Consider the following 57,671-nt stretch of genomic DNA (forward strand, 5'->3'; position numbering starts at 1 on the left):
TTCATGCTCCTTGAGTACTTGGCTGATTTGTGTTTCTGTAAATCTTGACTTTTTCATCTCTAATAACAGTTTAAATTTATAAATTTTTATAATATTTTAAACTGTCGGAGTTTTTGGGGGATTTACAAGTGATTTAATCAATTTTTGCTTATTCATTAAATATTCGGATATTTGAGAGTTGGCAGCAAGGCTAACGGAATGACCGTGCTAAATTGAAGGTTCGGACTGAAAAACAAACCGTTTGACCGAGTTGCCGTAACGGGAAACGGCAAAAATGGCAAAAAAAGAAGTACTGACGGACTTTTGGGTTTACGAATTACTCAAAGAAGCAAACATAAATCTACATCCGCAAGGTAGCAACATAAAAGAAATTGATGACGCTTTAAAATCCGCTTCAAAAGCTGGAACCGGAAAAGTCGGTTTTCCTGAATATACAGGCGTTGTAAAAGATTTCGTTCTCATCATCGAAAACAAAGCAGATGTTTCCAATCACATCAAGCGAAACGACAAAGACGTAATTTGTAACGCTGTAACAAGCGTAAAAAATTATGCTGTAAACGGTGCTTTGTTCTACGGAAAACACATTGCAGAAAAGACATCGTACAAAAAAATAATTGCTTTCGGAGTTTCGGGGAACGAAAAGCGACACAAAATTTCGCCTATTTTTATTGACGAACGTGGTGGCTACAAAGAGTTGGAAGACGTTGAAACTTTTACACTTTTCAACGAAAAAAACATTGACGAATATTACACCATAAACATTCTCAAAGAGCAAACACCCGAAGAAAAAACTACGGAAGAAATTCTGAAAGATGCAAAAAGCCTACACGAAGATTTACGTAATTACGGAAGCATACAAGACAAAGACAAGCCGTTGATTGTATCTGGAATTTTGTTGGCTTTAAGGGAAATGGAATATAAAGGTTTCAGTATCGAAAGTTTAACAGGAGATGAAACCACAACAGACGGAGAAAAAATCTACGAAGCCATTGAGAAAAATCTCAAAAGAGCCAATGTTGCACCACAAGTAAAAAAAGACAAATTATTAAGCCAGTTTTTGGTAATCAAAGATACCAAAGCCATTAACGAAGTCAACGAGTATCTAAAGAAAACGCCCTTAAAACATTACACAGAATTTCTTTACGAAAATATTTACAAGAACATCAAACACATCAGTTCTTCCGAAGATTATTTAGGACGATTTTACGGAGAATTTATGTCATATTCTGGTGGAGACGGACAAAATTTAGGAATTGTATTGACACCAAAACACATAACCGAACTGTTTTGTGAATTAGCAGAGTTGAAAACAACGGACGTTGTTTTTGACCCTTGTTGCGGAACAGCCGGTTTTTTGATTGCTTCAATGCACGATATGTTGCAGAAAACTGATAATCCAAAACAACAGCAAGACATTAGAAAAAACCAATTACACGGTTTGGAATTACAACCGTATATGTTTACGATTGCGACAACCAATATGATTTTGCGAGGAGACGGAAAAAGCAACTTGGAACAGGAAGATTTTCTAAAACAAAATCCTGCACAATTACAGCTAAAAGGTTGCACGGTTGGAATGATGAACCCACCCTACTCTATGGGGAGCAAAAGCAATACGAGTTTATACGAAATCAATTTTACTGAACATTTGCTCAATTCCATAACACAAGACGGAAAAGTAATCGTAATTGTTCCACAATCTTCAATGACAGGAAAAACCAAAGAAGAACAAGCAATTAAAGAAAACATTTTAAAAAATCACACTTTGGAAGGTGTGATAACGCTGAATAAAAATACGTTTTACGGAGTTGGAACAAATCCGTGCATTGCTGTTTTTACCGCAGGAGTTCCACATTACAAAGACAAAGAAGTAAAATTTATCAACTTTGAAAAAGACGGTTTTGAAGTCCAAAAACATCGTGGACTTGTAGAAACCGTTCACGCAAAAGACAAAAAGCAACATTTGCTTGATGTTTGGTTTGACCGATTGGAAGCTGAAACCAAATTTTGTGTAAAAACTACAATAGAACCCGAAGATGAATGGTTACATTCGTTTTATTACTTCAATGACGAAATCCCAACCGAAGCCGACTTTGAAAAAACAATCGGAGATTTTTTGACGTTCGAGTTTTCGATGATTATGCAAGGTCGAGAATATCTGTTTGACAACGAAAAAAACTAAATTATGGAATTGACAAACAGAGTATGGAAAGAGTTTTTTATAGAAGACATTTTCAAAATAAAATCAGGAAAACGACTAACAAAAGCGGATATGGTTAGTGGTAACATTCCATTTATCGGAGCAACCGACTCTAACAATGGAATTACGGAATTTATAGCCAATAAAAATACTTCTTTAGACAAAAATGTACTTGGTGTAAATTACAACGGAAGTGTTGTTTATAATTTTTACCATTCTTACGAAGCTGTTTTTTCAGATGATGTAAAGCGATTGTCATTTAAAGAAATTGAAGGAAACAAATACACATTCCTTTTTGTAAAAGCGTTAATTCTTCAACAAAAATCTAAATACGAATATGGTTACAAATTCAATGGAGAAAGAATGAAACGCCAAAAAATATTACTTCCTATAAATTCAAAAGGCAAACCTGATTACGCTTTTATGGAAAACTATATGAAGCAAAAAGAAACGGAACTTTTAGAAAAGTACGAAAATTATGTTTCATTATCAGAGCAAAACATAAAACTAAATTCAGAAGTCGAGTGGAAAGAGTTTAAAATCGGAAATGTTTTTTCTGTATCAACTGGTGCACTTTTACCAAAAGACATTTTAAAAAAAGGAAAAATAGCACGGCTTACTGCAACAGATAACAACAATGGTATTTTTGAATTTTACGAACCTGTTAGTCACAAGAACTATCGAGAAATATCAAACTTTATTTCTATTTCATTTTTAGGTAGTGTTTTCTATCATCCATACAGAGCAAGTCTTGATATGAAGATACACGCTGTTCAAACTCCAAACCTTGAACTCAATAAATATATAGCTGAATTTTTAGTTTTTTGCTTCAAAAGAATGGCTTCCGTTTCTTCTTATGGAAACCAGTTATCAAGTACAGATTTACCAAAAAAGAAAATCTTGTTACCTATAAATAACAACGGACAACCCGACTTTATTTATATGGAAAACTATATGAAAGCATTAGAAACCAGAAAACTAAAACAATATTTACAGTACAAAAAACTGAAAACAACGAACTGAAAAAGAAGCCCAGCTGCCAACAAGGGTAATAACAATGTAAGAAATAATTGTTTTAGTTTCATTTTTAAAATTAGTAATTTTGGTATGCCCGATTCTAAAAATGTTGAAAAGTAAAATTCAATTGTTTATATTTTTTCCTAACATGATATTCCATAATCTATTACATGCCATAATTTAGTGTTTATTAATTTAATTTTTAAAATATGGGAATTAAACCTGGACCAAAACGGATAGCAGACTCAACGGGTAAGCCGGACAGACGGCAACGTGATAATAAAGACACACCTAAAAATACGCCATCACTAAAACCACATAAGCATAAGAAAGGAGTTTAGATGAAGTCATTAGCACTATAAACAAAATTATTAAATATTTTAATTGGTATATTATAGCTTATTACGTCCTAATCATACCAAAAATCTGTTAATTTGATTGTTTTATTATCTGGTTCGTTTTCATCTGGGACACTGCCTATATCAACCATTACTGGTACTTGTGCAGATAACCCTGCCAAAATACAAGTTCCTGTTGGCAGAATAGGTAAAGACTCAAATGAAAGTTTGTCTAAATACGATACTGTTCTTTCAACTGCCTTAATATCGTTATTATTGATTAACCTATGTAAAAAGAAATTATGTAGCTGCGAAATAATCGTTGCTGAAATATCTGAGGGTCTTTGACTTGCGATAGTAAGGAATACTCCAAATTTTCTTCCCTCTTTGATTATTTCCTCAAACGTTTCAAGTCTATAATCTTTCCAAGTTTCGCTTTCTCTTTGTGAAAGTGCAGAAAGGATATTATGAGCCTCATCAACTATAATATTCAAAGACTTAGTTTTATCATTTTCAGACTTTTTTTCTTCATAAAGTTGCTTACAGATTAGTAACGGTAAAACCTTTCTAATGCTAATATGTACATCCCTAAGCGAAATTACTTGAATATTTTTATCTATTTCTTCCCCTTGTACAACTACAACTTTTTTAATATCACTTATCCTATTATCGAGCCTTTTCATCAATGGCGACAAATGTTCTTTATTTGAATGCCCTCTCACTATTTCTGTATAATAGGTCAGTATTATTTTAAATCTAATTAGTGAGAGTTCATCATCTAAATTGAAACTTAACCCATTTACCATTGGATTAATTACATCTGTTGCATTAGACATTTCGTGTTTAACATTATTGTCTGTATTTCTCAAATAAAATCCACCACCATTATAAGTGCTTAGATTATCTTGAACCCAATTAATCAGTTCTAAAATATTATCCTCATTAGATATTAACGGTTTGAGTTCCCATAAAAAATTAGTAATTGCTTTTACACCTAACTCCTTATCGCCTTTAGTCAATATTTCCTCTAAAATTTCATTGATTGTATTTTGAATATCTATATCATCTAAATCTTTTCTTAATGCTCTTTTCAGAAATGGCTTTTGGGTCTTTTCTGTCGCTTCCAGAATAATTGACCAAAAATCTAAATCATTTATAGACTTTTTAGAAATAGGATACTGGTCTTTAGGGTTTTTGCCTGTACTTAACTCGTATAGCTCTTTGTTATCTTCATCAATAATTATATCCTTACCATATTTATTTTCAATGTATTCGCCATTAAAATCTATAAAAATGAATTGAGAATTATTCTTGAAATTTTGGTATTTCAAAAGTTCCGAAAACAACTCATTATAAATCTTTGCAAGAGTATAAGATTTTCCGCTTCCAGTATTTCCAAAAATACCGATATGGCTTGCGAACAAATCATTTATTCCTATTCGTATAGGTTGGATATTTTCGTGAGTAAGTTTACCAATCGTCAAAGGCTTGTCCGAACTCTTTACAAAATCGTGTACCGCTTCAAACTCATCTCTATCTAATAAAAAACATTCGTTGTTGATGAGTGGCAACTCCTTTATTCCTCTTTCAAAATCTTTTTTACCAAAAAATCCTAGTAGGCTAATTTGTAGAATACGCTTAATTTTTTGCTTCTCGCTTTTGTACTCTTTATCAACGAATTGTTTATCCTCAACAATAAATTCTCCCTCTACTTTCCCAATAATTTTGGTAAACCCTTTTGTGATTTTGATATAACTATTTACGGCAATGTTTCGCAGTAAATCTCCATTGTAAAGTATGTGAGCACTATTTTTAGTTTTATCTACTTCAACCTTAATGGTTCTGCCCTCAACCGAAACAACTTTACCAACCCTAAAGATTGAGTCTTTCTGCAATAACTCTTTCATTGCTTATTATTTTTTTCGGTTATTACTTTTTCTCACTTCTTCCAAAAGCGGAATAAGTATTTGGATATTAAATTTTTGCAAACCAAAATATTCCTCTGGGGCTAATATTTCTAAATTATGATAAGGTCTATTCTCTAAATAATCATTTAGATTTTGAGTATCACTTTCTTTGAATGCCACAAAAAACACCTTCAAGGTCGGATTTGATTTTAAGGCTCTAATTGTAATTTCTCTTATATGTTCATCTGCCATTGAGAAGCCCATTACAAACAAGACTGTGTTTTCTTTTTCTAATTCATTGGCATACAATCTTAGCATCTCATAATAAGTCTTATTAAAGGTTGTATCCTTGAATTTTTCTTTAGTAGGGTTTATAATTTGTAGCTTCTCATATAGTTCTTGAAATTCAGATAAATCTGGTATATCGTTAAAATCTTCTGCCAGTCCTATAATATCATTTAGCGTTAAATCTTTTTCTTCCTTTTCCCACTTCTCTTTATAATGCCTGTTTATTTCAATAAACTCTAATTCTTCTTTGTTTATAAGTTTGACTATATTTTTAAGTATTTCCAAGCATGAAAACTGGATATTCTCACTTTTCATTTTCCAAGTTACAGAGCCGTGAACCTTTAGCAAGTTGAAAACTGGGATTTCTGAAATGTTATCGTACTGGAGACTTTTTTGATAAAACGACTTTTTGAAATTACTTAAACTAAACTTCTTTTTGAAAATACCATTGAACCCATCGTTAAAATGTAAGTCTAAATGTTCTAACGTCTTTTCAATAAATATATCAATGTTGGTAGTAAACAAATTTACTTGCTTAGATACCGTATTACTTCTTCTTTCGTATAAGATATGGTTTAGGGTGTTCAGAAACTCTTTATAGCTTAAAAACGTGTTATTTAGCTTTTTGGTGTTCTTCTCTTCTGGGGTATCAGTATCATCTATTTCCAGATATTCTGTAACTTCATTTTCAAAATTTAGAATATCTAAATTTCCCTGCATTGCTACTTCAAAGTAAGCATTATACAAAGAGGCTTTAATAAACTTATATTGCTCATCACTTATTGACAAGTCTTTTGCTTCTTCTAAATTAGTTAGCCATTCTTCAATTTTACCCAATGTTCCAAAAAAAGGAGTGGACAAACCCGATCCAATCAAAAAATTTATGTTGCAATCTTGAAATACAAATTTGATATGATTTTTATTATTCTCATCTGCCAAATATCCTGTTGGCTCTTCTGGTTTTATTTCTTCGGGTCTTTTTGGCATATTTTGATATTTATTTCTTTACACGGCTTTATTAGAAATTATTTAATTGGCTTTTGAAAGTCACAAAAAATTCTAATGACGCCATTTCATCGCTTCACTTAATGAGGGTTTCATTAATATTATTTTACAGCTTATTAATTTCCTCTAATGTTTCTTCAATTAAATGCACGATATTGCCACTTTGTAAGTCTGAATATGTGATTTTTTGACCATTAAATGTATCAACTGCTGAGCAATAATCAGGTGCAATTTGGTAGTGCTCCGAATAGTTTTTATGAAGAAATCGAAATAGCATTTCGCTGAACATACCTAATTCAGGTTTTTTGAAGCCTTCTTTCAGGGGAATTAACCAAATAGCACCAATTTCTTTTTTACCTTTTCTTTCAAAGAAAAATATAATTTGAGGCTCCACAACAATGGGAAATTGCTTCAACATAATCGTTGTTTGCCCGCCAGAATTTTTTTCTATTTTATAATCTTTTAGTGGTAAAAGCTCTCGATAATTAAAATCTTTGAATGAAGTTAATATATCTATATTTCTTTGATGCATTAACTTAGAACGTTTATTATCTGTTGCTTGCATACGGTCGGAGAGATCGAGAATTTTGTCATCAATTAAGTCAATATTATCTTGTTTTATTACTTGATAAATACAACTAGTACTAGTAATCCAATAATCACCACCGCTTTCGTCATCAGATTCTTTTTTCTCTTTTGGGAGGCGTGTTTTTAGCTTGTGTGCAAAGTTTCTTTTACCTCTTTCAGTTGATTTTCTACGAAATTCAACCAATTCCTTTACCTTGATTTTCTGCATAGTTTGGTAGTTGAATAATTTTATTTGTTTAATAGAGTGATCCAAAAATAGTAAATTTAAATGGAATGTAATGTTGATTCTCTTATTATGAAATACATAACTGGCATTATAACAGATTTTTTCTATTATTTAATATTGTTTTTAGAGAGTAGTTCTTTAGGGGATTTGACTATGATTTAGAATAATCACCTAATTCATATTTTCAAAAGATGATATATTTTATTATTTTTCATTCCTGAAATCTCATCTCTATGAAACTAATCAAACCCCATTTTATATCTGCAGAAATCTTAACGCTAATTGAGGAAGCTGAGGAGAAAGTCATAATCGTTTCACCTTATTGTCGATTTCAAAAATGGCACAAACTAAAAGATCGATTGTATTCTTTGGCAAACCGAGGTGTTGCTACTGAATTTTACATTAGAGAAGGTGAATCTGCTACTTTTGAAGAAGTTTATTCTCTGGGAATTTCACCGGTGGAGGTAAAAGGTCTTCATTGTAAAATTTATATGAATGAAAAGTATGCCATTGTATCTTCAATGAATCTCTTGTTGTCGTCTGAAATCGCCTCGATTGAAATTGCCTATAAAACTGAGAATAAAGAAGAATATCTTGAATTAGTGGAATATGTAAATAGCTATATAAGAAAGGAGGAATATGGTGGTACAAGTCCACATCATTCTTTGGCTGATATTTTATTCCAAAAGGGAATTCAGGTGAAAGAAGATAATGGTGGATTATTCTTACGAAGCAGGCGAAATAGGTATGATGCATTCATTGAGCATCTTCCTAATGGCAAGAATTATTTGATAATTAATGGTATTGTTTCGCTGAAGGAGTTTGAATATTCACTTGACAAAGTAGAGGAATTGGAGAATAATACGGGTCTTTATATTAAACGCATTCCCGGGTATGGTAATCTTTATGACCAAATCAGCGGAACAAAAAGCATTTTGAGTAAAAGCCTTTACCAGCCAATTCATTCCGAAATTGATTCTTTGACGGAGTGTATTTTAGAATTTATTGAGAATATTGAAAGACTAAAGGATTCAGTGAATATAAGATTTGAAAAATGAAAGCTTTATATTTTATTAGTCAAACCTCAACCCCAATAAAATCCCAATCCGGTTCTACAGGAACTTTATAAATCCAGTCATTCATCTTTTCATCAGAATGGAAAGCAATGGGCATCCTCAACTTTGAATTATGAATTTCTCTCATGATACCTTTTGCTTCGGTGGTGACTATGGTGTAATAGGTGGTATTATTTTCAACCTTGTAGATACCTCCAAGGCAGAATAAATCTCCACCAAACCCAACTTCATACTTAATCTTGTTTTTACCCTCATGTCGCCAATCATAAAACCCATCCACAATAACTAAACATCTGTTGTCTGAATAATCTTTGAATGATTTCAAGATATCAAGTGTTTCAATTTTGGCATTGAGTAAAGGCGCTGGTTGCCATGAAGCAGGAAAGCCCCATTGTACCATATTGATATGTTCCACATCATTATTCAGAATAACGGGAGTAATGGGTTTTGCAAAACCATTGAAATGATTTGAAGGCTCAAATAAATCCAAGTTTAAAATCTCCTTTTTAAAACGCTTTTGAACGGACTGAGCATCTTTGGTTTGTTTTGTATGATAACACATCTTATGGAATTATTTCTTTGATTATTGCTATGTAAAAATCATTTTGTGAGCCTTTGACTATCTTCCACTCTTCACCACCTCCGTCATAAAAAACTTTCAGTGCTTTTAATTCTTCAGAAAATTCCAATCTTTCAAATTCGGGATAATCATCAATCAATTCTGTTTTCTCAAATAGATTGGCTAAATCAACAACATAATAATTGTTTTCTTCTTCAAAATGAGAGAAGATAACAAAAAGCTCAATTATATTACTTTCTTCACTATGTAGGTTACAATCCCCCATATTATAAAGGTGTTTTCTTCAGTGATTTTGATGGGCTTTAAGTCCTTGTTGTAGGGCAAAAGCCATGCTCCATCTGTAGTCACCTTAACTCTCTTTACTGTAAAATCTCCATCTACAAAGCAAACCGCAATTTTATTATCCGTAGGCTCAAGACTTCTATCAATCACCAGAATATCTCCTTCATCAAATCCGGCATCTATCATGGATGTACCTTTCAGGCTTGCATAGAAAGTAGCGTCTTTATTTTTCACTACATATTTATCCAGACTGATTTTATCTTCCTGAAAATCATCAGCCGGACTGGGAAATCCTGCGGAAATTGAACTTGAAGCTAAGGGGATTTCAATTATGTTTGAATCATCCGGAATAAAAAATTCTAATACTTCTGATTTCATGCTTTCACTTTTATAACGTCGTTTATATCTGTGGTATAATTTGGTGACAGTTTTTCCCTTCTCATCTTCCAGGTTCTGACGGGATCCTGCGATGCTAACTTAAGCTTTTTTGATCCAATCTTTTTATTCAATCTATCAATTGTAGCCATCAACTCTTTGTGATTCGGATTTTCATTTGTAAAAAGATTAATCTGATAATCTTTTGACGGTGTTATTCCACCAACTATCACGCCCGCTTTTTTGTACGCAAAACCCTCTTTGAAAATAGCTTCCAATCCGTTTCTCGCATATTGGGAAAGGGTAATGGACGAGTTGGACGGATAGGGAAGTTTTACGATGATGTTTCGGGAATACTGTGGTAAATCTTCTCGAAATGGATTGGTATGAATAAAAACCATCAGATGATTACAATGTGAATTTTGCCTTCTCAATTTTTCTGCACACATGGAAGAATAAGTGGAAACTCTTTCTTTCAACTCCGATAAATCGGAAATCATTTTGTCAAAACTGCGAGTAGTTGCAATGTTTTTTTTGGGTTGAATTTCTTCAAGTTGCAAAACCGATTTGCCTTCCAATTCGTTTTTTAATCTCAATCCCACTACCGAGAACTGCGTACGAACAAACTCATCCGGTAATTGTGTGAATTGATAAGCATTATGCACACCGATCGCTTGCAGCTTTTTAGAAATTCTGCGACCAATTCCCCAAACATCCGAAATCTCAGTCCACTTCAAAGCTTTAATACGTTTTTCTTCTGTATCAATAGAATATACCGAATTGGTATGTTCTGGAAATTTCTTTGCGATTTTATTGGCAATTTTCGCCAAAGCTTTGGTTTCGGCCAGTCCAATGGACACGGGAATTCCTATCCATTTCAAAATCCGACCACGCATTTCTAAGCCAATTTTATTTAGGTCAAATAATTCAAAACCTTTGAATTGTAGAAAACTTTCATCAATCGAATAAACTTCTAAATCAGGAGTGAACTGTCTTAAAATATTAACCATTCTATTACTCATATCCCCATATAAAGCATAGTTAGAAGACTTCACCACCACATTATTTTGGTCAAATAATTTCTGGTATTCAAAAGCTGGTGCACCCATTGGAATTCCCAATAGTTTGGCTTCATTGCTTCTGGCTATAACACATCCATCATTATTGCTCAAAACCACTAAGGGCTTATTATTCAGAGCAGGATTAAATACCCTTTCACAGGAGGCATAAAAATTATTACCATCTACAAGTGCAAACATTTTACAAAGTTAGGAACGGTAAACGTTAAAATCTGTCGTTGTTGAAAACTAATCTCTTAGAATTTAAGATTTACTTAGAAAGAATATTCATAGATACAGGACATTTTAGCATATATGCTTTCAATATTACTAAATTTCTTTTCACAATCAGAACAGAAATAATAATCAACAATTCCATCGATCTTATTGTTAGAAATCAGATCATCTGTTACTTCTCCAAAAACCTCTTCCAGTTTTTCAGGTTGAATTAATCTTCCAAAGTATGTTGAAGTAGTTGTATCTCCTAAAATAAATCCAAGCTCCTTATCTCTTCCTTTCTGATTATCATCATTGTCAATTCTCTTTATCAAAAAGTGAGGAACAATGTGGGATCCTGTTTTATCAGGTTCATTTTCTTTGCATAATAAACACTTTTTCATGATTTATTATGAATTTCAGCAACTACAGTCTCCATGCATTTGTCGAGATTGTTTTTTATTTCTTTACTCCAAAATCTTAATACTATCCAACCGATATTGTTCAGATATTGGTTTACCTCTATATCGCGTTCTATATTTCTGCTTATTTTTTTGTGCCAGAATTCCTGATTGGATTTTATTCTGAATTTTTCTGTTTCCCAGTCTTTACCGTGAAAAAACTCGCTATCGACAAAAACAGCCACTTTATATTTTTTGAAAACTAAATCTGGTTTGCCAAAAACTGATTTGTCATTTTTACGATATCTATATCCTGAGTGCCATAATGCTTTTGCCAGACGAACTTCATCCTTAGTTCCTATAGTTTTGATAGCACGCATATTTTTTTGAGCGTTGTTCAGGTGTATGGATATCCATATTTTATAAACTTGTTATGCCAATTCTTGATATATGACTTGCATATTTATTACCTAACATATCCATTATTTCTTTTTTTAAGATAAATAACGGGTTACCAAATCGTGTATCATTTTCAAAAGCTCCAAATACATAATTAATATTTAACCATATATTATGATTTATATCATTATGCTGAAAACAACAACCTCCTAAGTGGTAACTACTTTCACTTCTTCTCGTTTTATTCAGAAATGTATCAATCTCAAAATGATCCGTGACAACACCTAAAATGTACTTATTAATTCTGTTCTTTTTATTTGAATAATCACAAGCCGCACTAAATTCTAATGCAATCATTTTTGAATTATTTCTTAATGCTTTTCTTTTAGCTTTATCATCTATAGGCACTAAATCATTGAACCAAACATCATAATTATTAATACCGAAAGAAGCGATTAAGTCAGAATTTGTTTTATCAATTTCAATTAAACATCCACGAGTATCTTTGGTCTGCTCATTATATTCTTCTATGTGATAAAGAGCATTAACTTTATGTTGAATGTTTATATCTGGACTTACAATCTCATTAGGTTTTTTAGCCTTATGTAACTGAGCTACAATATCATTCCAATTGACATTACTTTCGCTGTTGAGAAATTCATAATTTAATATAGGAAGCAAACCTTCATAAATAGCTTTTTTAGAATTTTCTCTTGCGTGTTCAAAACCAAGAGTTGAAGCTGCAATTTTAGATAAAACTTTGTCTAAGTTTTCGAAAAGCTGTTGGCTTTCTCCCCACACATCATTTTTTGGCAGAATATTATAAATTCTGTCTAAAGTATTTTCTCCTGAGTTTTTAGAATTTTCTTCAAAATCAAATAAGAACTTAATTTTTTCATTACCATTCAGTAACTCTAATACTCTATCTGATAAGTTGACCTGTTCTCCGTTTCCATCTACAAATGGGGTTTTGTCTATACAATCAATAAGAATGGGGGATGCTGTATCTGTAAAACCTCTGTTAGGGTCTCTCATATATAGTTTAAAGGCTTCTACAATTCTACTGTTTGCTGTCCAAAAAATTAAGATATAAGGTCCATTATCTTTTGATATATACTGATTAATTGCATTACCTAAATCATTGAATACCGCTGTGTTGTTTTCAAGAATCTGATTATCAGTGTCATAATTTGCATCTACAGCTTTTTCTGTAAGATTAATATCAAAAAAAGCTATTCTTACTTTTTCAAGTGGTTCATCGTATTCCAGATCATAATGAAAAGTTCTACAACCTAAACCATTTTCAAAGAACGATTTTCCTAATATTTCCAGCTGTCCGGGAATGTTATCTACGATTATAATTTTGTTTTGTTTTTCCAGCATACTTTTAACTATTTAGGGAATACTAATGCGATACAGGCTCCATTATATACCTGAGAAATATCTAAATCTGAATTGTCAGGGAAAAGTAATTTCCCACCAATCATATTCATTACTAAATCGGCAAAATATAATCCGAGCCCCATTCCTCCTTCTTTTTTGGTTTTAAACGGTTGAGTGAGATATTCTGGTTCTGAAGAAAATCCTGGACCATTATCTGCAATAATAATAGCAGGTCCTTCAAATGTAAATAAATCTGTTCCTACATAAATCGCAGGCTTATATTTTCCATCCACATTTTTAATAAAGTCCGATTGGGTTCGTGTCCAGTATATTGCATTATCTATTAAATTAGAAATAGCGGAAATAAGAAGATTTGTAGGCACCTTAAAATTAAAATCTTCATTTTCACCTGTTAAAACCGGAGATGAAAAAATTATTTTATGGAAATTGAATCGATTATTATTTCTTCTTTTGGCTATTTCTATTACCTTTTTAGCAGAAGACAATGAACTTTTATTTTGTCTTAATATAGGAGACAGACTTTCCAGTATCTGGATTAGGTTTCTCACCTTGTCTTTGACTTCCTCAATATCTACATTATTAGAATTTAGATCTGCATTAATAAATCTAATCTCTCTGTCTACTTCGTGAAAAGCTACGCCTAAATTTAAACCTGTCATACCTGAATTTACCATAATATCCCGCATTTCAGTATAATCCTTATCAACACGAATAAGTAATGGTTTTAATTCTTTTTCAAGGTTTTTGTCCTTAATCTTGTTTTCCAGTTCCTTTATGGTTTCTCCAAAACCAACTTTTTTAACAGGACGTGTTTCTTCTAAAAATGCTTCAACCAAATCTTTATCATTTCCTGCTTCTCTTTCAAAGAAATTAAAAGCTTCTTTTACTAATAACTGAAATCTATTAAACTCAGAATTGTCTATAAAACCTTCACGGTTTGTTTTTTCAATCAAACCATCATTACTTGATTTTAAATCAAGTTCTACTGCTCCAATTGTAACTTTTTTTCCAAAATGATCGCCTGCTCTTTGAATTTTGTCCAAATCAAGTCCTAACCAATCATCGTACTGTTCGCCGTAATTGTAAACTCTTATATTATCCCGAAATATTTTAACTCCTGAATTGTCTTTAATAAATTGTTTAACAGCATTTATTTGTCCTCCAAAATTCATCTTCAACAGAATAGAACTTTGATTGAACACATAGAATTTACCTTTAATAGTACCGATATCAGATAAATCTTTATTTCTTAAGAACCTGTTATACTCTTCTTCACCATCAAGATCTTTATATAATTCACCGATATGAAAATTTAAAGTATCGGTATTCCGAGAGGTTCTCTTCGAAATATTTGTTTGGGGTGGAGGATTAAAAGAATATCTCCATAAAAACTTAGCAAAACTTTCAGGATTACTATCGCTGGCTTTAATTTTAAATCCAAATTGATACAGACTATCTTTAAGGATATCATTACTATTGGTAACTTCACTTATCCATTCCTGGTGAAAATCGTTCGCTTTAATTTTTATGTTAAAATTTGGGTTAGGGGAAAAAGGATTTTTTATATTATCAATTTTTCTTACCAAATCTTTTAACGCTTTTTTAGTCCATTTTTTAGTGGTTAGTTTATCTAAAATAATTCGGGTTCCCTTTCCTTTTTTAAACAATTGGTCTGCTACAGTTTCTACACTTACTTCTAAATCCTGAATATATTCTTTTGAAGCAATCAGTTTCACCCAATCAATGGTTAGACGGCTTGAAAACATTTCTCCTTCTGCTTGTGTTTCCAAAGTGATTCTTTTAGCCAGTTTATGTACAGCTAATCTCCCGACTCCCTTATTTCCAAAAGAAACTCTTTTAAATTTTTTACTTTCTTTTCTATTTTTACCTCTCTTGAAGTCAGTACCAATGGTTAGCCATACATCCTGTATGACTTTATTTGTCATTCCGTGCCCATCATCTTCAATAATTATTTGCTGATCTGACTGATTAAGATTTATAAATTCTACTGTTACTTCTTCTGCATCTGCATCATAAGCATTTTTAACCAACTCAAAAATAGCAAGACTATCACTACCAATCAGCTCGTCTCCTAAAAGACTTAAAATATGACTTTTAGCTTTTATATTATGTTTGTTAATATTACTCATAATAATTCTTTCATTTTTTTAGCAATAGCATAAGCCATTAGTGGTGGTACTGCATTACCTATTTGTTTAAATGCTGCTGAACGTGAACCTTCAAAATAGAAATCATCGGGAAAAGATTGTAATCTTGCAGCTTCTCTTACAGAGATGGAACGGCATTGCTCTTCGTCTGGATGTATATAATAATGTCCGTCTTTTGCAATATGTGCTACTACTGTATGCGAAACACCTGTCCCATTAACTACCTTAAATCTATCAATAAATGAAGATTCATTTTTGTGTGTTTTAAGTTTTTCCGGTAAGTCAGGATATTTCAATCTTATCTTTTCATTATTCCATTTCTGAATAGCTGTTTTGTATATTGCCAAATCTCTTTCATTATGGGGACGTGATATATGCTGTGTAACAAAATCAACTGCGTTCCTGAGTTCAAACTTTTCGAGATATTTATTTTTTAATTCCTTGTAGTTTATAGAATGGTGACCTTCACCTGGTTTTAATTCCGGTAAATCTTCGAAGGCATCGTTAACAGTATATTTTTTATCTACTTTCTGAAAATCCGGAAAGCCAAAATCGTTTTCCTTTTTCCAGCCTATGATGATTATTCTTTTTCGAGCCTGAACTACCCCGTAGTCTGAAGCATCCAGTTTATCATGGTAAACCTCATATCCGAGTTTTCTGAAATACGCTTTTAAATGTTTAAAATGCTGTCCCTTATTTGCACTGAGAATTCCCGGAACATTTTCAAAAACAAATGCTTTAGGACTAAATTTCTTTAAAAATCTGCCGTATTGTATGTATAGTTTATTTCTTGGATCGTTTTCAATATTCTCCTGAAATCTTCCCAAAAGAGAATATGCCTGACATGGTGGACCTCCAATTATTAAATCAATCGTTTTGTTTTTTTCATTTATTCTTTTGAAAATGTCTTTGATTGAATTATCATTTATCTCAACATTGATTACTGAATTCAGAATATCATCAGGAATTTTTTTGTAAAACTCTTCACGTGTTATTTCTTTTTTTAAATAACTATAGTATAAATCTAATTTGTTTTCTGATTTAAGGAAGTGATAAGCTGATCTGGTTTTTATTGTATAGCAGGCTTCTTCATTCATCTCAATGTGAGCGACAGGATTAAATCCTGCTTTAGTGAATCCCTCCGACATTCCTGAAGCTCCTGCAAATAAATCAATAAAACAAAAATCTCTCATAATTGACTTTAAAAAATAATCAAATATAATACGAAATTATTTCCTGTTAATTAGCGCTTCAAAAATCACAAATCGTAAGTATTCAGTTGCTTCAATATCTTCATCTGCAAAAACATAAATTTTATCGAATAATTTGATTAAATCAATAATATTTTTTGTAGTTGAATTTGAAAGCTCATTGATAATTTTACTTTTATAATTTTGGATTGCATCATTTTTAGCATTTTCAATCTTTCTTCGAACCAAAAATTTTATTTGTTCAGGATTTTTTATTTTCTGAATTGTTTTGATGTCTTCATATAACTCATTATGTACATCTTCTACATTTTCAAAATCGAGAAGACTTTTAAGCGCATTCTCAGGTTTTTGATTGTGTTTAATTGTTAATATTTTAGATTTTATATCTTTAGGTTTAATAAATAACTCTGCATTATCATTCTTATCACTGTAAGATATAGAGCAAATACCGGAAAATTTTAGTGCCTCTCTTTTAATTTCGTCATTTGAAATTTCAATTAAATTTCTGACTTTTCCAATACCTGAAAGTTCTCTGGTTTCGTGAGTGTCAAAAAACATTCGAATATTAGATTCATTGTACTCACATAGTTTTAAAGAATATTCCATACCTGAATTTTTCATTTCACTAAATAAGGTAAGAAGAGCAATAACAACAGCAATTGAGTTATTATAATCAAAGTAATTATCAGTAGAAACTATTGCTCTTAGGTAATATTTTTCTTCAGGCTTGTAATATACAAGCCTGTACTTTCTGTCTTTGGCTTCTTTTTTTTGAAGTAGCTCCAGATTAATATCCAGAATATTTTGAAGTTCATTTTTAATCAATTTATCAGCATACCTATCCATACTGTAGAGATTACTGAAAAATTCTCGTTGAGATGAATATTTAGGAATTGCAATTATGGATTTTTCTCCAAAGTAATTTTCAGAATCTGAAATGTTATGAAAACCAAAAGAAAAAAAATCTCCATAATTGAACTTTATATCTTTTACATTGCTAATGAGATCTTTTTTAATATGAGTTTTGTTGATAGCTGACAAATGATTAACAAGTGTTTGAGAGCCTACAATTGGTATGAATTCTTTTTTATCAAAATCAATTTCTAATTTTTTTAATAATTCTTCTGAGGTGTTATCTGTAGACGATAGTAATTTATATAAATCTGAGATTAGAATTCCTTTGTCGGAATCTTTGATATCGCCTTTGCGAATAGATTTCTTTTTAGTATCCATTTAATTAATTTTTAGTAGAGTAATCCAAAAGTAATAAAATAACAATTGAATTACAATACTAATCGAATTGTTTATGAGAGCATTACGGGAAACCGTAAAGCCATTAAATTTTTAATCTTATTGTTATATTTGAACTTCCAGTCAAGAATATAATGAACAACCAAGTTTTCTACAATATCAGCAAGATCATCGAAAGGGACAGCAAGTCCACGACTTATAAGTTTGCGCTGTTGCGTGGTGTGATTGACATCATTCAGGAAAACTCTCCTTACATCAGAATTGAAGATAACAGGCTTTATATTCCTACCGGATTGTTGATTGAGAAATGGTTACTGTATTACTATCCCATCTTAGAATCGCAGACCATCATACCACAAATCAATGGCGAAGCCAATCTTGCTTTTGGCAATCAGTCTTTATGAATTACGCGGTGGTTTTTCCACATTCTACAATGACCTGAAAAGCAAAGGCATTCCCAATGAGATTCATGCAGATTTCATGGAACTGGCAAGGATTTAGATTTTTACAGCTTTAAAGGTAGTAGAAGAGCTTTCATTCGTTATTTTTAAAAGATATATTCCTTTTGGTAAATTATTAAGGTTCAAAGTTTTTTTATTAGTTCCTATGTCATTAGTTGAAATTTTGACACCCAAGGCATTATAGATCTCGATATATTTTATCTTTTCAGTAGCCTCAATAGTCAGATTATCACTAAATGGATTAGGATAGATCTTGATGTCGCTTTTATCCCAGTCATGCAAACCCAAGGTTGATACGTTTACAGTATAATCTTCAATTTGCCCGGCACCTGTCATAGAGCAGGGATTCTCTATTTCTGTGAGTGTATTTATTTTTTTGATTCTCAGCCGTGTTTGACCGGACTGGGCAGAAGCGGGAACGGAAATCTCTTCTGTAACAAATACCTGATCATCGCCATTGGAATTAACCAAAGGTTGAGAAAAAAGATAGGTTTCCTGGTCATCATCAAAATCACCGTCCTGGTTCCAATCAATAAATGCGATGATATAATTTTGATTGTCCCCATTTGTGTTGCCTTTAACCGTCAAATTATAGGATTCTCCGGCTTGGAGGTTGGAAACGGGAAGATTAAAAATTTCATGATCAGGAGAATCATTGATATTGGAAGAGGTTGAATTTTGAATTTCATTGAATCCAACAAAGCTAATGGGTTCTACGATGAAGTCAAATACGACGGGACCACAATAGGGTTCAAAATTATTATCACCTGTAGTAAAAGTAAATTCTTCACAATTTTGAGAAACTCCTGATTCGTTTACTGCCTCAACTCTCCAGTAATAGGTTTGATTAGCCTCCAATCCTTCTATCTGAACTGAAGTTGTATGTAAGTCAGTCAAATAAGGAGTGGTAGAATTTTGATTTGTACTAAGGTATAAATTATATGATAGGGTTTCCTGATCCGGGGCTTCCCATTGGAAATCTATATGTACAATATCCAAATCAGAAGAATTGTTAAGAGGTGAAACTAATGTAGGACAATCAGGAGCTGGTTCCGGTACTTCTATTTTAAACTTGTAAAAACCGTGATCTGCTGTATTATCTGATTCTTCGCCAAAAAAGTACAAATACCCATCGTGCTCAAATATGCGATTTATCATGGTAAAATGCGGAGCAGAAAAAAGAGGATAGGTGTTTTGCTGGGTACCATCTGAAATAAATATTGATCTACCATTTTCTTGGGTTGAGTTGTCTATTGCCACAAAGTAGAGAGAATTATAAAATTCTCGTCCATAATTAGTTGATGGTGACCAGAGGTTTTCACTTAATAATGTTTTTGTAAAGCCATCTGTTTTCCATATTTGACTATTACCGTCTATTGTAAGGCTTGAGTAAATTTGATTTTGATACAGCATATAATTACTATGCTCGGTCATGCCAGATCCCGGAAAGGTTCCTATAGTAGAAAGAACAGGCTGATCAATTCCATTTGAAAAATAAGTTCCATCTTCGTTTGGAATATAGACTAAATCATTTAGCAAAAAAGGTTCAGGAGAATTTCCATAAAAACCATTTCCTACATTAAATGTAAAATCAGGATTAAGTGTATCGGTTTCTAAATTTATAGATATATATTTTCCATAATTTGTAGGTTGTTTGCTGGTGTAGATCAAATTATTTCCAAGCCTGAGTACATGACTTTTTGAGGTGATGCCAAAAGTATTCGTGTCATAATACGTATGATCCAGTGTAATTAGTTCATTTTGGGTCAAATCATATTTATAGATATAAAAGTTGTGTCTATTATACGAGTATTTTGATGCAAAAAAATATATTCCGTCTTCGTAAAGAAAAAAAGCATCTGCATTATTCGCATTAAATTCTCCTACGGCTTGATTGGAGTTCATGTCAAAAATTGTGAATTTAGTCAGATTACTCGTGTCGTTCTGATAAATTAAATAATGATCAAGTAATGCTTTGAAATCGAAATTTGAAATAAATTCTTCAGGCAGGTAAGTATCTAAATTTATTTTATAAAAATAAGCTCCGTATTCAAAATAAACAGCATCTTCGAATTTATGAAAGTTGGAAAAATTTATCCAGTAGACATTTGAGGAACGATAAAAATTATTATTTACCGTAACCTCTCCTGTTAGGGTATTATAGGTTGCTATATAATTCTTCCATTGTCCATCCTCATATTTTTTAGCAGAACAAATTATTGTGCTGTCCTCTTCGACTAAAAAATGTGGAATGAGATATTCACTAAAACCTTCTGCAAGGATTTTTTCCGGCATTTGTGCAAATAAGGAATGAAAAATAAAAAATAACGAAAGAATGCTTAAGGATGTTTTCATGATTAATCTTAAAATTCTGCAAATTTAAGGAAATAGAAATGAACTGGCTCTAGCTTGCCTGGATACTTAGTCACAAATGATTCAATCAGTTGCATCATATAGTGGTTTCCGGGATAGCGTTTCAGGCTATCTTTAATATCTTCAAGAGAAGTTAATCTTTCTCGATGAATCCTTTGATTACATTCATTTTGAAAATCTTTTCATTTGCAGAAATCTATAAGTAATTATTTTGAATTTCTTCTCAGGAAAAAGCCCTAAATATTTACAGGAATAATCCCCTTTTTCAATGTGGTTTGAACCCTTAATTTGCAAATCCTTAAAACACATTATTAATTCTCTAAATTCCCCATTATGAAGGGTAAATACTTCGGTAAATGCTGGACTTTAGCATTTGCTTTTATCTCAACTCCTTTTTTAACAGCACAGGATATCCAATGGCAACAAGTGTTGGGTGGCGTCCACAGTGAATACCTTTATGATTTAAAGCCTACTCCCGATTATGGTTTTCTTTTGGCCGGAAGTTCTTTTTCGGCTGATTCAGGAAACAAATCAGAGAAAGGACAGGGTGACCTGGATTATTTCCTGTGGAAGATGGACGAATCCGGAAAGATGGAATGGCAGAAAACCTTTGGAGGTTCTGCAAGTGACTATCTCTACAGTGTGTCCTTGACTCGGGAAGGAGGTTTCATTTTGGGCGGAAGTTCAAATTCTCCCCGATCGGGAGATAAGTCAGAAGATGGTTTTGGAAACATGGATTTCTGGATTTTGAAACTCGATCCTACCGGTGAAGAAGAATGGCAAATTACATTGGGTGGAATTGGCAATGACCAATTGCAGAGTATTCAGCAGACACCGGATGGTGGTTTCATCATTGGAGGATGCTCTGATTCTTCTCCTATGTTGGATAAGACCGGAGAAATCATCGGAAATAAATCAGAAGCAAGCTATGGGAGTTTTGATTATTGGGTAGTGAAGCTTTCTGCTTCAGGTAGTATCGAATGGGAAAAGACTTTTGGCGGAATGTTTTCAGACCAGCTTAAAACATTACTAATTACAGACCCTTCGGCACCGCTCAGTGACCGTGGTTATTTGGTGGGTGGTACTTCAAACTCTCCGGTTTCAGGCAACAAAGCAGCCGATAACCTTGGGATAAATGATTATTGGATCATCAAGCTGATGAAAAGGGAAATGAAGTCTGGCAACGTACCTATGGAGGTGAGGGCGATGAGTCTCTTGCGCAAATATTAGAAACAGAGAACGGATATTTACTTGCAGGAAGTTCCAACTCCAAAACCTCTGAGAATAAAAAGTCTGGGAGTGTAAACGGAACTGATTTTTGGGTTTTGGAAATTGATAAAAACGGAGAGCCTATTTGGGATAGCACCTATGACACAGGGCAATGGGATATGCTGGTAAATGTGACAAAAGCTACACCCCTAAAGTCCCCTCAAGGGGACAATTCTCCCGAATATTTATTAGGTGGCTATGCTTCCACTGAGACCCTTGGAAAAAGAACCGACAACAAAGGCATCAATGATTTTGTAGCTATCAAAATAAACAATAGAGGTGAGATGTTGTGGAGCAAAACAATTGGCGGTAATGGCACCGACCAGCTCAAAGGTCTTACCCAAACAAGGGACGGCGGTTATATCCTTGCAGGAAACTCAGACTCTAAAAAGTCGGATGACAAGGACAAAGCAAGCATCGGAGGTAATGACTATTGGGTGGTAAAACTGGGAAATGAAAAGAAATCTGAAGAAGAACGCCAACTTGTGGAGGTTTATCCCAATCCTACTTATCAATATACTAACATCATCATCTCACAGGAATTCAAAGAAGCCGAAGTTCAAGTCTTCAACCTGAACGGGCAAAAACTACAAACTAAAAAGCTTCCTTATCGCTCGACTGCAGTAGATCTGCAGGGTTATCCGCCCGGTGTCTATATTTTCAAAATCAGTATTGATGGAAATACACAGGATGTGAAAGTGATTAAGAAAGGGAGTTAAATAAACAATTTATAGAATTATGAGAAATTTATTTGCATTAATATTAATGTTTCAATTTATTTTGCTGATAGCGCAAGCGCCCGGAAACACTTTTCAGCACGATATAACAGAAAAGTATTACCCGCAAACACCTTCTGAAAGATCATTTGAGAAGTTCACCAATATTCCTGAGGGTAATTATACCGGTGTGCACGGATTTTCTGTTCCGATTTTCACTATTCAGGGAAGTGATTTCAACTTTCCGATCAGCATTGATTATATTGGCGGAGGAATCAAAGTAGATGAAATTTCAAGTTTCGTAGGGCTTGGATGGAATCTAAATATAGGCGGTGTAAGTCTTTCTCAGGAAGTAAGAGGACTTCCGGATGATGATAATAGCTACGGAGGAATATCTTTGGATGATCCTTATAATTTTTTTCCTAATAGCACAGACTATCTTAAAGCATTGAACTTAGTCGGTTTCCCTTCCATGGTTAATGGCATTTGTTATATTCTTGCTCAAAATTCTGACTCAAAAAGTGAAATAAATCCAGACTATTTTTCTTATTCCTTATTAAATGACTCGGGAAAATTTATTCTGGATTCGGCAGGAAACATTCATACAATACCCAAAGATGATGTTACATTCATTGATAAATTAAATCTTATAGATAGTAAGGGAATAAAATATGAATTTGGTCGGTATAAAAGTAGTAATACAGTTTATCACGTTGACCAAACCAGTTTCTCATATTCTTACAAAATAAAGCGCATAATTCTTCCACAGGGAGATGAAATTATTTTTAATTATACCCCAAATAATTATTCTTACATAAGTAATTATGAATTTGTACAAGATGTTCAAACCCACAGCTCTAATGCCTCAACAGGCTATAAAGTCAAGGAAATGGAAAAGTTTCCATATCGTACAACAGCACAAGAAGACGTCATTTCGTCCATAGAGTATAAAAATACGTTGATCAAATTTGTGTATTCAACCACTGGTAGAGAGGATGTAAATGGCGGAGTTGTTCTTAGAAACATTGAAGTCAATCACAAAACACCATCAGGCGCATTGCAATTAAGAAAGAACTATCAATTAACAACTGATTATTTTAGAAGTAATTCAGGAAATGTTAGTTCATTGTTCTCCAACAGCCAATATCCCATTTCACAATATACCAATCGTTTAAGATTGAAATCAGTTGAAGAATTGCTCTCGGGAAGTAAATATTCTTTTACGTATTATGGTGAAAAAACCGCTACAGGAAATGGAAACAATATTGACCTTCCTCACAGGTTTTCTTATTCAGTTGACAATTGGGGCGTTTACAATGGCGAAATAAATAATTCTCCTATTGAATCATTTATCACTATTGCCCCCAACACAACGCCAATCAGATACGAAGTAAATTGGGGTGGCAAAAAAATGCCCAATATAGATTATGCTATAAATGGGAATCTGAAATCAGTACTATTACCCACAGGAGGTAAACAAGAGTTTGAATATGAATTAGATGAATATTATAATGAAAATGAGTATACTGTAGAAAACCATTTTTTTAAACGAGAGCATAATATTAGTGAGAGTTTTTGGTATAACAATGGTAATAATCCTTACCATTCTTCTAATTGGATCTCCTTTGCTCCATTGGAAGTGCCTGATAGCTTGGGGTATGACTTCCGTGATGGCTTTGATTACAGAATTAAGTTTATAATTAACCCTGCGCCTTTGCCTCAACTTAATCCGGATGAACTACCTCAGTCTGAGTACTATACGTTTCGTATTGTAGATGATGCTACAGGTATTCCTATAGATCCTCAAAATTTTGTCTACACGAACGATACTAGAAAATTTCCACCACTTAATCCTGATAAGAATTACAGAATTGAAATTAAATACGTGCAGCATAATACTCCAATTTATGAACAAGCACACATAAGTGTCTCTTTCAAATTAACATGGGCTCAGAATAATCCTAAATCCTTTAAGAACAAAAATGCGGGAAGCTTACGTACAAAATCTATTTCTTTATTTGAAAATGAGACAGATACAATACCTCAACTTAAAAAAGAATATAACTACATAAATTTTCAGGACTCTACAGGATTGACCTCAGGTGGTGTCTATATGGGCAGAGGACTTCCTTCATTTGTGATGTCTAACAAGCCTTGTATAGTACAAGATGAGGGGCAAGGTTTTCCTGATTATTGTAAGTTTAAAACGTATTTCAGAGCCCCGAATCATCTGAATCTAAATTCCGTTTACGGTAAGTCCGTCTTTTATGAGAATACAAGGGAAATAATTGAAGATACCAAGGAAGCGACAAATAACTATTCTGTTGAGTATGAATTTAGTGTTCCTATAGCATTGGGCATGGGAGAAGAAGCTAATGATAAACCTATTATTTACCGACCCCACACTGAATTTACCGGAGGACAATTGATTAAAAAAAGGTTTTTTAATAGTCAGAACGATTTGGTAAAAGATATTGAGAATATTTATTATGCCCTTGATTATCATTTCATTTCCGAATCATCGGATTATAATCCAGCTTATAATTATGCATTAGCTTTTGGTTTGACAACCTCAATTACTAATATAGATTTATGTATGGATGGTCAACCTCGATATTATTTTGGTTATGATGAAGGTGATTATTATAACTATTATTTTATCCCTAGTGCTTGGGTAAAACTTGAACAGACTATCGACAGAGATTACGAAAACGGCCTTTTAAAAATGACCAATTTTACCCACTATGAATACGACAATACTTACTCCCATTTGAATCCTGTCAGGGTAAAAACGTTAAATTCATTAGGTCAGGAAATCAAAACAGAGTATAAATACAATCATCCCTATAAAAAAGATGAGCCCACTGAGGTTATTAGTTTTGAAGATGGTAATCCAATTTCTGTTCAAAAAACTACCTTTAATTCAGCAAATTTGCCACAATATGTATTTGCTAAAAGAGGAGCAACAACTTTGGATGACACACCCCCATCTGACGACCTCAAAATCACTTACAACAGGTACGACCCCAACGGTAATCTTCAACAATACACTTTAGCCGACGGAACGCCTGTATCCATCATCTGGGGATATAATGGGCAATACCCTATTGCAAAAGTAGAAGGAATTGCCTATACCACGATTGCGTCTGAAGCAGAGGATTTAGCAGATTTGAGTGATGGTGGTACGTTAATAGAAAGTTCATTTGAGAATCTACTAAATACCTCCGGAGCACTCGTAACCTGCTACATTTATGAACCACTAGTAGGGGTAAAAATGATTATCCATCCCAACGGACAGAAAGAAATCTATCATTATGATGAAGCCGGACGTCTGAAGTTTATCAAAGACCATGACGGAAATGTACTCAAAGAACTTGAATATCATTATTTCAACCAACCTTAATTTTTGACCATGAGACTATATACTTTAATCACTATATTTTCTTTGGCCAGCCTTTTGGTTTTTGGCCAATCGTCGGGTGAGAATTACATTAAATCCACGGAATACTTAACCGATGACGGTGATGAGAAAATCATTACCATTCAATATTTCGATGGTTTGGGACGTACAAAACAATTAAAACAGATCGGCGCTTCACCCAACCCGAGCGGAGCCCCGGGCGATCTTGTCATCCATTTTGAGTATGATGGCTTCGGCAGACAGGTAAAAGACCATCTGCCGGTTCCCGTAGCATCCACCACACAAGAAATAACCACCGATGTCCTGTCAAAGTACACTACATTCTATGCCACACAGTATGGAACGAATGCTTATTTCTCTGAAAAAACCATTGAGAACTCACCACTGAACCGTGTGATGTCACAGGCAGCTCCCGGAAATCACTGGTCAAAGGGTTCGGGACATGAGATAGAATTTGAATACAAAACCAATGGTTTGAATGAAGTAAAACGATTTAAAGTCAGTCTTTCAGGCAACAATGATCCAACACTTATACCGGATGGGCATTATGAGATTAACCAACTTTATAAAACCATTACCATAGACGAGAACGGAAACAAAATCCATGAGTTCAAAGACAAACAAGGAAGAGTTGTTTTAAAGAGAAGCTTTGTAGCCAATGGTATGACCGCAGGTAAAAGCATTGATCCTGATGCGGAACTTTTGGTGGTAGCAGATACCTACTATGTCTATGATATTTATGGTAATTTAACGTATGTGATACCACCACTTGCTTCAGCCAAAACCAATCCCAACGACGTCTTGGCTGAACTATGTTATCAGTATAAATACGATGAGCGCAACCGGCTTGTAGAAAAACAACTGCCGGGAAAAGGAGCTGAATACATGGTTTATGACAAACAAGACAGGCTGGTTGCTACGCAGGATGCCAATATGAGGGTTGGAAGCGCCAGATGGCTCTTTACCAAATACGACAAATTCGGGAGAGTGGTGTATACCGGGATAGTGGAGAACTATTCCGACCGTGCCTCGCTTCAGCAGGCCGTAAACGGAATGGGCAACAACAGTGAAGACCGCATGACAAGTTCGCAGTTTACTCTGAACGGACAGCAGGTACACTATACCCGGAACAAAGCCTTTCCGGTCAACAACGAAGGAAGTGAGCTTTTTAGCGTAAATTACTATGATTACTATGGCACCATCAATATGAACGGAGCCCCTACACCTGATGCACCTTACAGGACGGGAACCCAGGTAGCCGATGCGGATAACAGCGTGAAAGCGCTTCCCGTAGCATCATCGCTGCGCATCATCGGAACCTCCGACTGGGAGCATACCTATACGTACTACGATTTAAAATCAAGACCGGCTAAAACCTACAAGAAAAACCATTTGGGAGGCTTTACCCAAATAACCAGCACACTCGACTTCCGCGGCAAACCCTTGGAAACGGAAACCATTCACAAAAGAACCCCCACCGGAGTTGAAGTTAAAACCAAAGATTATTTTACCTATGATAATATGGAGAGGCTGACACTGCATAAACAGTCATTGGGTAATTCCACGGTTAGAAATCTGATAGCTGAAAACCGATACAACAGGCTGGGGCAGTTGATCACAAAAAATGTGGGAGGTTCTCATACGGGACTTGCCGACCGCTGGCAGGAAATCAATTATACCTACAACATCCGTGGCTGGCTGACCAACATAAATAATGTTTCGGATATAGCAGCCGGAGAAGGCGCTACCCCTCCCACAACCAATGATGATCTTTTTGCTTTCCAAATCCGATATCAGAATCCCATTGCAGGAGCCGATCCACTGTACAATGGAAACATATCCCAAACTTTTTGGAAAACGGCTTCAGACAATATCCAAAGAGGATACAGTTATACCTACGACCAGTTGAACCGATTGAGAAGGGCGGACTTTTACAAACAAGGGAATGCCAATATCACGGCTTATGGCGAATACATCTCCTATGACCTCAATGGAAACATTACCAACCTTGTCCGAAACACCGGAGATGCCAGCGACAATGAAATCGCAATGGATGACCTTGGCTATGCGTATGAGAACGGTACAGGAAACTCCAACCAGCTTCGGAATGTAAAGGATTTTGTTACAGTGGGCATGAGTCAGGGATTCTATGACGGAAACATTGCGCCCGGTGTGGATGATTATGAATACGATGAAAATGGTAATATGACCGTTGACCGAAACAAAGGAATCACCAGTATAACTTATAATCATCTGAATCTTCCGACAGAGATTTATTGGGAAGCATCAAAAAAAATCCAGTACCTTTATAACGCTGCAGGACAAAAATTAAAGAAAACGGTGATAGACGCCAATACCATAAAAAATGTAGATTATCTGGATGGCTTCCAATATGCTGGAGGGGTTTTACAATTTTTCCCGCATGCAGAAGGCTACATAAAAGCTACTCCTCAATCCAATACGCCAAATGGTGAACCTACGTCCTATACATACAATTATGCTTTTAATTATACAGATCACTTAGGTAATGTGAGGGTGTCTTATTCTAAAGATCCCGCCACCAACCAGCTGAAGATTTTGGAAGAGAATCACTATTATCCTTTTGGACTGAAACACTCTTCTTACGATACAGGCAGCAAAAGAGATTTTATGAAAGGGATTGACCCGGGTGAGCCACCTGTGAGGATTGAAAATGTGTTGGAAACGGAGTATCAATATAAGTACAACGGCAAAGAGCTTCAAGACGAGTTGGGGTTTGGATTATACGACTATGGATGGAGAGATTATGATCCAGCTATAGGTAAATGGATTAGCCCTGACCCATTAAGCGAAGAATACCCGAGTTGGTCTCCATATAATTACGCATTAAACAATCCAATATTTTTCCTTGATCCTAACGGTTTATGGGTAGATGACTTTATTTTTGATGAAAAAGGAGATTTTGTTAGGATTGAGGAAAACGACCAACCAGATAGGTTAGTTATTGAGAACTCTAAAACAGGGGCAAGGCAAAATTATAGTTTTGCAGATCCTGAAGAAGATACACAGCAAATACGAGATGGAATTATTACAAAGATCGTATTTGTAAGCGAATCAGAAATTAAAGATATATTATCTCAGCAAGGAGCATTTAATCCTGAAAATAAAGATAGTTGGAGTCATTTATATAAAGAAAGCAAAGGAGGGAAAGATTATGATTATTCTTACTCTGTAATTCCTAAGAAATTTTCAGAACAAGGAGCAAGTTCAAGCCCATTAAATAAACCTTCTCCAATGTTATTTTTGCCAGAAGGCGACTATATGGCTCATAATCATATGAATTTTGGGAACTTTTTATGGGGAGCAACAGGGTTCACATTAGGGTTTAGCTATTCGACATTACAAATTGGCGCGCAAGCTAATAGCCTGCTTAATTCAGATTCAAATGGCTATAGTCCCCAGTTAGATACAAAAGATGATCAAAGATCTATAATAAAAGGAGCATACTATGCGGATAAAAATGGTTTTAGACAAGATTCTCAAAAAAACTAAAGTATTTAAAAATGATTAAAATAACATCAATATTAGTACAGATCTTGCTTTTTTTATCCTGTTCTCAAGGAGAAAAAGTAAATAAAAATGAAATAGATTCTTTCATTGAAAAATATAATTTAACTGATTTTTCTGAATTCAAAGATTCATTTGTAGCTATTCGTCAAAAAAATAGAAATGAAGTAACTTATTTAGTACAAAAATCAGAGGGTAATCTTCCTGTTTACTTTGTAACATATAATTTGTATAAGCAAGACATTACAGAGATAAATAGAGAATTATTGCAAGAAATGGATGTGGCTGATTATTATACTGATTCTCAAATAAAGCATCTTATAGATATATTTAGAAAATATGATTTTGCACTTTTGCATGTAGATCGTAATAATAATGTATTTATTAACCCTAATAAAATTAATAGTCCACCTACATTGTTGAGGTTAAATGTTAAAACCAATGAAGAATTTATAAAAAAGGGATATGTATATATACTTTATAAAGAGAATTGGTATTTAAGAAAATAATACGAGGTGTCTAAACTACCTCCCCCCGCTGCCGATTGCATCGTGTGGCTTCAAACCACCGGAGATGCCAGCGACAATGAAATCGCAATGGATGACCTTGGCTATGCGTATGAGAACGGCACAGGGAACTCCAACCAGCTTCGGAACGTAAAGGATAAAAGGGGTTCAAAGGGTCTCCCTTGCAAGTGGGCAAATTAGACCGGTAACGGGGTAATGTGCCTAAGGAGATAAAAATGCAGCAAGCGTAAAAGTAAAGAAAAGTGAGAGACGGAAACACACAAAAAGTAGTGGATTACTTAGACGGCTTTCAAACCGAGGAACGAGGTTCGCGAATGTCCGTAAAAATAAAAAGTATTGTGAACAATTGGACAACTTCCATCCGTTGGGATAATAAACAAAAAGATTAATAATCAGTATGAAAAACAATTTTGTAACTTTGACTCAATCAAACATTTTAGAAATTATGGACGTACAAGCAGACATAAAATGGATACAAAATGAATTAAACAAAGTCAATGATCCGGATTTGATAGAAGCATTTAAACGATTGTTACAGTTCAGAAAAAAAACAGAGACTGTTACTTTAGAACACTACAATCAGGAAATAAAGGAAGCTGAAAACCGAATAGAACAAGGGTCCTTTTTAACCCAAGAACAGGTCGAAAAACGTTTAAGAGGATGATGAAAAAACAAGTTGTATGGGATGAATTGGCTGTTTTACAATTAGAAAATCAATTGGATTACATCAAAGCGGAGTCCGTTATACAAGCAGAAAAAGTTAGAGAAAGCGTATTAGATAAAACAGGTGAATTATCAACTTTCTACGAAAGACATCCAAAAGATAAATACAAAACGGAAAACGACGGAACCTATCGTGCGTTTGAAATCTACCATTACCGAATCTCTTACCGAATTACCCCAAATCAAATCCGGATTGTTCGTTTTAGAAGTACGTATCAGAATCCGAAAGAATATTAATCCCACCCCCATCCGCACAGTAAAAAGGTTTTCTTTCAGGAGTTAAAAGGGTCTCCCTTGCCAGCAATAAGTCTAGTTCCTAGGCAGCTAGCTAAAAAAATAATAAGTGTAAAACCTAAAGAAAATAGCTCATTATCATAAGCAATTAACCCCTACCGAATCAACTTCCTTGAGTTTCCCCGGATACTTTTTGACAAAAGAATCAATCAGTTGCATCATGTAGTGGTTTCCGGGATAGCGTACCAAGCTATCTTTAATATCTTCAAGAGAAGTTAAATCGGAGTCTTTTTCTATGTATCCCATGGCATAGAATTCCCCTTTCTCGATCCAGATGCAGCTTTGTTCATCTTTATTTCGGCCCTTGTCGATGATGACATAAGATGGCCTAGCTTTCTGAAGTTGCTCCAAAGCATTCTCTATTTTTTGATTGTGTTCCAGCACATCGGGGAGCGGGATGGGCTCAGAAAATGATTTTCCGAATTCATTGGTTTGTTGCCCGAAATAGCAGAGTCTGATGTCGAGCTGATGTTCTTCAATGAGATTCAGTAAGAAATTGATTCCTTCATGTAACTGATGAAAGACCCGGATGCAGGGTTGATTTTTATTGAGTTTCCCGACAGCCAGACGTGTATATCCGGCGATGTCTTTGTAATGAAATAATCCGAATTTAGGTTCAAATTTTTTCAGTGCCCGGTTATAAGGCGGCCAAAGTCGTTTGATTTCTACACATTCAAGCAGGAGTGCCATGAGTTCCGTAGCGCAGATTTCAAAAGAAATATTGTAGATGTTTTTCAGGAAGTTTTGTCGTTGCGGGTTTGGATTATGACCGGTAAAATGTGATGTCACACGTTTTTTGATATTAACGGCTTTGCCGACATAGATTACTTTTCCTGATTTGTCCCGGAAATAATATACGCCGGGTGAATCGGGCAGGTTTTCAAAGTCTGATTTGGGGAGGTTGGGTGGTAGTTGTTGTTCTTTTGAGTTGCGTTTGAGCATTTCGGGTATGATTCCGTTTTCGTCCCATTGAAGCAATCTCGAAAAAAGGATGGTCGTGGCCTCGGCATCGCCTCCGGCGCGGTGTCGGTTTTCAAGCGGGATTTCCAGATTCCGACATAGGTTTCCGAGGCTATAGGAATTAAATCCGGGTCTGATTTTCCGGCTCATGCGTACTGTGCAGAGCTTTGGTACCGAAAATTTATATCCTTCTGCATCGAGCTGATGTTTGACAAAGGAATAATCAAAATTGACATTGTGTGCGACGAAAACACGTCCATCCAGCATGGAAAAAACCTGTGCTGCGATATCGCCAAAGATGGGAGCATGGGCTACCATTTCATTGTTGATACCGGTCAGTGCAAAGATGGGCAGCGGAATTTCTTTTTCGGGATTGACCAAGGTTTCAAATCGGTCGATGATTTCTGTTCCATTGTGGATGATAATGGCAATCTCTGTGATGCGGCTTCCGGCTGCATTCCCGCCTGTGGTTTCAATGTCCACAATGGCGTATTCGATATTTTTATTGTTTTTATTCACTTGGGATTTAATTTAAACGGCCTTCCTTCGGTCTTATTATTTGGCTTCATGATTTATTTCATCTTGAATCTGGGCGAATTTGAGCCAGACAATATACCACGTGAAACCATCAGAAGTCAGAAGTCAGAGGTTAGAAGTCAGAGGTTAGAAGGGAGAAGTTAGAAAGGAGAAGTTAGAAGTAGACATGGTTTTGGATTACTGACATGGTTCTGGATATCTCACCTAGTGAAGGATTTCTTAGGCGAATTGTCATTTGTGAAAAATGGTCGAGGTTGCAAGGTTGTGTAAAAGAATGACTTAAGGGTTGACCTGATTAAAAATCGAACGGGTTGGATTTGGGTGAAAGAAATCTGGAAGGAGCTTTTCAGAATGCCGCAATTTGTTATCCTACTATTAGGTGCTCAAACTCTTCATAAGGAATCCCTGTGTATTTAGAGAAGTCCGCAATGGTCAGGAATTCTTTGTCTGCTTTGTTGAATTCCTCTTTGATTTTCTGCGCGAGTCTGGCACTTTGTCGGTAACTTTTGCCGGTAATTAGTTGAATGTCCTTGGGATAAATGCAAATTCTTTTCATTGCCGGTTTCATTCTATCCTAATTTTATTCAAATTCTTACACATTCTCCGGGGGGTGTGGCCCCCGGTGTAAAGTTTTCAGTACTAATTTAGGGAAATTTGTTGGGTGTGGGGTGTGGGGTGTAGGGTGTGGGGTGTTTGTGGTTCGATACTTCGACTTCCCACCACGGCGGGCACGGCGCTCAGTATAGGCTAAGGCTCAGGGGACGAGAGTTTGAGTGGTGGGGTGGATGAGAACATAGAAAATAGATGTTGGATGTAGGGTGTAGGATGTGGGGTGTTTGTGGTTCGGCAGGCTCAGGATGACGAGAGTTTGAGTGTTTGAGTGGTGGGGTGGATGCGTGAAGATGGATACTGGGGGTTGAGAAATGCGGAATGCGAAGTTCGAAACTCGAAACTCGAAGTTTGTTTGGATGAACTTCTTCGAAGTTCTTTTTTGTCGGGTTGCTTTACCCCCAGGCTGCGCTAATGCTTGCCAGGGGTTATGTAGGTTTAACTCCTTCGGAGTTGGAGTGTCAGACTCCTAAATTGTTATTGACATAACTATTAGACTCCGGAGGAGTCCTATTTGCATAACCCCGGACGAAGTCCGGGGAAGAGGATCCCAAGCCTTTACAACTCCGGAGTAGTTGAATAGATCTATCGGAGCAAAAGGATGGGTTCTGAAGGATTTCAGAGTTTTGTGGGGACCACAATTTTGTTGAGAATAGTTTTTACAAAAAGCATTTTAAGTTATTGCTTTTTGCAAAAAGCAATTTAGCTATTTTTTCTTGTCATTCCTCTATGTAACAAAGTTCGTAGTAGGAGCAAGATTTGCAAATTTTAGCATTCAAAACAGGTGGGCAAACCTCAGATTTTTATAAGTTTTGGATCTTTATAACTAAATCTTTAAGATGAGAAGATACATTGTAAAAACAGGATATAATAAACTACCGTACAGAAATCGTACAAATAAAAAAGCGCAACTACTAATTTATAGTGAGTTACGCTTTGCTTTTGTAGCGGGAACAGGACTCGAACCTGTGACCTTCGGGTTATGAGCCCGACGAGCTACCTACTGCTCCATCCCGCGATTTGGACTGCAAAGATATAACAATTATTTTAATTGCACAATAATTATACCTTAATTGGTGGATGTTTTTCAATAAAATCCACTACAAGCTCTGAGTCATCGGTTAAATAAAGCAAATCTTTGTAGGGCATTCCTATGGCTAACTGATGTAAAACCGAATACAAGGCAGTGTCTTCAATGTATCTTTTCTTTCCCAAAAATATCATTGGACTATAATAACCAAAGGTTCCATAATGGTTTTGTGCCGCCTCCTGAAAGATTTCCTGGGTGGTTCCGGCGCTGCCCGGCGCATAGACAATTCCGTAAAGACAAATGGCCAGCAAAGTATCTTCGCGAATGCTGTTTGAAAAGTATTTGGCAATGTGTGAAGCAAAAAGATTGGAAGGTTCGTGTCCGTAAAACCAGGTTGGGATGGCGAGACTTTCGGTTCCCTCCGGATATTTTTCCAAAACTTTTTTGGCTTGCGTGAAATAATTTATGGCGAAATAATCACGTAAATCGTCTCCATCAAACTGCAAGTCGGATAGGATTTGAATTGCATCTTTCAATTCATCATCGGAATAATTTCCGAAATATGCACCCAGATTGGCAGCTTCCATGATGCCCGGGCCACCGCCCGTTGAAATGAAATAGCCCTTTTCTGTCAATCTCTTGGCCGAAAAAGCGACTTTTACGTAGTATTCCGAACCTCGTTGGGTAGCATGTCCGCCCATAAATCCGACTATCTTTTTTTCGGTCATCCCGATTTCATCATAAGCAATGATATTTCGCAAGGCGACATCAATGGCATAATCATGAATTCGCTGTGCCATGGCTTCGTCCATCGGCGGATTGTATTTACTGCGCACGAAATGATTGTAAATCTTCAGATCAGAAGTGTCGTGAATAGTATCGGTTTTGGAATCCATCAGTTCCTGCCAAGTATAAAGCGAACTTCGGTGAGGATTATAAGGTAGTTTGCTGAATTTCGGATAAACAATGGCGCCATTGCTGATCAGGTGCACGGCATCTCCTTTTTTGAATTCGCATCCCAGAAAGGTAGCTCCTTTGATTTTCAGGTTTTGCCAGTCAATATCTTCATGGATGAAATCCAGATTTTGAATGACTTTTCCTTTTAAATTTTGGGTATGGGAAAGGATTTCGTTCCATTCTTGTTGGGTACGGATTAAATTGGTGAATTTTTTCAACGACATAGGTCAAATCTTTTGGGCAAGTTAAAGTTTAATTCGAAAAATTAAAAATGAGTATTTCGAAAATTAGGACATGAAATCAGGATTAAATTTTTCTCCCGCAGATGACGCAGATGACGCAGAAATTCGCAGAAATTTATAAACTAAATAATTGTTTTAAATGGAAGGCAATTAGGAAAAAAGCTTCGCGCAGCGCAAATCCGGCTTTTTTAGGAAAAGATTGATATCGGGAAGTAGAGGTAGGAGAAGAAAATGCTTCGATCTGATGTTTTTCTGCTATTTTCATCGCTCTTTTCATGTGAAGTGGATCGCTTACCAACAATACTTTTTTGAAATTTTCTTTTTCCAGAATGGGTTTGGAAAATAATAGATTTTCATCGGTAATCCTTGATTGGTTTTCAAAGAAAATTCGATCTTCAGGAATTCCATTTTCCATCGCATATTTCTTTGCAACCTCGGCTTCGGAATATTTTTGTCCTTCGCCTTTTCCGCCTGTAAAAATCAGATAATCAACGTGATTATTTTGGTGAAGCCAGATGCCGTGACGGATTCTTTCTCTGAAAACAGGCGAAGGTTCATCTCCCCAAACCGCCGTCCCAAGCACAATCGCCGCATCTGCTTTTTGCGTTTGATCGGTTTTGGAATAGGAATAAATCAAAATTGCCGTTAATAAATAATATCCCAAAATCAGTAGAAAGCTGTAAACCAATAATTTTTTGAAAGATAGTTTCATAATTTCTCAAGGAGATTGACAAGTTAGGAAAACGCATTTCGAATTTAGTCAGAATAATTTTAAAATCCGGTTGGCGAACTTATAATTTCAACTTCGTTGATTTCTAAGTTCTAACTTTTATCTTTGCAGCTTAATTTAAAATAAAATGAGCGGATTAATTGCAGAATTACAATGGAGAGGTTTGATTCACACCATCATGCCCGGAACAGAAGAACAACTGGAAAAGGAAATGACGACGGGTTATTGTGGATTTGATCCTACGGCTGATTCTCTGCACGTTGGAAGTCTGGTTCCCATTATTTTACTGATGCATATGCAGCGTCATGGACATAAGCCCATTGCGCTTGTGGGGGGTGCGACCGGGATGATCGGTGATCCGACTGGGAAATCTGCCGAACGAAATCTTTTGGACGAAGAAACCCTGGACAAATTTGTGAAGGGAATTCATGCGCAACTGGAACGTTTTCTTGATTTTGATTCTTCGAAACCAAATGCGGCGGTAATGGTCAATAATTATGATTGGATGAAAGATTTTTCATTTATTGATTTTGCGCGAACGGTTGGGAAGCATATTACTGTGAATTATATGATGGCCAAGGATTCGGTGAAATCCCGTTTGGGAGCCGATTCTACCGTAGGAATGTCGTTTACCGAATTTACCTATCAGTTGATTCAAGGTTATGATTTTCTTCATTTGTACCGAACGATGAACGCGAAATTGCAGTTTGGAGGTTCTGATCAATGGGGAAATATTACTACCGGTACGGAATTAATCCGAAGAGTTGATCAGGGAGAAGGTTTTGCTTTTACTTGTCCGTTGACCACAAAATCTGATGGAACGAAGTTCGGGAAAAGTGAAGGCGGAGAAAATGTATGGTTGGATAAAAATCGTACTTCGCCCTATAAATTCTATCAGTTTTGGTTAAATCAATCCGATGAGGATTCTGAGAAATACATCAAAATCTATACGTTTTTAAGTCAGGGAGAAATCAATGAATTGATTGAAAAACACCGAACTGAACCTCATTTGCGTCATTTACAGAAAAAATTGGCAGAAGAAATTACCACTTTGGTTCACGGAAAAGAAGAATTGGAAAATGCGATAAAAGCTTCGGAAGTTTTATTTGGTAAATCTACTACAGAGGATTTGATGTCGCTGAATGCCGAAACATTTCTGGCTGTATTTGAGGGAGTTCCACAAGCTTCAATTGCCAAGTCGGAATTAAATGAAGGAATCAATATCGTGGATGCATTGTCGGAAAAATCCGGTTTTTTGAGTTCCAAAAGTGAAGCCAGAAGAGATTTAAAAGCCAATGCAATTTCGGTCAATAAAGAAAAAGTAGGAGAGGAGTTCAGCCTGACCGAAAAGGATTTGATTTCGGGACAATATATTTTACTTCAGAAAGGAAAGAAAAATTACTTCATATTAATTGCCGAATAATTCAATTGGAATTCACAATAAAAATAAACCCTGATGAGACTTCATCAGGGTTCTTTATTGAATGATTTTTAAATCTTAAATTAATTAAAACCTTTGCTTTCCAAAATCGCAGAAACCGAAGGGTCACTTCCGCGGAAAGCTTTGTAACCTTCCTTGTATTCCAGCGTATTTCCTTTTGAAAGGATCATGTCGCGGTATCTTTGTCCTGCCTGACGGTTCAGTCCACCGTTTTCATCAAACCATTTTCCGGTATCGAGTGCCAACATTTCTGTCCACAAATAAGCATAATAACTCGCAGCATAACCCCCGCCGAAAACGTGGTTAAAATAAGTTGCACGGTAACGTGGCGGCACATTTTCCATCCACAAATTATCTTCTGTAAGAGATTGGACTTCAAAATTATTTACGTTAAATCCTTTTTCCATTACGCTCAGGCTATGGAAATTGAAATCCAGCACTGCTGCGGCAAGGGTTTCACCGAAAGCAAATCCCTGATTGAATTTGGATGCATTTTTAATTTTATCGATCAAAGCTTGTGGGATTTGTTCGCCGGTCTGATAGTGAATGGCGTAGTTTTTCAAAACATCGGGATGCAAAGTCCAGTGCTCATTGGCTTGAGACGGAAGTTCTACAAAATCTCTGGCAACCGAAGTTCCGGAGATAGAAGGATATTTCTGGTTGGCAAAAAATCCGTGAAGTGAATGCCCGAATTCGTGGAACAAAGTTTCGACTTCGTCATAGGTCAACAAGGCTGGTTCACCTTCAGCCGGTTTGGTGTAGTTGCAAACATTGTAAATCACCGGTTTTTTGTCGAGCAAATGAGATTGAGTTATAAAATTGCTCATCCAGGCACCGCCGCGCTTGCTTTCACGTTTGAAAAAATCGCCATAAAATAATCCAAGCGGCGTTCCGTCTTCTTCAAAAAGTTCGTAAACCAAAACATCGGGATGATAAGTCGGGATGTCGGTTCTTTCTTTAAATGTTATGCCGAATAATTTGGTAGCCGAATAAAAAACACCTTTTTCCAATACATTTTTTAATTCGAAATAAGGTTTCAACTGACTTTCGTCCAGGTCATATTTTTCTTTTCTTACTTGCTCCGCATAATAAGTCCAGTCCCAAGGTTTTAATTCGAAATCCTTTCCTTCCGCTTTGATTTTTTCCTGAAGAACTTTTGCTTCTTCATTGACTGCTTTTACCGTTCCCGGAACGAGCTGAGCAAAGAAATGGTCAACCGTTTCGGTGGTTTTGACCATCGTGTCCTGGAGGTTCCAGGCTGCATACGACGGATACCCCAAAAGGTTGGCTTTGTCAATCCGAAGTCTTACAATTTCACTCACTATTTCAAGTGTGGAATAATTTCCGCCATCGGTACGGCTCCATGCTTTTTTGAATAAATTTTCACGGGTTTGTCTGTCTTCAATGGATTGAACTAAAGGTTGTTGCGTAGTATTATGAATCGGAATTTTCCATTCGCTTTTACCTTCAACTTTCAAGGAATTGATTTCATTGGAAGCAATGCCGTTCAGTTTGGCAGTATCACGTACAATGAACGAAGAATTGTTGGTAGCTTCCAATAAGGTTTGACCGAACTTGTTTTCCAATGAAGCAAGTTTGGAATTAATGTCTTTCAGGGTTTCTTTTTCCTGATCCGACAAATTGGCGCCGGCTTTGATAAAAGCCTGGTATTTCACTTCGAGTAATTTCAGGTCTTCGCCTTCGAGTCCCAATTCTTCTCTTTGGTCATAAATAGATTTAATTCGTTCAAAAAGTTTTTCATTTAAAAGAATAAAATCTCTGTGTTCCGCAAATTTGGGTGCCATATCGGCTTGAAGTTTTTTAATCGTTTCGTTTGTGTGAGCGCCGGCCAAAGCATAAAATACGCTGGAAACTCTGTCGATTAGATCATGTGCTTTTTCCATTTCTACCAAAGTATTTTCAACTGTTGGCGCATCAGGATTATTGGCGATTTTTTCAATCGCTTCTCTTTCAACCTGTAAAGCATATTCCAATGCCGGCTGAAAATGTTCATCTTTTATTTTGGTAAAATCAGGCGCAAAATACGGCAAGGTGCTTTCCTGCACCAATGGATTGTTTTTCATTTCTTCTTCTGAGTAGGTTTTGTCGTTTGAACTTGAATTTTTGCTTTCACAATTCCAGAAAGCAAAAAAAACAAAGCTCATTAGTGCGATTTGTTTCAATTTCATTTCGTTTACTTGTTTTTTTGGATTTCCCAAATTTAGGGAAATAAAAGGGTATTATGACTTAAGAAAAAAGTAATTAGTGTAATTAAAAAGAAAATTGCCAGGTTTTGACCCGGCAATTCATATCTTATTTGAGTTTAAATTTATCCGATATTCACACCATTCTGAGTCTTTTCCTCCGGTGCTAAAAATGTCAATTTACCATCCTCCTTGTCAGTTAGTAAAAGCATTCCCTGACTTTCGATGCCACGAATTTTTCTCGGAGCTAAATTCACCAAAACCGTCACTTGCTTTCCTATGATTTCTTCCGGCGTAAAGCTTTCCGCAATTCCTGAAACAATCGTACGAATATCAATTCCGGTATCGACTTTCAGTTTCAACAATTTATCGGCTTTTTCTACTTTTTCCGCTTCCAGAATGGTTCCCACACGCATATCGATTTTCATGAAATCATCAAATTGAATGGTTTCTCTTTGCGGTTCAGCATTTAGATTTGTCATATTGTTCAGGGTTTTACTTTGATTTAATTTATTGATTTGAAATTCGATGGTTTCATCTTCGATTTTGGCAAAAACCAATTCCGAAGGATTCAACTGATGTCCGGACGGAATGATTTCGTTTATATTTTCCAATTCGTTCCAACTCATCGGCGAAATATTCAACATTTTGAATAATTTTTCAGAAGTAAACGGCAGGAAAGGTTCGCCCAATTCTGCCAACATTCCGGCGATTTGAGCCGCTGCATACATGATTCCTTTAACTTCTTCGGGATTGTCTTGTTTTTTCCAAGGTTCTTGACTTTGAAGGAATTGGTTTCCTAAACGAGCCAAATTCATATATTCCATCAGCGCATTTCGGAATTCAAATTTCTCCAGATGTCCGCCGATTTTTTGGGCGAAATCTTTCAGTTGATTTAATTCTTCGAATTCGATGGTTTTCTCGGGAATAATTCCATCGTAATATTTATGCGTCAAAACCATCACGCGGTTGATGAAATTCCCCAGAATTCCCACCAATTCCGAATTATTTTTGGTTTGGAAATCTTTCCAAGTAAAATTATTGTCTTTGTTTTCGGGTAAATTGGCTGTCAAAACATAACGCAAAACATCTTGCTGACCCGGAAATTCTTCTAAATATTCATGCCCCCAAACTGCCCAATTGCGTGAAGTTGAAATTTTATCGTCTTCCAAATTCATGAATTCGTTGGCCGGAACATTTTCAGGCAATATATAATCGCCATGTGCTTTCAACATCGCCGGGAAAATGATGCAATGAAAAACGATATTGTCTTTCCCAATGAAATGAATCAATTTCGTGTCGGGGTTTTGCCAATAGTCTTTCCAGTTTTTTCCATTTTCTTCTGCCCATTCAATCGTGGAGGTGATATAGCCAATTGGTGCGTCAAACCAAACGTAAAGCACTTTTCCTTCGGCTTCCGGCAAAGGAACTTTTACGCCCCAATTGAGGTCACGGGTCATGGCGCGAGGTTTCAAACCATCGTCAATCCATGATTTCACTTGTCCGTAAACATTTGATTTCCAATCATTTTTATGACCTTCCAAAATCCATTCTTTCAGAAAATCTTCGTATTCATTCAAAGGCAAATACCAATTTTTGGTTTCTTTGAGAACGGGCGTATTTCCGCTTAGAGCGGAACGCGGATTGATCAGTTCAGTCGGGCTCAAAGTCGAACCGCAACTCTCACATTGGTCTCCGTAGGCATTTGGATTTTGACATCTCGGACATTCGCCCACGATGTATCGGTCCGCCAAAAATTCTTTGGCTTCTTCGTCATAAAACTGCTCCGAAACTTCTTCGGTAAACTTTCCTTTTTTATACAAATTCAAAAAGAAATCAGAAGAAACTTCATGGTGTTTGGGATTGGAAGTGCGCGAATAATGGTCAAAAGAAACACCGAATTTCTCCAGGGTTTCCTTGATTAATTCGTGGTATTTATCGACAATCGCCTGTGGGGTAGTATTTTCTTTTTTTGCCCGAATGGTAATCGGAATTCCATGTTCGTCCGAACCGCCGATAAATGCCACGTCCATTCCTTTTCGGCGCAAATATCTCGCATAAATATCGGAAGGAATGTAAACGCCCGCCAAATGCCCGATGTGAAGCGGTCCGTTGGCATAAGGTAGCGCAGCAGTTAATGTATATCGATTCGGATTACTCATTTTGAATTTAAATTTTGGATTGCAAAGATAAGAAGCGAAAAAAGAAGTTTGAAGGCGGAAGGAGGATTTATTTTGAAATCGGTTCATTTCTGTATGCTCAATTTTTGTAAATTTGAGGTATGCAAAAGATAAAAGGCATAGAAATCGAGAAAAATTCGCAAGGCGAAGATGCATTCATCCGGATTGATTTACAGAAATTCGGCAAACAACTTCAGCCATTTCTGGAAGAAGTAGGTCTGCTGGAAGATGATTTTGAGAAAGAATGGGAAACTGCTTTGACGCTTGATGAAGCCAAAGAAAAATCAATTGAAAAAGTCAGATTCTGGTGGAAAAAAATGTCATAAATGTTCTTCCGTCCGTCATTGATTATTTAGACGAGCTGATTATTAAACTTTATGAAAACGAATATTTTGGCTTTTTAGAAAGTGCTGAAACTTATGTTTCAAATATTTATGACTTCATTCCGGAATTAATTGAAAACCAGACGCATAAACAAGCTCCTGCCGAACTTAAAAAACACGGTAAATTTTATATTTCTTATTCGTCCAATAAAAGAACGAATTGGTATATTTTTTTCAATCGACGCGATAATCGTTTCCTGATTAAATACATTACCAATAACCATATGCCGGATGCGAAATTTCTATGAATTAATTTTTATTCACCTTAAATAAAAACATCCTTTTTCTGTCCACATGGTTTTTGGTTCCGGGTTTCTCTTCATTATCGTCAAATTTCTCGATGAATTTGGCCGTAAAACCTAAATTTTTCAATTGATTGATAATAGATTCTATGGGTTCATTGTCTGACGAAATCAGAAAAAAATCAGATTCTTTTGGATAAGTTTCCGGTTTGTCGGGATAAATTTCCGGAATAGTATTTCCGTATTTGAACATGATTTCGGGCGAATAAGCATCGAATCCGTATAATTTTAAGCCGGATGTTTCGATTTCTTCTTTTTTAGTCAAAATCGAATGATGATGTGGATTGCTGTTAAACAATCCGTCAATCACCGGAATTCCAAAAAACATTGCCAAAGCCACAAAGACCACCGTTCCCAAAAAGGCATTTCTGAGGTTGAAATTTTTAAATACTTCTCTCATTAAATATATGCCGACAAGAATTCCGGAGACAGAAAAGAGAATGGCATAAATTCCCCATTCCACCTTGAAAATTGCAAACAAAATTACCGGAACAGAAATGGCGATTAAACCTATGAGCCCGAAAGAGAATTTAACCAGAATTTTTTCCCATTTTTTCCAATCTTGATTCTGCATGAGGTAATAAAGATAGAATCCGGTGGTGGCAGCCAATGGAATCATAAGTGGAAATAAATAGCGTTCTTTTTTTGAGGGAATTAATGACAATAAAACAAAACAAATCAGGGTCCACCAAAAGAAAAAACTATAGGATTTAGGCAGTTCGACTTTTCTTTTTACATAAGGAAAAGCCAATGAAATCAGAGCAAATACGGCCCAAACTCCCATTTGAACCGGAAAGCTGAAATAGCGCGAAAAAGGTTTTACTTCGCGGTTAGTCCTTGCGGTGGATTCTACTTCAAGCGTATGAATCAGGGTTTCTTTGTCAAAAAGAAATACGTAGCCATACCAGGAAAATCCTACAATTGCCGTCAGAATTCCCATCCATATCCAACCTGCCCATTTGATTTTCGGAAATCCGTATGCAATCCAATAAGCAAGAAAAAAGGGTGCGGCAATCACATAAAATCCGGTGGGTCCTTTGCTGAGGATTGAAAGTCCGAGGAAGATTCCGGCCAATGTGAATTGGAGGAAATTATTTTTTTCGGATTGAAAAGTTCGGTAAAAAAAATAAACACCCATCAAGGTGAAACTGTAACAGAAAATATCCCAAGTGGCTCTTTTTCCAACAAATAAAACCAGATAAGTGGTAGTGAGAATCAGCCCGATTGTCAAAGCCAGATTTATGTTTTGGGTTTCTTTTTTGACAAATCGATAAAAAACCAAAATCAATCCTACACAAGCTAAAGCTGCTGGAAAACGCAATGCCCAAACCGAATTGGTTCCGAATATAGCGCCCATTCCTGCACTGAGCCAGGTCGGAAGTGGCGGTTTTTGATAGCGCGGTTCGCCATTCATGGTAGTGAAAAGCCAGTTGCCGTCATCCACCATTTCGCGTGCCGTTACAAAATTCCGGGCTTCCATTATATCCACAAATAGATAATTGAGGTGTAGCAGAAACATTGAGAAACAAAGGAACAACAAGAGATTGTAGTTATTTTTCATCCGAAATTTTATTATTCAAATATAATCAATCGGGATTAAGAAATTTCTTTTTAAATTTAAAGAATGAACGAAGAAGTGGAAAAGACGATTTCGGGATCGCTGGAAGGATTTCAGTGGATTCTTGCCGGCATACTTTTAGTTTTGATTTTGTATTTGATTCTTAAAAAAGCAAAGAAAAACTAAACCGGAAATTTTTATGAATTTCTTTATTCTCAATCTGCACTCTTATTTTTTTCTAATTTTCTAGTTTTGAAGTAGTACCTTTGCCAAAAAATTGGGCTTTTGAGAAATGGTTTCTCAAAAGTTACCCATTAATAATCACTCATCCTGAGCTCTTACCTGCCGTAGGCATGGTGTCGAAGGATTATTAAACATTTTTTATGGCAAACATAGTTGCAATCGTTGGCCGGCCAAACGTCGGAAAATCTACCCTTTTTAATCGCTTAGTTCAAAAACGCCAAGCCATTGTCGATGACGTTTCCGGTGTCACACGCGACCGTCATTACGGGAAAAGTGACTGGAACGGAAGTGAATTTACCGTTATTGATACCGGCGGATACATCGTGGGTTCAGATGATACATTTGAAGTTGAGATCCGGAAACAAGTTGAATTGGCGATAGATGAAGCCAACGTCATTCTTTTTATGGTGGACAATCAGGTCGGATTGACAGACATGGACAAAGAGGTGGCGCAATTACTTCGTAAAAGTGAAAAGCCGGTTTTACTGGTTGTGAACAAGGTTGATACGAATAAAAATCTGGATGACAGCTACGAGTTCTATAATTTAGGCGTTGAGAGTTTCTTCACGATTTCTTCCCAAAGCGGAAGTGGAACCGGAGAACTTCTCGATGAAGTAATCAAACATTTTGACGAAACCGAACATAAAGATCCATTTGAAGGCTTACCAAGGGTTGCCATCGTAGGCCGTCCCAATGCCGGTAAATCCACCCTGACAAACGCCTTGCTTGGTGAAGAGCGGAACATAGTAACAGAAATTGCAGGTACAACCCGTGATTCCATTGAAACGCTTTACAATAAATTCGGACATGAATTTGTCCTGATTGATACCGCCGGAATGCGAAAAAAAGGAAAGGTCAGTGAAGATTTAGAATTTTATTCGGTGATGAGAGCCGTGCGTGCGGTGGAAGAATGCGATGTTTGTGTATTGATGATTGATGCTACCCGCGGAATCGAAGCACAAGATCTAAATATCTTGTTTTTGGCGGAAAGGAATCGAAAAGGAGTTGTGATACTTGTTAACAAATGGGATTTGGTTGAAAAAGAAACCAATACCATAAAGCAGTACGAAGCCGAAATCCGAAATAAAATCGCACCTTTTACAGATGTTCCGATTTTGTTTATTTCAGCATTGACAAAACAGCGTGTTCACAAAACGATTGAAACTGTGATGCAAGTAAATGAAAACCGGAACCGAAGAATCAAAACAAGTAAATTAAACGAATTGATGCTCCCTATCATTGAAACAACGCCTCCACCAGCGATTAAAGGGAAATACATCAAAATTAAATATGTTACCCAACTTCCCACACGTACACCACAGTTTGCATTTTTTGCCAATCTGCCACAATATGTAAAAGAGCCTTATAAGAGGTTTATAGAGAATCAATTGCGTAAGAATTTTGATTTTACCGGTGTGCCGATCGAGGTTTATTTCAGACAGAAATAGGTTGGATGCGGGAAGATGGATGTTGGGTGTTTTTTCTTGAACTCAAATTAAATCAATTGTTTGCCGTGGGTGATGAAACTTTAAACAAAAATGGAATACAAAGTTCTGACCGATGATGATTTGAATTTTTTCCGAAAAACAATCGGAGAAAACAATGTTATGATTTCAGAATTGGAAAAGTATGCTTCTGATTCAACAGAGAAATTAGAATTTTTTCCCGAAGTGGTTTTGAAACCCGATTCAGCTGAAAAAGTTTCCAAAATTGTGGCGTATTGCTATCGTGAATTGCTTCCCATAACGCCACGTGGAGCCGGGACCGGTCTCACCGGCGGATCGCTCGCTGTTAAAGGAGGTGTTTTGATTTCGCTTGAAAAATTAAATCAACTGATTGAAATCGACCAAGATAACTTTCAGGTAAAAGTAGATGCGGGCGTCATCAATTATAAATTACAGGAAGCTTTGGCTGAGAAAAATTTGTTTTATCCGCCCGATCCCAGCAGTTGGCAAAGTTCATTTATCGGTGGGAATATTTCCACAAATGCAGGCGGAATAAAAGCCGTGAAATATGGCGTTACCTCCCATTATGTACTGAATCTGGAAGTGGTTTTACCCAACGGTGAAATCATTTGGACCGGCGCAAACACATTAAAAAACAGCACCGGACTGAATCTTACGCAGCTCTTTACGGGAAGTGAAGGAACGCTGGGCATCATTACAAAAGCAGTTTTGAAAGTTTTGCCAAAACCAACGCATGAGGTTTCCTTGTTGGTTCCTTTTCGCAATGCATCTGAAGCATGCGAAGCGGTTGCTGCGATTTTTCACGCAGGTTTACATCCGGCGGCAGTTGAGTTTATGGAAAAAAGAGCCATTGATGCGACGGTTGATTTTCTGGGTGAATCGATGATTCCGATTGAAGAAGATACCGAAGCGCATTTACTGATTTCTCTGGATGAAAATATAGATACCGAACTACAGAAATGTGTGGAAACCCTTTCGAAATTTAATATTGGCGAAATTCTTTTTGCTGAAAATCAAGCAGAAAAAGACCGGGTCTGGCACATCAGAAGAAAAGTGTCGGAAGTCGTGAAGCGAAACGGTTATACCATTGAGGAAGATACGGTTGTTCCGAGAGGGAATCTGGCAAAACTTGTGAACGAAATGCACAAATTAGCTGATAGAAACAACTTCAAAGTTGTTTGTTATGGCCATGCCGGAGACGGGAATCTTCATGTTCGGATTAATCATCCGGATTTTAAAAACTCTTACAATGTGCCTGATATTCAGGTTATTTTGAAAGAATTATTTACAATCGTGAAAGAATTGGGTGGGACCATTTCGGGTGAACATGGAATTGGGCTAATTCAGAAAAACTTCTTACCGATTGTATTTAGCGAAGCAAATTTAGAGCTGCAAAAATCAATCAAAAAAACAATAGATCCGAGAAATATCATGAATCCCGGAAAGATTTTTTTGAGTACTTAATATTAATGTTATATATTTGTCATAACCAAACTAATCTATGATAAATATGAAAATCTACAGAATTTCCAGCTAACATTCAGATGTAATAAATCTTGCCTAACGGATTTATTACAAATTCCTCGTATTCGGTTTTCACGGTAAATCCGAATGGGAATATTTCTTACGTAACATCCTAATCCTATTTTATATGAAAAAAGCATTATCGTATTTTTTGCTGTTATTTTATTCGACCTATTTATTTGCGCAAGTTGGCATTGAGACTGATTTGCCCCAAAGTGCCCTGGATATAAACGGGGATTTGACTCTTAGAAAAGAACTTCGTTTAAAGGGAACTTCTACGACCACAGGCGACCCCGGACAAAACGGACAAGTGTTGTTTTCTCAAGATGGATCAAATGAGCCTATGTGGAAATTTGTTGAAATTCCATTTCTGGAACAAGGACAAATTCAGTTAAAGTATAGCTATGCTATTGTAGATGAAGTTGGTATTCAGTTTGCTTCCGGTCCAGGTGATGGAGTGGATTTAAGTACGCTTGGTTCGCCTTTGACCAATGCCTGGACTCAGATTCCTGGACTTCAGACTACGGTTGAAGTAAATCACCCTGCCAACAAAATTAATTTGTTATTCCAATCAGGAGTGGAAATGCCGAACACCTATAATTCGGAGAATTCCACAAGCTATTTTGTGCGCTATGCATGTGGGGTTTTTATGAATGACCAGCTTGTAGCTTTGAGAGGTGACCAAATCAACGGCGTGAACAATAAAAATGCTAAAAATCAGGCCATATATACTTTGTCCTATGTTTTATCAGATATGCCTGCAGGCACCTATACGCTGAAAGTGGCTTGTCGTAAAATCCGAACCAGTACGGGCGGTAATTATGAGCTTGCAATAGGAAGAGCACTCAGTTCAGGAACTCAAGTTGCCAATAATTTTATGCTGAGTTCTAACCTGAAAGTTGATGTTATGGAATATATAACCAATGATTAACCACCTAAAGAAAAAAAATGAAAAAAAATCTAACAACCCTTTTCCTCATTTTGAGCTATTTGTCAATTGCTCAGGTAGGAATCAATACGAACTCTCCCAACGCAACTTTGGATGTGGATGGTGATTTAAGTGTACGCGGAAAAATCTACACAGGTGGTACCGAAGGAAGTTTTGGGGACCCCGGAGTGACGGGGCAGGTGCTGGTTTCCCAAGGTCCCGGCCTTCCCCCAAAATGGTTGACGCTGAACATCCCGGAAATTGAACAAAATTATTATTTGATTTACAATAATACTTTTGAAGACACAACAGGAGTCTCGTTCAGTTCAACTGAAAATACGGGAAATAGTATTTATACCAGAGGGACTTTGTTGAGTTCACTTACTTCCTGGAAGAAAATTCCGGGTATGACCCAAACTTTTGATGTTTATAGTACTCAAAACAAAACATACTTTACTTTTGAAACTGTGGTACAAATGGCAACAACTTCTCAAAACAATATGCTGGATGCCATTGATTTTGCTTGTGGTATTTTCATTGATGGGAAATTACAGGCTGTACGTATCAATACTGTAGAGCAACCAGGTTCTGCTTATGCTCCTTTCAGAACTATTACCATGCTTCAGATAGCGGAAAATCTTTCCGTAGGAACTCATAATGTAGATGTTGCCTGCACAAGAAGACAAAGTTACTCAACTTCAGTTACCCTGGGGATAGGAAGAGCCGTGCAGACTGAAAACCTGAACAACTTTATGGCGAAATCTACCATAAAAGTTGAAGTATTTGAAATTCCTGATACTTATGTTGATGTGGAACCTTAATCAAAATTCAAAAAATATGAAAAAAAATATATTCAAAATACTCGTACTCTTGGTTATAAGCTGTCCTGTTATGGGGCAGGTTGGTGTCAATACCACTAATCCTGTAACTACACTTGATGTAAACGGAGATATAAATGTTACCGGAAAAATCCATGTCAGCGGAACAGACAGTGCGTTGGGAGACCCGGGAGATAAAAACAAAGCACTGACTTCAAACGGAACAACAAATGATGTAAGCTGGGAAGAAGTGAAAATCCCGGTGGGCTATGAAGGAGGACTCTATCTTACAGCTGTAGAGGCACTCAACGACAGAGTAGGTTTAAATTTATCTCAGACAGGATCTACGACTTATGCGCAAAATGAATCGCTTTCCGGGAATTGGACAGAAATTCCGGGACTAACAAAGCAAATCACAGTATCACATTCTGTGAATAAAGTTCATGTGCAATTCCAAACCACCGCTCAGATGAATTTTTCGGGATCAGCAAGTTTTTCATGTGGTATTTTTCTTGATAATCAGTTGAAAGGAGCAAGAGTAGACATTATAAGAGGTTCTACAGGATCCTACAATGTTTTTAATATGAACTCAAGCTTTAATAATATTTCAGTGGGAAACCATACATTTAAAGTGGCTTGTCGTGGAAGAAACTATACCTCAACTTCAGGGCAAATAGCCATTGGGACAGCTATAGTTACATCAATTCTCAATGCCGATATGTCCCAATCTGCGCTCAATATTTTTGTACTTGAAGATTTGTTGGATTAATATTCCCATAATTGATACTGAACCGCTCTTTAAGGGCGGTTTTTTTTATATTTTTGACCAAAATATTTAAATTGAATTTTACAAAGTTCTTTATTCCTGTCTTTTTCTTTTGTTTTTTTTCGTCGGTTTCTGCGCAGAAAAACAAAGATATTCGTCTGGACAGTCTGGAACAGAAACTCTCTGAAATTCATAAAACTCATCCGGAAGAAGCAATTGAAATCGGAGAATTAATTCTTAATCATTCCAATTCTGAAATCCAGAGAAGTCGTGTGTTGGGGTTAATGGCTGTTTCATATTTTATTGATAATGAAATAACTAAGTCTACGGAATTGCTTTTTGAAGCAAAATCGGAAGCCGAAAAATCGGGAAATCGCGAATTGATTGCCAAGATGAATGGTTCAATTGCGCATCAATATGTCCAACTTAATTTAAACGAAAAAGCCAAAGTATATTTAGAAAAAGCCATTCAGGAGATTGATCTTCTGGATGAAGGAAGTACGAAATACTTTCTGAAAGGACTTTCTTTTTTGGAAATGGGAAATATCATGTATGATGAGAAAAATTATATGTCAGCCAATTCCAATTATAAAAAATCTCTGAAACAGTTTCAAACCATAATTGAACCGGGAAAACAAGTTAATTATCATTATAAAAGATCGCTTTACAACATTGGAAACTCTTATTTAGCAATGGGAGAAACAGATTCGGCCGAATGGTATCTCAATAAATCTCTGACCTTAAAAAACGACGAAAATTCGGAACTTGTTTTCTTTATTTATACCACTCTTGCACAAACTTATGCCGAAAAAGGCTTTTACCAAAGGGCGGTTGATTCGCTCCGGACAATACTGGAAAATCCTCAATTCAAAAACACTGAACTTCGTTCCGAAATATACCTGAATCTTTCAAAGAATTATAAAAGTTTGGGTGATGATCAAAACTATAGTTTTTTCAATGAGAAGTATCTTGAGTTAAGTGATTCTCTGAAAACCAGTAACTTAAAAGCTGTTCATAAAGCCTTTGACGAAGAGCAAAAAGAAATGAATTCTGCTTTGACAAAAGCAGGAAAGCGGAATCAGGTGTTGCTGATTTCAGGAGTTATTTTGGTGATTCTGTTTTTAATTATAGTTGTTTATTTGAATTACAAAAGAAAAAAAGAAAGGGATTTGTTCCGGAAGATTATTTCTGAACTGGAAGAAGAAAAGACGGAGGAATTTAAAGAAGAAGAATCGCAAAAAGATCTGGATTTGATTGCACCCAGTCTCATGGAAGAAGAAATTCTTCAGAAATTAAAAAAGTTTGAAGAATCTGAGAAATTTACCCATCCAAATCTCAATATTTCAACGCTCGCCGTTCAGTTAAAAACAAACACAACCTATCTTTCAGAAGTCATCAATAAGTATAAAAAGAAAAATTTCAATGCTTATATCAATGAACTTCGGATTCACTACATATGCGAAAAAATTTATAAGCATCCCGAATTTCTGAACTACAAAATCAGTTACCTGGCAACACAAAGTGGATTTGCCTCACATAGTGCTTTTGCCACAGTTTTCAAAAATGTTACAGGCATTTCGCCGTCAGTTTTTCTTCGTGAAGCTGCCAAAAGAGAATCTTATAAACCTCAAGTCAAATAGCGTTTAACGTATTGATATTTAGGATTTTAATTAATTAAATAGACTTTTAAAATCAAGGATTTTGAAAGATATTCATTAGAATTTCTCAGTATAGGGAATTAGATTTACCGCAAAATAAAAACACAATGAAGAAAATTTTATTTACGGCTATGTTGATTGCAGGAGTCGTTGGTTATGGACAAAACGACGATTGTTCTGTGGTAGTTCCGTCTGAAGAAACAGGAAGCGGAGTGAATATAACAACAGGTGGCACTTATGAATATTCCTCGGCTACCGATTTTGATGTGGAGCGTGGAACTATTTTTACAGTAAATCAGATAAAATTCCATGCTTTCAGAGGACCTGAGGAGCTTGAATATGTGGTCGTCAATTTCTGGTCAGAAGTAGGAGGAATGCCGGGAGAAATCTTACACTCCTATACAAATCTGATTCCTGTCAGTCAGGAGTTTGCTTATACCAGTGGAATTGAAAATATGGACGTTTACCAAATTGTAGTAGATATTCCCGAAACAGAATTCCCACGAGGAAAATATTTCATGGAATTGCAAGCTGCACCCGGTGATGAGATTGCGGTTAGTTGGGAAATTGCCGGCGAATATACCATGAGCGTAGGCCGATTTGATATTTCCAGATTTGACCAGGATCCCTGGTTTTCAGGATTTTCTTATTATGATCAGGTATTTGAAATTATCGGAAACTGTGAATCAACAGGCGAAGAAGAGCCGGAGTATGGGGATTTCTGTAGTCAGGGAAATGCAGGAAACGAACACGAAACAGGTTTGGGTTTTTCTGCGCTCTTGGCAGATGATTTCATTGTGGAAGAAAACACGACATTTTACCTGAGTGATTTCAAAATGACAACCTTACAATTGGGCAATATCATAAATGCTGATATTAAAATCAGAAAAGAAGAAAACGGTTTGCCGGGTGAAATTGTGTATTCGGTAAATAACAAAGGTCCCAAAACCGAAAATTTTTTTGGATACTGGCCATTTGATGGATTGCCATTGGATGTCGTAGCCGTAGATTTGGAATTTGAGTTTGATGAGGTTATTGAACTTACAGCCGGAAGATATTTTATTGAAGTAAAAGTTACGCCGGTTCCTATTAGTGATTTCTTAGCCTGGGAAGCAACTTCAGAACCGGGAATTGGAGGATTTGCACTGATTTCTTATGACCAGGGCGGAACCTGGGAAGAATCAGATGGGCTTAACCTTGTTTTTGAAGTCATTGGATTTTGTAAAGAAACATTGGGTGTAAATGACATGGACAATTCTGAATTTAATTTTTATCCGAATCCGGTAAAAGATGAACTGATTATTCAATCCACATCAGATTTGAAAAATGTATCGGTTTATAATTTTTCGGGTCAGTTGATCATGAATTCGAAATCCAAAAAAGTAAATACGAAATCACTTTCATCAGGTGTTTATATCGTGAAAGCCGAATTGGAGAACGGGAAAACAGAAACTTTTAAAATCATTAAAAAGTAGAATTTGTTTAGGATTTAGTTTATAGCCCGCAGCAAAACTGCGGGTTTTTTCATTTCAGAATTTAACGACTTTACAGCCAAAAAGAAGCATAAACAAATTATTATAATCAGGCTCTTAGAATAATTAGAAATTGTCTCATCCAAAATGCCTAATTTTACCATTAAAATAATTCATAGTGCATTTCTTTTTTAATTTCAGCGAAGACATACCGGAAGAATTTTATTCCTCAGAAAACCATCAGCCCCATACCGAATGTTCGGTTTGCGGAAACGGTTTTGGTAATGGTCATTATTTCATAGAAAAAGCATTTCAGAGAACGCATGACAAAACAGAATTTCAACTGAGTTTTGAATATGCAATCTGTGAGAGATGTAAAACCGATATGATGCAGAGCATTTCCAAAGAATCCATGCAAAGGATGCAGGAATTTGCGATGAATATGGGCGGAATGCCGCGTCTGGAAAATTCAGAAGAAGTTGAAATCGATATGAATTATATGCTGAATCACTGTATTGCAACCGGTAAACCTCTGGACAGTCTCGACGAATATCATCTCGTAGGAATTATGCGCGGAGAAAAATTGGTTCAGCTCCCCATTGTTTACGGAGAGAGTTTTATTGAAGAATATTCCGAATTATTATCAGAAGAAACCAAAGGTTTTTTTGATGATTTCTTCAATAATATTACCGTGCTACCGCCTACGCTGGCCAAAATTTTGGAAGACGAAAAACCCAGAAGACCGGTTTTAATATAGAATTTCCAAATTCAAGATTCGCAATTAAAATATATATCTTCGCAAAATGGTTTACGTCACAGGCGCTACAGGTCTTATCGGAAGTTTTCTCCTGCTCGAATTATCGGGAAGAGGAAAAGCCATTCGGGCGATGAAAAGAAAGGATTCATCTGTTGAGTCAGTTAAAAATTTATTCCTTGAGTTTTCCGATTTGGAATCTTTTGAGAGAATCCAATGGGTTGAAACCGATTTGCTGGACATTCCTTCCCTTTCAGAAACTTTGGAAAATGTCGAAACGATTTACCATACTGCTGCAAGTGTCGGGTTTGATGACCGATTCAGAAAAAGCATTCAGGATGTAAATGTAACCGGAACAGAAAATTTGGTGAATCTTGCCATTTCGGCCGGAGTGAAAAATTTTGCTTACATCAGTTCTGTTGCGGTTCTGGATGAGGCGCCGGGTAGTAATCTTATTACTGAAGAGTCCGGATGGGATTCGCAAAGGGTTCATTCGGAATATGCGATTTCCAAGAAAAAGGGAGAAATGGCAGTTTGGAGAGCTTCTCAGGAAGGATTGAACGTAGTGGTGGTTCATCCGTCGGTGGTCATTGGGAGTTTAGACGGAACGCGCGCCAGCGAAAAAATATTTGAGCTCGCCGGGAGAAAAAAGGCTTATGCTTCGGCAGGACTGACCGGATATGTGGATGTCCGCGATGTGGTTTATTCTCTGGCAGAACTTGTCGAAAGAAAAGAATTCAATAAGGCCCATATACTCACTTCTGAAGATAAAACCTTTGTGGAAATTTTTGATTTTCTGAGAAGCCGATGGAAGCTTGGGAAAACCAATGTTTTGTCGGAAAGGAAGTTGAAATTTGTAAGAATAATTTCACAGTTGGGCCGGATTTTTGGCGGACGATACATGAGCAAACCGAGTTATCATGCGCTTACCGGAAAATCGAAATATTCCAATAATAAAATCAAAGATGCTCTGGGAATCAGCTTTCGACCTGTTAAAGAAGCCCTTGTTTTTCATGGTGACCGATATTTAAAAACTAAATCAAAGGATAAATAATAATTTCTTTCATGAAAGAATTCAAATCAAAATTAAATTCAGAAAAATATACTATTTCGGGAATCGTTTCGGCCAAATGTCCGTCCAATATCGCTTTGATTAAGTATTGGGGAAAGCGCGATGTGCAGATTCCGATGAATCCTTCACTGAGTTTTACGTTGAATGAAAGCAATACCCAAACCGAATTGAAATTCAAACCCAATGATTCGGGTGAATTTAAATTAAAAGTTTTTCTGGACAATGAACTTAAACCCGATTTCGCTCCGAAAATCATTACATTTTTCAATCGGATTGAAGAATTTATGCCTTTTCTGAATCGATTTGAATTTGAAATAAATACACATAATACTTTTCCGCACAGCAGCGGAATTGCCTCGTCTGCATCGGGGATGGGCGCTTTGGCGCTTTGCTTGACCGAAATGGAAAATCAACTGGGCGGAAATCTCAGTGAAACGGAAAGACTTAAAAAGGCATCCTTTCTGGCGCGTTTAGGGTCGGGGAGTGCATGTCGTTCGGTTTATCAGAGCATTACGGTTTGGGGCGAAACTTCAGCAGTTGAAAGTAGTTCAGATTTGTACGCAGTACCTTATCCGTACGAAATCCATGAAAATTTCAGAAACTTCCAGGATACGATTTTGCTGATTGAAGAAGGAGAAAAAGAAGTTTCGAGTACAGTCGGGCATAAACTGATGGAAGGACATCCGTATGCAGAGAGAAGATTTGAGTCTGCAGCAGAAAATCTGAAGAAACTGATTCCGGTTTTGAAAGAAGGCAATCTGGAGGAGTTCGGGATAATTGTGGAACATGAAGCTTTGAGTCTGCATGCGATGATGATGACTTCCAATCCTTATTATATATTAATGAAACCCAATACGCTATATGTAATTGAAGAAATTTGGAGGTTCAGAAAGGAAACCGGACTTCCTTTATACTTTACACTGGATGCGGGTGCAAATGCTCATTTGCTTTTCCCGGAAAAAAATAAGGTTGAAATAGGTGATTTTATCGATAAAAGCTTAAAAAGCTATGCAAAACAGGGTAAAATGATTAAAGATTTTTCAATTTAACTATTTTATTTAAAAATTTTGATTATTTTCGGGCATTGAAAAATTAATTTAAACAAAAAAAACATGAAAAAATTTTCTATTCTTTTAGCTGGTTTGGCTTTTACTGTAGGATTTGGACAAGTAGGTGAGCTTTCTCAAGCTTTGGATCAACAAATTATTTCAACTGAGGGAACAACCGATGCATGTGGTGTGGATATTGCAGATGACAATTATTGGGGAGGAGCAATTAATGCAACAAAGTATGCGAGTGTGTTGCCTATGGATCCAGGAAGTGCTTTTCATCCAGAAAGCTTGAACTTATTAATAGGTGTTTACGAAGATGAATCTTATACAGTAGATGAAAAAGAGTTTATCTTCAACATCTATGATGATGATGGAAGTTTCTACCCAAATAATGCTATTTCTACTTATACAACAACTCCTTCTGCAGCGGAATTCGTACAAGCAATCAACTTGACTAGTGGTGCAGTTGTTTATGTATACGATGTTACATTTGACCTAAACGGAATGCCTGCGGCTAACTTAGTTGGTTTTGATAATTGGTTTGGTATTGAAATGGCTGTTGATGATGGTATTCAAGTTGGACTGAACTTTACTTTATCTGCAACAGGATACACTTACTATTATGAAGAAGGTTTCTGGACTTTATTTAACTCATCAGCTCCTGATGCTATTTCATTTGTATATACTCTTACAGGAGACTGTACTGAAATGGGTGTAAATGATATGGAAAAATCAACAGTGAGTGTTTACCCAAATCCTGTAAAAGATATTTTAAATATATCTACTAAAAATGTTGATGTTAAAGAAGTTACTGTTTTGAGTTTAAGTGGACAAGTTGTAGCTTCATCTAAATCTAATTCTGTTAACCTTTCTTCACTTCCTGCAGGAGTTTACGTAGTAAAAGTTGTTGATGCAAAAGGAAACGTAACTACTTCTAAAGTTGTTAAAAAATAATTGAATAATCTCAATTAAAAATATAAAGCCATCTCGGTTCAACCGAGGTGGCTTTATATTTTCAGCTTATAATGAACTATAGATTTAAAAATTATGAATCCATTATTATTCATTTCGACTATATTACTGGAGAAGATAGGAAAGTCATTTTTATCTTAATAGGCTTCTAATGTTGTATGATAACATAAAAAGTGAATTAGTAAAGGTTTCATTTACTCGACCATAGAGAAATATCTCAGAACGATGTCTTATTATATGTTGAGCATTATGGCATAATGCTGGTTCGATTTTACAGCTTTAAACAGTGCTTGATCTGGTTTTATAATATTTTAAAGCCATTGGAGTCCTGCAAAATATTGTTTAAAGGGGTATTCATGTATGTGATTAAATTATTATAAAAAAGCCACTTGTTTATGTGGCTTTTTTGTTATCCTTGATCAATATTGTTAGAATAATTCTTTTTGTTTTAGACAATTTTATTCAAATAAAATTAAGAAATTAATTACCTACG

The 57,671-nt window shown here is 36.0% G+C and carries 47 protein-coding genes and 1 tRNA gene; 26 read left to right on the forward strand and 22 right to left on the reverse strand.

From position 1 onward, the window contains the following. Nucleotides 1-274 precede the first annotated feature (274 nt). Together WBF63_RS11865 and WBF63_RS11870 are read left to right on the forward strand one after the other, a co-directional pair. The gene (locus WBF63_RS11865) at nucleotides 275-2,182 is read left to right on the forward strand and encodes an HsdM family class I SAM-dependent methyltransferase (protein WP_424369940.1); all 1,908 of its coding nucleotides are present in this window, start codon (nucleotides 275-277) and stop codon (nucleotides 2,180-2,182) included. A gap of 3 nt (nucleotides 2,183-2,185) precedes the next feature. After that, nucleotides 2,186-3,223 (forward strand): restriction endonuclease subunit S, encoded by a 1,038-nt coding sequence (locus WBF63_RS11870; RefSeq protein ID WP_424369941.1) that lies wholly within the window; start codon nucleotides 2,186-2,188, stop codon nucleotides 3,221-3,223. 403 nt (nucleotides 3,224-3,626) lie between these two features. Here WBF63_RS11870 and WBF63_RS11875 read toward each other — a convergent pair whose 3' ends face one another. The 3 genes from WBF63_RS11875 to WBF63_RS11885 all read right to left on the reverse strand — a co-directional run bounded on the left by WBF63_RS11875 (nucleotide 3,627) and on the right by WBF63_RS11885 (nucleotide 7,551). Next, nucleotides 3,627-5,462 (reverse strand): ATP-binding protein, encoded by a 1,836-nt coding sequence (locus tag WBF63_RS11875; RefSeq protein ID WP_424369942.1) that lies wholly within the window; start codon nucleotides 5,460-5,462, stop codon nucleotides 3,627-3,629. A 6-nt stretch (nucleotides 5,463-5,468) separates the two neighbouring features. Then, the gene (locus WBF63_RS11880) at nucleotides 5,469-6,737 is read right to left on the reverse strand and encodes an SIR2 family protein (protein ID WP_424369943.1); all 1,269 of its coding nucleotides are present in this window, start codon (nucleotides 6,735-6,737) and stop codon (nucleotides 5,469-5,471) included. Between the two features lie 124 nt (nucleotides 6,738-6,861). Next, on the reverse strand, nucleotides 6,862-7,551 hold the full coding sequence (locus WBF63_RS11885) for a hypothetical protein (RefSeq protein WP_424369944.1): 690 nt from the start codon (nucleotides 7,549-7,551) through the stop codon (nucleotides 6,862-6,864). Nucleotides 7,552-7,802: 251 nt separating this feature from the next. Here WBF63_RS11885 and WBF63_RS11890 point away from each other — a divergent pair, with 251 nt between their 5' ends. After that, nucleotides 7,803-8,627 (forward strand): hypothetical protein, encoded by an 825-nt coding sequence (locus tag WBF63_RS11890; protein ID WP_424369945.1) that lies wholly within the window; start codon nucleotides 7,803-7,805, stop codon nucleotides 8,625-8,627. Nucleotides 8,628-8,646: 19 nt separating this feature from the next. On the opposite strand, the gene WBF63_RS11895 is transcribed toward WBF63_RS11890, so the two are convergent. The 10 genes from WBF63_RS11895 to WBF63_RS11940 all read right to left on the reverse strand — a co-directional run bounded on the left by WBF63_RS11895 (nucleotide 8,647) and on the right by WBF63_RS11940 (nucleotide 17,972). Beyond that, complete coding sequence (locus WBF63_RS11895) at nucleotides 8,647-9,207, reverse strand: SOS response-associated peptidase (protein ID WP_424369946.1); 561 nt, start codon at nucleotides 9,205-9,207, stop codon at nucleotides 8,647-8,649. A gap of 1 nt (nucleotide 9,208) precedes the next feature. Continuing rightward, nucleotides 9,209-9,490: a hypothetical protein gene (locus WBF63_RS11900; protein WP_424369947.1), complete on the reverse strand. Its 282-nt coding sequence runs from the start codon at nucleotides 9,488-9,490 to the stop codon at nucleotides 9,209-9,211. After that, the gene (locus tag WBF63_RS11905) at nucleotides 9,451-9,885 is read right to left on the reverse strand and encodes a LexA family protein (protein ID WP_424369948.1); all 435 of its coding nucleotides are present in this window, start codon (nucleotides 9,883-9,885) and stop codon (nucleotides 9,451-9,453) included. The genes WBF63_RS11900 and WBF63_RS11905 overlap by 40 nt, the downstream gene beginning before the upstream one ends. Next, complete coding sequence (locus WBF63_RS11910) at nucleotides 9,882-11,141, reverse strand: Y-family DNA polymerase (RefSeq protein ID WP_424369949.1); 1,260 nt, start codon at nucleotides 11,139-11,141, stop codon at nucleotides 9,882-9,884. Before WBF63_RS11910 ends, WBF63_RS11905 begins: the two co-directional genes overlap by 4 nt. Before the next feature lie 74 nt (nucleotides 11,142-11,215). After that, nucleotides 11,216-11,560, reverse strand: a complete 345-nt coding sequence (locus WBF63_RS11915; RefSeq protein WP_424369950.1) for a hypothetical protein — start codon at nucleotides 11,558-11,560, stop codon at nucleotides 11,216-11,218. Further along, nucleotides 11,557-11,937, reverse strand: coding sequence for a very short patch repair endonuclease (locus WBF63_RS11920; RefSeq protein WP_424369951.1), 381 nt, complete (start codon nucleotides 11,935-11,937; stop codon nucleotides 11,557-11,559). Before WBF63_RS11920 ends, WBF63_RS11915 begins: the two co-directional genes overlap by 4 nt. Nucleotides 11,938-11,977: 40 nt before the next feature. Then, nucleotides 11,978-13,339 (reverse strand): hypothetical protein, encoded by a 1,362-nt coding sequence (locus WBF63_RS11925; protein WP_424369952.1) that lies wholly within the window; start codon nucleotides 13,337-13,339, stop codon nucleotides 11,978-11,980. Between the two features lie 8 nt (nucleotides 13,340-13,347). After that, nucleotides 13,348-15,510, reverse strand: a complete 2,163-nt coding sequence (locus tag WBF63_RS11930; protein WP_424369953.1) for an ATP-binding protein — start codon at nucleotides 15,508-15,510, stop codon at nucleotides 13,348-13,350. Continuing rightward, entirely contained in the window at nucleotides 15,507-16,721 is a 1,215-nt protein-coding gene (locus tag WBF63_RS11935; RefSeq protein WP_424369954.1) for a DNA cytosine methyltransferase, read from the reverse strand. Before WBF63_RS11935 ends, WBF63_RS11930 begins: the two co-directional genes overlap by 4 nt. A gap of 36 nt (nucleotides 16,722-16,757) precedes the next feature. Next, nucleotides 16,758-17,972 (reverse strand): hypothetical protein, encoded by a 1,215-nt coding sequence (locus WBF63_RS11940; RefSeq protein ID WP_424369955.1) that lies wholly within the window; start codon nucleotides 17,970-17,972, stop codon nucleotides 16,758-16,760. Nucleotides 17,973-18,124: 152 nt separating this feature from the next. Here WBF63_RS11940 and WBF63_RS11945 point away from each other — a divergent pair, with 152 nt between their 5' ends. Then, the gene (locus WBF63_RS11945) at nucleotides 18,125-18,394 is read left to right on the forward strand and encodes a hypothetical protein (protein WP_424369956.1); all 270 of its coding nucleotides are present in this window, start codon (nucleotides 18,125-18,127) and stop codon (nucleotides 18,392-18,394) included. A 93-nt stretch (nucleotides 18,395-18,487) separates the two neighbouring features. Here the strand turns inward: WBF63_RS11945 and WBF63_RS11950 are convergent, their stop codons facing one another. Continuing rightward, on the reverse strand, nucleotides 18,488-20,806 hold the full coding sequence (locus WBF63_RS11950) for a GEVED domain-containing protein (protein WP_424369957.1): 2,319 nt from the start codon (nucleotides 20,804-20,806) through the stop codon (nucleotides 18,488-18,490). 351 nt (nucleotides 20,807-21,157) lie between these two features. On the opposite strand from WBF63_RS11950, the gene WBF63_RS11955 reads away from it, so the two are divergent. From WBF63_RS11955 to WBF63_RS11990, 8 genes are all read left to right on the forward strand, one after another. Further along, a complete protein-coding gene (locus WBF63_RS11955) occupies nucleotides 21,158-22,054 on the forward strand; it encodes a hypothetical protein (protein ID WP_424369958.1) in 897 nt (298 codons plus the stop codon). After that, nucleotides 21,967-22,812: a T9SS type A sorting domain-containing protein gene (locus tag WBF63_RS11960; protein ID WP_424369959.1), complete on the forward strand. Its 846-nt coding sequence runs from the start codon at nucleotides 21,967-21,969 to the stop codon at nucleotides 22,810-22,812. The genes WBF63_RS11955 and WBF63_RS11960 overlap by 88 nt, the downstream gene beginning before the upstream one ends. A 19-nt stretch (nucleotides 22,813-22,831) precedes the next feature. After that, nucleotides 22,832-26,212, forward strand: a complete 3,381-nt coding sequence (locus WBF63_RS11965) for a hypothetical protein (RefSeq protein WP_424369960.1) — start codon at nucleotides 22,832-22,834, stop codon at nucleotides 26,210-26,212. A 9-nt stretch (nucleotides 26,213-26,221) separates the two neighbouring features. Then, nucleotides 26,222-29,761 carry a DUF6443 domain-containing protein gene (locus tag WBF63_RS11970; RefSeq protein ID WP_424369961.1) on the forward strand — a complete coding sequence of 1,180 codons (3,540 nt, stop codon included), beginning with the start codon at nucleotides 26,222-26,224 and terminating at the stop codon, nucleotides 29,759-29,761. Nucleotides 29,762-29,772: 11 nt separating this feature from the next. Next, a complete protein-coding gene (locus WBF63_RS11975) occupies nucleotides 29,773-30,285 on the forward strand; it encodes a hypothetical protein (RefSeq protein ID WP_424369962.1) in 513 nt (170 codons plus the stop codon). Nucleotides 30,286-30,545: 260 nt separating this feature from the next. Next, nucleotides 30,546-30,692, forward strand: coding sequence for a hypothetical protein (locus WBF63_RS11980; protein WP_424369963.1), 147 nt, complete (start codon nucleotides 30,546-30,548; stop codon nucleotides 30,690-30,692). An 8-nt stretch (nucleotides 30,693-30,700) separates the two neighbouring features. Continuing rightward, nucleotides 30,701-30,967 (forward strand): hypothetical protein, encoded by a 267-nt coding sequence (locus WBF63_RS11985; RefSeq protein ID WP_424369964.1) that lies wholly within the window; start codon nucleotides 30,701-30,703, stop codon nucleotides 30,965-30,967. Beyond that, nucleotides 30,964-31,263 (forward strand): type II toxin-antitoxin system RelE/ParE family toxin, encoded by a 300-nt coding sequence (locus WBF63_RS11990; RefSeq protein ID WP_424369965.1) that lies wholly within the window; start codon nucleotides 30,964-30,966, stop codon nucleotides 31,261-31,263. The genes WBF63_RS11985 and WBF63_RS11990 overlap by 4 nt, the downstream gene beginning before the upstream one ends. Nucleotides 31,264-31,398: 135 nt before the next feature. Here the strand turns inward: WBF63_RS11990 and WBF63_RS11995 are convergent, their stop codons facing one another. The 5 genes from WBF63_RS11995 to WBF63_RS12015 form a co-directional block, all read right to left on the reverse strand. Next, a complete protein-coding gene (locus WBF63_RS11995; protein ID WP_424369966.1) occupies nucleotides 31,399-32,799 on the reverse strand; it encodes an exonuclease domain-containing protein in 1,401 nt (466 codons plus the stop codon). A 382-nt stretch (nucleotides 32,800-33,181) separates the two neighbouring features. Further along, nucleotides 33,182-33,385, reverse strand: coding sequence for a hypothetical protein (locus tag WBF63_RS12000; protein ID WP_424369967.1), 204 nt, complete (start codon nucleotides 33,383-33,385; stop codon nucleotides 33,182-33,184). Nucleotides 33,386-34,371: 986 nt separating this feature from the next. Further along, nucleotides 34,372-34,444: transfer RNA gene (locus WBF63_RS12005), tRNA-Met, on the reverse strand. Nucleotides 34,445-34,488: 44 nt separating this feature from the next. Beyond that, nucleotides 34,489-35,637, reverse strand: a complete 1,149-nt coding sequence (locus WBF63_RS12010; RefSeq protein WP_424369968.1) for an LOG family protein — start codon at nucleotides 35,635-35,637, stop codon at nucleotides 34,489-34,491. Nucleotides 35,638-35,770: 133 nt separating this feature from the next. Then, nucleotides 35,771-36,367 carry a YdcF family protein gene (locus WBF63_RS12015; protein ID WP_424369969.1) on the reverse strand — a complete coding sequence of 199 codons (597 nt, stop codon included), beginning with the start codon at nucleotides 36,365-36,367 and terminating at the stop codon, nucleotides 35,771-35,773. A 145-nt stretch (nucleotides 36,368-36,512) separates the two neighbouring features. Here WBF63_RS12015 and tyrS point away from each other — a divergent pair, with 145 nt between their 5' ends. Then, nucleotides 36,513-37,808, forward strand: coding sequence for a tyrosine--tRNA ligase (gene tyrS / locus WBF63_RS12020; protein WP_424369970.1), 1,296 nt, complete (start codon nucleotides 36,513-36,515; stop codon nucleotides 37,806-37,808). A gap of 80 nt (nucleotides 37,809-37,888) precedes the next feature. Here tyrS and WBF63_RS12025 read toward each other — a convergent pair whose 3' ends face one another. Beyond that, nucleotides 37,889-39,991, reverse strand: coding sequence for a M3 family metallopeptidase (locus WBF63_RS12025; protein ID WP_424369971.1), 2,103 nt, complete (start codon nucleotides 39,989-39,991; stop codon nucleotides 37,889-37,891). Nucleotides 39,992-40,155: 164 nt separating this feature from the next. Beyond that, complete coding sequence (gene metG / locus WBF63_RS12030) at nucleotides 40,156-42,192, reverse strand: methionine--tRNA ligase (protein WP_424369972.1); 2,037 nt, start codon at nucleotides 42,190-42,192, stop codon at nucleotides 40,156-40,158. 119 nt (nucleotides 42,193-42,311) lie between these two features. Between metG and WBF63_RS12035 the strand changes: the two genes are divergently transcribed. Further along, nucleotides 42,312-42,536 carry a hypothetical protein gene (locus tag WBF63_RS12035; RefSeq protein WP_424369973.1) on the forward strand — a complete coding sequence of 75 codons (225 nt, stop codon included), beginning with the start codon at nucleotides 42,312-42,314 and terminating at the stop codon, nucleotides 42,534-42,536. Further along, the gene (locus WBF63_RS12040) at nucleotides 42,518-42,841 is read left to right on the forward strand and encodes a hypothetical protein (RefSeq protein ID WP_424369974.1); all 324 of its coding nucleotides are present in this window, start codon (nucleotides 42,518-42,520) and stop codon (nucleotides 42,839-42,841) included. The genes WBF63_RS12035 and WBF63_RS12040 overlap by 19 nt, the downstream gene beginning before the upstream one ends. Nucleotide 42,842: 1 nt before the next feature. Here WBF63_RS12040 and WBF63_RS12045 read toward each other — a convergent pair whose 3' ends face one another. Continuing rightward, complete coding sequence (locus WBF63_RS12045) at nucleotides 42,843-44,456, reverse strand: ArnT family glycosyltransferase (RefSeq protein ID WP_424369975.1); 1,614 nt, start codon at nucleotides 44,454-44,456, stop codon at nucleotides 42,843-42,845. 380 nt (nucleotides 44,457-44,836) lie between these two features. Here WBF63_RS12045 and der point away from each other — a divergent pair, with 380 nt between their 5' ends. From der to WBF63_RS12100, 11 genes are all read left to right on the forward strand, one after another. Further along, nucleotides 44,837-46,144, forward strand: a complete 1,308-nt coding sequence (der, locus tag WBF63_RS12050; protein WP_424369976.1) for a ribosome biogenesis GTPase Der — start codon at nucleotides 44,837-44,839, stop codon at nucleotides 46,142-46,144. Nucleotides 46,145-46,234: 90 nt separating this feature from the next. Continuing rightward, entirely contained in the window at nucleotides 46,235-47,626 is a 1,392-nt protein-coding gene (locus WBF63_RS12055; RefSeq protein ID WP_424369977.1) for an FAD-binding oxidoreductase, read from the forward strand. Nucleotides 47,627-47,813: 187 nt separating this feature from the next. Continuing rightward, complete coding sequence (locus tag WBF63_RS12060) at nucleotides 47,814-48,617, forward strand: hypothetical protein (protein ID WP_424369978.1); 804 nt, start codon at nucleotides 47,814-47,816, stop codon at nucleotides 48,615-48,617. Nucleotides 48,618-48,634: 17 nt separating this feature from the next. After that, the gene (locus WBF63_RS12065; RefSeq protein ID WP_424369979.1) at nucleotides 48,635-49,435 is read left to right on the forward strand and encodes a hypothetical protein; all 801 of its coding nucleotides are present in this window, start codon (nucleotides 48,635-48,637) and stop codon (nucleotides 49,433-49,435) included. Nucleotides 49,436-49,451: 16 nt separating this feature from the next. Beyond that, the gene (locus WBF63_RS12070; protein WP_424369980.1) at nucleotides 49,452-50,201 is read left to right on the forward strand and encodes a hypothetical protein; all 750 of its coding nucleotides are present in this window, start codon (nucleotides 49,452-49,454) and stop codon (nucleotides 50,199-50,201) included. Nucleotides 50,202-50,272: 71 nt separating this feature from the next. Next, nucleotides 50,273-51,838 (forward strand): helix-turn-helix domain-containing protein, encoded by a 1,566-nt coding sequence (locus tag WBF63_RS12075; protein WP_424369981.1) that lies wholly within the window; start codon nucleotides 50,273-50,275, stop codon nucleotides 51,836-51,838. A 125-nt stretch (nucleotides 51,839-51,963) separates the two neighbouring features. Further along, nucleotides 51,964-53,331: a T9SS type A sorting domain-containing protein gene (locus WBF63_RS12080; protein WP_424369982.1), complete on the forward strand. Its 1,368-nt coding sequence runs from the start codon at nucleotides 51,964-51,966 to the stop codon at nucleotides 53,329-53,331. 175 nt (nucleotides 53,332-53,506) lie between these two features. Then, nucleotides 53,507-54,085 (forward strand): hypothetical protein, encoded by a 579-nt coding sequence (locus WBF63_RS12085; protein ID WP_424369983.1) that lies wholly within the window; start codon nucleotides 53,507-53,509, stop codon nucleotides 54,083-54,085. A 46-nt stretch (nucleotides 54,086-54,131) separates the two neighbouring features. Further along, entirely contained in the window at nucleotides 54,132-55,136 is a 1,005-nt protein-coding gene (locus tag WBF63_RS12090; RefSeq protein WP_424369984.1) for an NAD-dependent epimerase/dehydratase family protein, read from the forward strand. Between the two features lie 11 nt (nucleotides 55,137-55,147). Then, on the forward strand, nucleotides 55,148-56,203 hold the full coding sequence (locus WBF63_RS12095) for a diphosphomevalonate/mevalonate 3,5-bisphosphate decarboxylase family protein (RefSeq protein WP_424369985.1): 1,056 nt from the start codon (nucleotides 55,148-55,150) through the stop codon (nucleotides 56,201-56,203). Nucleotides 56,204-56,266: 63 nt separating this feature from the next. Continuing rightward, nucleotides 56,267-57,160, forward strand: a complete 894-nt coding sequence (locus WBF63_RS12100) for a T9SS type A sorting domain-containing protein (RefSeq protein ID WP_424369986.1) — start codon at nucleotides 56,267-56,269, stop codon at nucleotides 57,158-57,160. Nucleotides 57,161-57,671: the final 511 nt, after the last annotated feature.

The organism is Moheibacter sp., assembly GCF_049672845.1.
Taxonomy (GTDB): Bacteria; Bacteroidota; Bacteroidia; order Flavobacteriales; family Weeksellaceae; genus Moheibacter.

Excerpts from the sequence above, each read along its gene's own strand:
- WBF63_RS11865 (WP_424369940.1), top strand. The coding sequence starts at position 275 with ATGGCAAAAAAAGAAGTACTGACGGACTTTTGGGTTTACGAATTACTC.
- WBF63_RS11870 (WP_424369941.1), top strand. The coding sequence starts at position 2,186 with ATGGAATTGACAAACAGAGTATGGAAAGAGTTTTTTATAGAAGACATT.
- WBF63_RS11875 (WP_424369942.1), bottom strand. The coding sequence starts at position 5,462 with ATGAAAGAGTTATTGCAGAAAGACTCAATCTTTAGGGTTGGTAAAGTT.
- WBF63_RS11880 (WP_424369943.1), bottom strand. The coding sequence starts at position 6,737 with ATGCCAAAAAGACCCGAAGAAATAAAACCAGAAGAGCCAACAGGATAT.
- WBF63_RS11885 (WP_424369944.1), bottom strand. The coding sequence starts at position 7,551 with ATGCAGAAAATCAAGGTAAAGGAATTGGTTGAATTTCGTAGAAAATCA.
- WBF63_RS11890 (WP_424369945.1), top strand. The coding sequence starts at position 7,803 with ATGAAACTAATCAAACCCCATTTTATATCTGCAGAAATCTTAACGCTA.
- WBF63_RS11895 (WP_424369946.1), bottom strand. The coding sequence starts at position 9,207 with ATGTGTTATCATACAAAACAAACCAAAGATGCTCAGTCCGTTCAAAAG.
- WBF63_RS11900 (WP_424369947.1), bottom strand. The coding sequence starts at position 9,490 with ATGGGGGATTGTAACCTACATAGTGAAGAAAGTAATATAATTGAGCTT.
- WBF63_RS11905 (WP_424369948.1), bottom strand. The coding sequence starts at position 9,885 with ATGAAATCAGAAGTATTAGAATTTTTTATTCCGGATGATTCAAACATA.
- WBF63_RS11910 (WP_424369949.1), bottom strand. The coding sequence starts at position 11,141 with ATGTTTGCACTTGTAGATGGTAATAATTTTTATGCCTCCTGTGAAAGG.
- WBF63_RS11915 (WP_424369950.1), bottom strand. The coding sequence starts at position 11,560 with ATGAAAAAGTGTTTATTATGCAAAGAAAATGAACCTGATAAAACAGGA.
- WBF63_RS11920 (WP_424369951.1), bottom strand. The coding sequence starts at position 11,937 with ATGCGTGCTATCAAAACTATAGGAACTAAGGATGAAGTTCGTCTGGCA.
- WBF63_RS11925 (WP_424369952.1), bottom strand. The coding sequence starts at position 13,339 with ATGCTGGAAAAACAAAACAAAATTATAATCGTAGATAACATTCCCGGA.
- WBF63_RS11930 (WP_424369953.1), bottom strand. The coding sequence starts at position 15,510 with ATGAGTAATATTAACAAACATAATATAAAAGCTAAAAGTCATATTTTA.
- WBF63_RS11935 (WP_424369954.1), bottom strand. The coding sequence starts at position 16,721 with ATGAGAGATTTTTGTTTTATTGATTTATTTGCAGGAGCTTCAGGAATG.
- WBF63_RS11940 (WP_424369955.1), bottom strand. The coding sequence starts at position 17,972 with ATGGATACTAAAAAGAAATCTATTCGCAAAGGCGATATCAAAGATTCC.
- WBF63_RS11945 (WP_424369956.1), top strand. The coding sequence starts at position 18,125 with ATGAACAACCAAGTTTTCTACAATATCAGCAAGATCATCGAAAGGGAC.
- WBF63_RS11950 (WP_424369957.1), bottom strand. The coding sequence starts at position 20,806 with ATGAAAACATCCTTAAGCATTCTTTCGTTATTTTTTATTTTTCATTCC.
- WBF63_RS11955 (WP_424369958.1), top strand. The coding sequence starts at position 21,158 with ATGAAGGGTAAATACTTCGGTAAATGCTGGACTTTAGCATTTGCTTTT.
- WBF63_RS11965 (WP_424369960.1), top strand. The coding sequence starts at position 22,832 with ATGAGAAATTTATTTGCATTAATATTAATGTTTCAATTTATTTTGCTG.
- WBF63_RS11970 (WP_424369961.1), top strand. The coding sequence starts at position 26,222 with ATGAGACTATATACTTTAATCACTATATTTTCTTTGGCCAGCCTTTTG.
- WBF63_RS11975 (WP_424369962.1), top strand. The coding sequence starts at position 29,773 with ATGATTAAAATAACATCAATATTAGTACAGATCTTGCTTTTTTTATCC.
- WBF63_RS11985 (WP_424369964.1), top strand. The coding sequence starts at position 30,701 with ATGAAAAACAATTTTGTAACTTTGACTCAATCAAACATTTTAGAAATT.
- WBF63_RS11990 (WP_424369965.1), top strand. The coding sequence starts at position 30,964 with ATGATGAAAAAACAAGTTGTATGGGATGAATTGGCTGTTTTACAATTA.
- WBF63_RS12000 (WP_424369967.1), bottom strand. The coding sequence starts at position 33,385 with ATGAAACCGGCAATGAAAAGAATTTGCATTTATCCCAAGGACATTCAA.
- WBF63_RS12010 (WP_424369968.1), bottom strand. The coding sequence starts at position 35,637 with ATGTCGTTGAAAAAATTCACCAATTTAATCCGTACCCAACAAGAATGG.
- WBF63_RS12015 (WP_424369969.1), bottom strand. The coding sequence starts at position 36,367 with ATGAAACTATCTTTCAAAAAATTATTGGTTTACAGCTTTCTACTGATT.
- tyrS (WP_424369970.1), top strand. The coding sequence starts at position 36,513 with ATGAGCGGATTAATTGCAGAATTACAATGGAGAGGTTTGATTCACACC.
- WBF63_RS12025 (WP_424369971.1), bottom strand. The coding sequence starts at position 39,991 with ATGAGCTTTGTTTTTTTTGCTTTCTGGAATTGTGAAAGCAAAAATTCA.
- metG (WP_424369972.1), bottom strand. The coding sequence starts at position 42,192 with ATGAGTAATCCGAATCGATATACATTAACTGCTGCGCTACCTTATGCC.
- WBF63_RS12035 (WP_424369973.1), top strand. The coding sequence starts at position 42,312 with ATGCAAAAGATAAAAGGCATAGAAATCGAGAAAAATTCGCAAGGCGAA.
- WBF63_RS12045 (WP_424369975.1), bottom strand. The coding sequence starts at position 44,456 with ATGAAAAATAACTACAATCTCTTGTTGTTCCTTTGTTTCTCAATGTTT.
- der (WP_424369976.1), top strand. The coding sequence starts at position 44,837 with ATGGCAAACATAGTTGCAATCGTTGGCCGGCCAAACGTCGGAAAATCT.
- WBF63_RS12055 (WP_424369977.1), top strand. The coding sequence starts at position 46,235 with ATGGAATACAAAGTTCTGACCGATGATGATTTGAATTTTTTCCGAAAA.
- WBF63_RS12060 (WP_424369978.1), top strand. The coding sequence starts at position 47,814 with ATGAAAAAAGCATTATCGTATTTTTTGCTGTTATTTTATTCGACCTAT.
- WBF63_RS12065 (WP_424369979.1), top strand. The coding sequence starts at position 48,635 with ATGAAAAAAAATCTAACAACCCTTTTCCTCATTTTGAGCTATTTGTCA.
- WBF63_RS12070 (WP_424369980.1), top strand. The coding sequence starts at position 49,452 with ATGAAAAAAAATATATTCAAAATACTCGTACTCTTGGTTATAAGCTGT.
- WBF63_RS12080 (WP_424369982.1), top strand. The coding sequence starts at position 51,964 with ATGAAGAAAATTTTATTTACGGCTATGTTGATTGCAGGAGTCGTTGGT.
- WBF63_RS12090 (WP_424369984.1), top strand. The coding sequence starts at position 54,132 with ATGGTTTACGTCACAGGCGCTACAGGTCTTATCGGAAGTTTTCTCCTG.
- WBF63_RS12095 (WP_424369985.1), top strand. The coding sequence starts at position 55,148 with ATGAAAGAATTCAAATCAAAATTAAATTCAGAAAAATATACTATTTCG.
- WBF63_RS12100 (WP_424369986.1), top strand. The coding sequence starts at position 56,267 with ATGAAAAAATTTTCTATTCTTTTAGCTGGTTTGGCTTTTACTGTAGGA.